At 33.5% G+C, this 57,671-nt stretch carries 49 protein-coding genes (2 of these 49 cut by a window edge); 41 read left to right on the plus strand and 8 right to left on the minus strand.

All coding sequences use genetic code 11. The features are described from left to right. The 3 genes in view from K7G79_RS05840 to K7G79_RS05850 are tightly spaced (at most 55 nt apart) and all read left to right on the plus strand, a layout consistent with a single transcriptional unit that may run on beyond the window. Nucleotides 1–7, plus strand: the 3' end of a protein-coding gene (locus K7G79_RS05840) for an RNA polymerase sigma factor (protein ID WP_223550068.1). The gene continues 509 nt to the left of window position 1, outside the view; the window shows 7 of its 516 coding nt (coding positions 510–516); the start codon falls outside the window, past its left edge; its stop codon occupies nucleotides 5–7. 54 nt (nucleotides 8–61) lie between these two features. Then, nucleotides 62–985 carry a FecR family protein gene (locus tag K7G79_RS05845; RefSeq protein ID WP_223550070.1) on the plus strand — a complete coding sequence of 308 codons (924 nt, stop codon included), beginning with the start codon at nucleotides 62–64 and terminating at the stop codon, nucleotides 983–985. A 55-nt stretch (nucleotides 986–1,040) separates the two neighbouring features. After that, nucleotides 1,041–3,389, plus strand: a complete 2,349-nt coding sequence (locus K7G79_RS05850) for a TonB-dependent receptor domain-containing protein (RefSeq protein ID WP_223550072.1) — start codon at nucleotides 1,041–1,043, stop codon at nucleotides 3,387–3,389. Between the two features lie 5 nt (nucleotides 3,390–3,394). On the opposite strand, the gene K7G79_RS05855 is transcribed toward K7G79_RS05850, so the two are convergent. After that, a complete protein-coding gene (locus tag K7G79_RS05855; RefSeq protein ID WP_223550073.1) occupies nucleotides 3,395–4,549 on the minus strand; it encodes a DNA polymerase III subunit delta' in 1,155 nt (384 codons plus the stop codon). A 148-nt stretch (nucleotides 4,550–4,697) separates the two neighbouring features. Here K7G79_RS05855 and K7G79_RS05860 point away from each other — a divergent pair, with 148 nt between their 5' ends. The 4 genes from K7G79_RS05860 (at nucleotide 4,698) to K7G79_RS05875 (ending at nucleotide 9,693) form a co-directional block, all read left to right on the plus strand. Then, entirely contained in the window at nucleotides 4,698–5,549 is an 852-nt protein-coding gene (locus K7G79_RS05860) for a T9SS type A sorting domain-containing protein (protein ID WP_223550075.1), read from the plus strand. Nucleotides 5,550–5,768: 219 nt separating this feature from the next. Continuing rightward, complete coding sequence (pgk, locus tag K7G79_RS05865; RefSeq protein ID WP_223550077.1) at nucleotides 5,769–6,956, plus strand: phosphoglycerate kinase; 1,188 nt, start codon at nucleotides 5,769–5,771, stop codon at nucleotides 6,954–6,956. A 182-nt stretch (nucleotides 6,957–7,138) separates the two neighbouring features. Next, complete coding sequence (locus K7G79_RS05870) at nucleotides 7,139–8,695, plus strand: lytic transglycosylase domain-containing protein (RefSeq protein ID WP_223550079.1); 1,557 nt, start codon at nucleotides 7,139–7,141, stop codon at nucleotides 8,693–8,695. A 23-nt stretch (nucleotides 8,696–8,718) separates the two neighbouring features. After that, on the plus strand, nucleotides 8,719–9,693 hold the full coding sequence (locus K7G79_RS05875; protein ID WP_223550081.1) for a DUF4837 family protein: 975 nt from the start codon (nucleotides 8,719–8,721) through the stop codon (nucleotides 9,691–9,693). Between the two features lie 69 nt (nucleotides 9,694–9,762). On the opposite strand, the gene K7G79_RS05880 is transcribed toward K7G79_RS05875, so the two are convergent. Further along, nucleotides 9,763–9,948, minus strand: coding sequence for a twin-arginine translocase TatA/TatE family subunit (locus K7G79_RS05880; RefSeq protein ID WP_223550082.1), 186 nt, complete (start codon nucleotides 9,946–9,948; stop codon nucleotides 9,763–9,765). A gap of 119 nt (nucleotides 9,949–10,067) precedes the next feature. Between K7G79_RS05880 and K7G79_RS05885 the strand changes: the two genes are divergently transcribed. From K7G79_RS05885 to K7G79_RS06025, 29 genes are all read left to right on the plus strand, one after another. Then, nucleotides 10,068–10,937: a M23 family metallopeptidase gene (locus K7G79_RS05885; RefSeq protein WP_223550084.1), complete on the plus strand. Its 870-nt coding sequence runs from the start codon at nucleotides 10,068–10,070 to the stop codon at nucleotides 10,935–10,937. Next, nucleotides 10,938–12,440: a GH3 auxin-responsive promoter family protein gene (locus tag K7G79_RS05890; protein ID WP_223550086.1), complete on the plus strand. Its 1,503-nt coding sequence runs from the start codon at nucleotides 10,938–10,940 to the stop codon at nucleotides 12,438–12,440. A gap of 28 nt (nucleotides 12,441–12,468) precedes the next feature. Continuing rightward, the gene (locus K7G79_RS05895) at nucleotides 12,469–14,166 is read left to right on the plus strand and encodes a hypothetical protein (RefSeq protein ID WP_223550087.1); all 1,698 of its coding nucleotides are present in this window, start codon (nucleotides 12,469–12,471) and stop codon (nucleotides 14,164–14,166) included. Nucleotides 14,167–14,168: 2 nt separating this feature from the next. Beyond that, entirely contained in the window at nucleotides 14,169–15,263 is a 1,095-nt protein-coding gene (locus tag K7G79_RS05900; protein WP_223550089.1) for a hypothetical protein, read from the plus strand. 31 nt (nucleotides 15,264–15,294) lie between these two features. Continuing rightward, nucleotides 15,295–16,341, plus strand: coding sequence for a dTDP-glucose 4,6-dehydratase (rfbB, locus tag K7G79_RS05905; RefSeq protein WP_223550091.1), 1,047 nt, complete (start codon nucleotides 15,295–15,297; stop codon nucleotides 16,339–16,341). A 120-nt stretch (nucleotides 16,342–16,461) separates the two neighbouring features. After that, nucleotides 16,462–16,815 (plus strand): four helix bundle protein, encoded by a 354-nt coding sequence (locus K7G79_RS05910; RefSeq protein WP_223550092.1) that lies wholly within the window; start codon nucleotides 16,462–16,464, stop codon nucleotides 16,813–16,815. Nucleotides 16,816–16,935: 120 nt separating this feature from the next. Then, complete coding sequence (rfbA, locus tag K7G79_RS05915; RefSeq protein ID WP_223550094.1) at nucleotides 16,936–17,805, plus strand: glucose-1-phosphate thymidylyltransferase RfbA; 870 nt, start codon at nucleotides 16,936–16,938, stop codon at nucleotides 17,803–17,805. Continuing rightward, nucleotides 17,795–18,352, plus strand: a complete 558-nt coding sequence (gene rfbC / locus K7G79_RS05920; RefSeq protein ID WP_223550096.1) for a dTDP-4-dehydrorhamnose 3,5-epimerase — start codon at nucleotides 17,795–17,797, stop codon at nucleotides 18,350–18,352. The genes rfbA and rfbC overlap by 11 nt, the downstream gene beginning before the upstream one ends. A gap of 158 nt (nucleotides 18,353–18,510) precedes the next feature. Next, the gene (rfbD, locus tag K7G79_RS05925; protein ID WP_223550098.1) at nucleotides 18,511–19,302 is read left to right on the plus strand and encodes a dTDP-4-dehydrorhamnose reductase; all 792 of its coding nucleotides are present in this window, start codon (nucleotides 18,511–18,513) and stop codon (nucleotides 19,300–19,302) included. Between the two features lie 41 nt (nucleotides 19,303–19,343). Next, a complete protein-coding gene (locus tag K7G79_RS05930; RefSeq protein ID WP_223550100.1) occupies nucleotides 19,344–20,612 on the plus strand; it encodes a nucleotide sugar dehydrogenase in 1,269 nt (422 codons plus the stop codon). A gap of 221 nt (nucleotides 20,613–20,833) precedes the next feature. Next, a complete protein-coding gene (gene wecB, locus K7G79_RS05935; RefSeq protein WP_223550102.1) occupies nucleotides 20,834–21,970 on the plus strand; it encodes a non-hydrolyzing UDP-N-acetylglucosamine 2-epimerase in 1,137 nt (378 codons plus the stop codon). Then, entirely contained in the window at nucleotides 21,963–23,174 is a 1,212-nt protein-coding gene (wecC, locus tag K7G79_RS05940; RefSeq protein ID WP_223550104.1) for a UDP-N-acetyl-D-mannosamine dehydrogenase, read from the plus strand. Before wecB (K7G79_RS05935) ends, wecC begins: the two co-directional genes overlap by 8 nt. A 532-nt stretch (nucleotides 23,175–23,706) precedes the next feature. After that, nucleotides 23,707–24,462, plus strand: coding sequence for an O-antigen ligase family protein (locus K7G79_RS14770; protein WP_223550248.1), 756 nt, complete (start codon nucleotides 23,707–23,709; stop codon nucleotides 24,460–24,462). Nucleotides 24,463–24,653: 191 nt separating this feature from the next. Beyond that, nucleotides 24,654–25,694: a hypothetical protein gene (locus K7G79_RS05950; RefSeq protein WP_223550106.1), complete on the plus strand. Its 1,041-nt coding sequence runs from the start codon at nucleotides 24,654–24,656 to the stop codon at nucleotides 25,692–25,694. A 62-nt stretch (nucleotides 25,695–25,756) separates the two neighbouring features. After that, the gene (locus K7G79_RS05955) at nucleotides 25,757–27,067 is read left to right on the plus strand and encodes an O-antigen ligase family protein (RefSeq protein ID WP_223550108.1); all 1,311 of its coding nucleotides are present in this window, start codon (nucleotides 25,757–25,759) and stop codon (nucleotides 27,065–27,067) included. Then, complete coding sequence (locus tag K7G79_RS05960) at nucleotides 27,057–28,271, plus strand: lipopolysaccharide biosynthesis protein (RefSeq protein WP_223550110.1); 1,215 nt, start codon at nucleotides 27,057–27,059, stop codon at nucleotides 28,269–28,271. Before K7G79_RS05955 ends, K7G79_RS05960 begins: the two co-directional genes overlap by 11 nt. A 59-nt stretch (nucleotides 28,272–28,330) precedes the next feature. Beyond that, nucleotides 28,331–29,374, plus strand: a complete 1,044-nt coding sequence (locus tag K7G79_RS05965) for a hypothetical protein (RefSeq protein ID WP_223550112.1) — start codon at nucleotides 28,331–28,333, stop codon at nucleotides 29,372–29,374. Between the two features lie 47 nt (nucleotides 29,375–29,421). Then, nucleotides 29,422–30,630, plus strand: a complete 1,209-nt coding sequence (locus K7G79_RS05970) for a hypothetical protein (protein WP_223550114.1) — start codon at nucleotides 29,422–29,424, stop codon at nucleotides 30,628–30,630. Between the two features lie 246 nt (nucleotides 30,631–30,876). Continuing rightward, complete coding sequence (locus K7G79_RS05975; RefSeq protein ID WP_223550116.1) at nucleotides 30,877–32,940, plus strand: bi-domain-containing oxidoreductase; 2,064 nt, start codon at nucleotides 30,877–30,879, stop codon at nucleotides 32,938–32,940. 151 nt (nucleotides 32,941–33,091) lie between these two features. Further along, entirely contained in the window at nucleotides 33,092–34,852 is a 1,761-nt protein-coding gene (locus K7G79_RS05980; RefSeq protein WP_223550118.1) for an alginate lyase family protein, read from the plus strand. After that, nucleotides 34,853–36,097, plus strand: a complete 1,245-nt coding sequence (locus K7G79_RS05985; protein ID WP_223550120.1) for a glycosyltransferase family 4 protein — start codon at nucleotides 34,853–34,855, stop codon at nucleotides 36,095–36,097. Continuing rightward, nucleotides 36,097–36,702: a sugar transferase gene (locus tag K7G79_RS05990; protein WP_223550122.1), complete on the plus strand. Its 606-nt coding sequence runs from the start codon at nucleotides 36,097–36,099 to the stop codon at nucleotides 36,700–36,702. The genes K7G79_RS05985 and K7G79_RS05990 overlap by 1 nt, the downstream gene beginning before the upstream one ends. Then, entirely contained in the window at nucleotides 36,702–37,313 is a 612-nt protein-coding gene (locus K7G79_RS05995) for an acetyltransferase (protein WP_223550124.1), read from the plus strand. The genes K7G79_RS05990 and K7G79_RS05995 overlap by 1 nt, the downstream gene beginning before the upstream one ends. Then, nucleotides 37,303–38,433 carry a DegT/DnrJ/EryC1/StrS aminotransferase family protein gene (locus tag K7G79_RS06000; protein WP_223550126.1) on the plus strand — a complete coding sequence of 377 codons (1,131 nt, stop codon included), beginning with the start codon at nucleotides 37,303–37,305 and terminating at the stop codon, nucleotides 38,431–38,433. The genes K7G79_RS05995 and K7G79_RS06000 overlap by 11 nt, the downstream gene beginning before the upstream one ends. A gap of 51 nt (nucleotides 38,434–38,484) precedes the next feature. Beyond that, complete coding sequence (locus K7G79_RS06005) at nucleotides 38,485–40,431, plus strand: nucleoside-diphosphate sugar epimerase/dehydratase (protein ID WP_223550128.1); 1,947 nt, start codon at nucleotides 38,485–38,487, stop codon at nucleotides 40,429–40,431. A 114-nt stretch (nucleotides 40,432–40,545) separates the two neighbouring features. Beyond that, nucleotides 40,546–41,943, plus strand: a complete 1,398-nt coding sequence (locus K7G79_RS06010; protein ID WP_223550130.1) for a UDP-glucose 6-dehydrogenase — start codon at nucleotides 40,546–40,548, stop codon at nucleotides 41,941–41,943. 212 nt (nucleotides 41,944–42,155) lie between these two features. After that, entirely contained in the window at nucleotides 42,156–43,313 is a 1,158-nt protein-coding gene (locus tag K7G79_RS06015; protein ID WP_223550132.1) for an ATP-binding protein, read from the plus strand. Nucleotides 43,314–43,325: 12 nt separating this feature from the next. Continuing rightward, nucleotides 43,326–44,312: a UDP-glucuronic acid decarboxylase family protein gene (locus K7G79_RS06020; RefSeq protein ID WP_223550134.1), complete on the plus strand. Its 987-nt coding sequence runs from the start codon at nucleotides 43,326–43,328 to the stop codon at nucleotides 44,310–44,312. 3 nt (nucleotides 44,313–44,315) lie between these two features. Continuing rightward, a complete protein-coding gene (locus tag K7G79_RS06025; RefSeq protein WP_223550136.1) occupies nucleotides 44,316–45,722 on the plus strand; it encodes an exopolysaccharide biosynthesis polyprenyl glycosylphosphotransferase in 1,407 nt (468 codons plus the stop codon). On the opposite strand, the gene K7G79_RS06030 is transcribed toward K7G79_RS06025, so the two are convergent. Genes K7G79_RS06030 through K7G79_RS06040 form a run of 3 tightly spaced genes read right to left on the minus strand, consistent with a single transcriptional unit; the run spans nucleotide 45,719 to nucleotide 49,293 of the window. After that, entirely contained in the window at nucleotides 45,719–46,882 is a 1,164-nt protein-coding gene (locus K7G79_RS06030) for a glycosyltransferase family 4 protein (protein ID WP_223550138.1), read from the minus strand. The genes K7G79_RS06025 and K7G79_RS06030 overlap by 4 nt on opposite strands. Before the next feature lie 6 nt (nucleotides 46,883–46,888). After that, nucleotides 46,889–47,977, minus strand: a complete 1,089-nt coding sequence (gene wecB, locus K7G79_RS06035; RefSeq protein WP_223550141.1) for a non-hydrolyzing UDP-N-acetylglucosamine 2-epimerase — start codon at nucleotides 47,975–47,977, stop codon at nucleotides 46,889–46,891. Next, complete coding sequence (locus K7G79_RS06040) at nucleotides 47,974–49,293, minus strand: phenylacetate--CoA ligase family protein (protein WP_223550143.1); 1,320 nt, start codon at nucleotides 49,291–49,293, stop codon at nucleotides 47,974–47,976. Before K7G79_RS06040 ends, wecB (K7G79_RS06035) begins: the two co-directional genes overlap by 4 nt. Nucleotides 49,294–49,557: 264 nt before the next feature. Between K7G79_RS06040 and purD the strand changes: the two genes are divergently transcribed. Next, entirely contained in the window at nucleotides 49,558–50,829 is a 1,272-nt protein-coding gene (purD, locus tag K7G79_RS06045) for a phosphoribosylamine--glycine ligase (RefSeq protein ID WP_223550145.1), read from the plus strand. Here the strand turns inward: purD and K7G79_RS06050 are convergent. Then, the gene (locus K7G79_RS06050) at nucleotides 50,824–51,051 is read right to left on the minus strand and encodes a uracil phosphoribosyltransferase (RefSeq protein WP_223550147.1); all 228 of its coding nucleotides are present in this window, start codon (nucleotides 51,049–51,051) and stop codon (nucleotides 50,824–50,826) included. The genes purD and K7G79_RS06050 overlap by 6 nt on opposite strands. Nucleotides 51,052–51,121: 70 nt before the next feature. Here K7G79_RS06050 and K7G79_RS06055 point away from each other — a divergent pair, with 70 nt between their 5' ends. Next, nucleotides 51,122–52,045: a DUF6427 family protein gene (locus K7G79_RS06055; protein ID WP_223550148.1), complete on the plus strand. Its 924-nt coding sequence runs from the start codon at nucleotides 51,122–51,124 to the stop codon at nucleotides 52,043–52,045. Here the strand turns inward: K7G79_RS06055 and upp are convergent. Beyond that, on the minus strand, nucleotides 52,034–52,693 hold the full coding sequence (gene upp / locus K7G79_RS06060) for a uracil phosphoribosyltransferase (protein WP_223550150.1): 660 nt from the start codon (nucleotides 52,691–52,693) through the stop codon (nucleotides 52,034–52,036). The genes K7G79_RS06055 and upp overlap by 12 nt on opposite strands. 138 nt (nucleotides 52,694–52,831) lie before the next feature. Here upp and K7G79_RS06065 point away from each other — a divergent pair, with 138 nt between their 5' ends. Both K7G79_RS06065 and K7G79_RS06070 read left to right on the plus strand, forming a co-directional pair. After that, entirely contained in the window at nucleotides 52,832–53,437 is a 606-nt protein-coding gene (locus K7G79_RS06065) for a DUF4254 domain-containing protein (RefSeq protein ID WP_223550250.1), read from the plus strand. A gap of 101 nt (nucleotides 53,438–53,538) precedes the next feature. Next, on the plus strand, nucleotides 53,539–54,561 hold the full coding sequence (locus K7G79_RS06070; RefSeq protein WP_223550152.1) for a glycosyltransferase family 9 protein: 1,023 nt from the start codon (nucleotides 53,539–53,541) through the stop codon (nucleotides 54,559–54,561). A 70-nt stretch (nucleotides 54,562–54,631) separates the two neighbouring features. Here K7G79_RS06070 and K7G79_RS06075 read toward each other — a convergent pair whose 3' ends face one another. After that, on the minus strand, nucleotides 54,632–55,690 hold the full coding sequence (locus K7G79_RS06075) for a ferredoxin--NADP reductase (protein ID WP_223550154.1): 1,059 nt from the start codon (nucleotides 55,688–55,690) through the stop codon (nucleotides 54,632–54,634). A gap of 181 nt (nucleotides 55,691–55,871) precedes the next feature. On the opposite strand from K7G79_RS06075, the gene K7G79_RS06080 reads away from it, so the two are divergent. Continuing rightward, a protein-coding gene (locus tag K7G79_RS06080) for a hypothetical protein (RefSeq protein WP_223550156.1) crosses the window boundary here: on the plus strand, nucleotides 55,872–57,671 show its 5' portion. Its footprint extends 789 nt past the window's final position; the window shows 1,800 of its 2,589 coding nt (coding positions 1–1,800); it begins with the start codon at nucleotides 55,872–55,874; the stop codon falls past the right edge of the window.

Genomic DNA, 57,671 nt, shown 5'->3' on the forward strand with positions numbered 1-57,671 from the left:
CATATAAAGTAGGGTAAAACTAAAACCAACTGTTTTATAATTATAAGAACTTTTACATAGTATGGAAAATTTTAGTAAAGATGAAACTTTTTTAGCCCGATGGATTGCTGGAGAGCTTAGTCCGAAAGAGCTCGAAAAGTTTCAAAATTCCCAAGGTTATCCAGTTCTTAAAAAAATTAATGATGCGTCCCAAAACCTAAAAGCACCTACTTTTAACGATCAAGCACTATTAATAAAATTAAAGGAACTAAATAAACCTCAGCCCAAGGTTAAAAAGCTTATACCCAATTGGGCTTATTCTGCCGCAGCAGTTCTTGTAGTAGCGCTTGGTTTACTATATGTTATGACACTTAGTTCGCATTACCAAACGAGTTTTGGCGAACAATTGGCCGTTTTGCTTCCTGATAACTCTTCGGTTAAACTTAATGCAAATTCAAAACTGGAATACAAAACCTTAAATTGGAAATCCAACAGAAGATTAGAATTGGAAGGCGAAGCTTTTTTCGATGTCGAAAAAGGACAATCCTTTAAAGTGTTTACCAATTTAGGATTAGTAGAAGTTTTGGGAACCGAGTTTAACGTTATTTCTAGGGATGCTTACTTTGAAGTACAGTGTATGGAGGGCAAAGTGAGGGTTAGTAGCAATACCTTAAATGAAGAGGTTGTTTTATTGCCAGGAGACGCTGTAAGAGTTGCTAATAACAGACTTGAAGAATGGAATTTCAGCCTAGATGAGCCTAATTGGACACTTGGAGAATCAACATTCTTTAATACACCTATTTCACAGGTATTGTTAGCTTTGGAAAACCAATTTCAAATTAAGTTTGATAAAACCAATATCGATTTAAATAAACGGTTTACAGGAGCATTTACCCATAAGAACCTTAATTTGGCATTAAAAACGGTGTCTGGTCCAATGGGTATTTCTTATACGGTTGACAAAGAAAACAACACAATTCTTCTTAATTCATACAACAACAACTAAAAATTTGGTTATTTTACCCTAAATTTGGGTATCCCTGAATTAATAAGAATTGCAAATGAAGTATTGCTTATCGGTTTTATTTTTCTTTTTAACTATAAGTATAATTGCTCAACAAACTACAAATGTTGATTATCTTGATACCCCTTTAATTGAAGCGTTTTCAGACTTAGAAAAAACATTTAGTGTAAAGTTTTCCTTTAATTCAGAGTTGGTTAACAATAGGGTAATTACGCTAAGTTTAGATAAAGCGACTTTAGAAGAAATACTGTTTAATATTGAAGAAAAACTTTTTCTAAAATTTAAAAAAGAATCCGAACGCTATTATACCGTTAAAGTTACCAAAAGACAGCTTACCGATACTCAGGAGCTCGATGAAGTATTAATAGAGGAATACATCACTACGGGTATTCGAAACGATAATGAAGACACATCAATAGCGATTTCTCCAAAGGAATTGGGTATCTTGCCTGGGTTGACCGAACCCGATGTTTTGCAAAGTATACAATTGATTCCGGGAGTACAAAGTCCAACAGAAACGGCTTCAGACTTATTTATTAGAGGCGGCACACCAGATCAAAACCTCATTCTTTGGGACGGCATAAAAATGTACCACTCTGGACATTTTTTTGGTACTATTTCGGCGTTCAACCCATATATCACAGATCAGGTTAAGTTATATAAAAGCGGAACAAAGGCTAAGTATGGCGATCGCATTTCAGGTGTTATAGACATTGAATCTGATAATGCCATCTCAAAATCAGCAGAAGGCGGTTTTGGTTTTAATATGACCCATGCCGATGCTTTTTTAAAAACACCTTTAGGGAATAAAGCTGCGGTTTTGTTCTCTGCCAGACGATCCATTACAGATGCTTTTAATACCGAAACCTTTAGGAATTTATCCAAGCGCGTATTTCAGGAAACAAAGATTTCCAATGGTAACAAAGTCTTTGAAGACGATGAAGTAATAACTACGGATGATCTATTTTATTTTACGGATTTTACGGCAAAAGTAATTGTAAATCCCAATGATAATAATGCCTTTCAAATAAGTAGTCTATATACCAAGAATAAATTGAATTATGGGTTTTTAATAGAGGATTTTGAAGAAGCCTCACAAGACCAATTGGATGTTGTAAACCAAGGGTTGAGCTTGCATTGGGAGCATCATTACAACAAGTCATTTTCACATAATTTCAACACCTATTTTTCTAATTTCGATTTAGAATATATCGGAACGAATTCTATTTCTGGCGAACTTAACGACCAATTGGATAAACATAATACAATAAAAGACTTCGGATTGAATTTTAATTTGAATTTTAATTTTAGTCAAACATCATCATTTGGAATCGGATATCAGTTTTCTTCAAACAAGGTAAATTACAGATTAAGTTATATTGAACCCGAAAGTGAGGAAGACGAGTTTGTTAAATCCAGTATTAAAACCAATAATACTACTCATGCCATTTATGCTGATTATCAATATAACTTAGATGGAAAATGGTTTGCTAGTACCGGCGTGAGAATCCATCATTTTTCCGTGCTGAACAAGCTTTTTGTTGAACCAAGGTTACAGCTTAGTGCTAATTTAAACCCTTTTTTTAAGTTTAAAATTTCCGCAGAGAACATGCACCAATCTGTAAGTGAAGTTTTGGAGTTTAACACGAGAGAGTTTGGTCTTGAAAATCAATTTTGGGCATTATCAGACGGTAAAGAAATCCCAATATTAAAGAGTAATCAATTAACAACCGGATTGGAGTATAACAAAAAAGGATGGGGCTTGGATCTTGAGTTCTATTATAAGCAAATAGACGGATTGGTAACTTTAGGATTTGATAGGATTGAAGATTTTTTCTTTAAAGGGAATAGTGACGTTTTTGGAATGGACCTATTAATTAAAAAGCGAATTCAAAATTACAGGACATGGTTCAGCTATTCATTAGTTAACAACGATTTTACATTTAACACCATCAACAATGGAGAAAAATTTCCTGGCAATACCGATATTACCCATAATTTTATTTGGTCCCACACCTATCAATGGCATAACTTTAATGTGTCTTTGGGGTGGAGCATTAGAACGGGAATACCATATACAAAGGTTTCTGGGATTGTAGACACTAATAACGGAAGGGAGATAGTATTTGAAGCAACAAATGGAGCACGTTTACCAGCTTATCATAAGTTAGACCTTTCTACCACTTACGAATTTAACTTCTCTAAAAAAGATAATTGGAAAGGGAAATTTGGGTTTTCATTATTGAATATCTATAACAGGGAAAATATTTTGAGCCGAACTTATGAAATAAGCCAAAGCACCCAAAATAGTGAAGACGAGCTTAGGGAAATAAATAAAATATCTTTAGGGCTAACACCAAACCTCGTATTTCGGATAGAGTTCTAATAAAATTAAGCCGATTTTTTATGGAGTAAACGTGTAAGTTTAATGGATAAATCGGTTAGGATAATTTTAGAATTACCATTGCGTTCAATATGGTAAATAGCATCTTGAATTTCATCGCTAATTTCAAGAATGTTGTTGTTGTGTATAAATGGCGCAAAATTCTCCAGTTTAAAGTTTTCAGACTTTGGTTCGAGATACACTAATTCTTTAGCATTATAGTTTAGTAATAGTGCTTGTCTAATAAAGTTTAAACAAAACTGTAAAAATTGTTTTTGTGTTTCACGACCAGTTTTAGCAATATCTTCACTCCAAGAAATAAGGTCGTGAATAGCCGATTTATTGCCTTTTGCCTTGAAGGCACTTCGAATCCAAAAGATGAACCATTTTTCAAACTGTAAATCTTCAGAATCGTGATATACCAAATCACAAGCTTTATTAAAGTTGCCATTGGCTTGATGGGCTATTTTGGTTGCAACAGAGATATCCAAATCGTAATTAGCAACTAAAGCCTTAGTAATAACATCTTCTGCTAAAGGTGGAAAATGCAATATTTGGCAACGCGATCTAATCGTATTTATAATTTGCTCTTCATCTTCTGCAATAAGAATGAAAATGGTTTTGCTAGGAGGTTCTTCAATAAGTTTTAAAAGTTTATTGGCACAGGCTAGGTTCATTTTCTCCGCCATCCATATAATCATTACCTTGTAACCGCCTTCATAAGCCTTTAAAGAGAGAGATTTTACAATATTTTGGGCTTCGTCTACACCAATCTGCCCTTGTTTGTTATCAACACCAAGCAGCTTATACCAATCAAATAGGTTACCGTAAGGCTGATTGGTCAATAATTGTCGCCATTCTTCTAAGTAGTTAGCCGAAATAGGGTGACTTTTTGCTTTGTCGCTGGTAACCACAGGAAAGGCAAAATGTAAGTCCGGATGTGAGACGTTTTTAAACTTAAGATTACAGGCTTGGTTTCCGGTATTGTTTTCGCCTCCATTGTTATTACAAAGTAGGTAACGGGCATAAGCTAAAGCCATAGGAAGTGTGCCACTTCCTTCTTTGCCAACAAACAGTTGGGCATGGGGAATTCTATGGTTATCAACACTTTGCGTTAAGTGTTTTTTAATATGTTCCTGCCCTAATACATCACTAAATAGCATACCACAAATATAGCAGAAAAGGTAAATGTAAGTGCAATAAGGCTAATTAAAAGGTGAATCATCGAGTTTTATAGGGAAGAAATACTTTTTGTTTTAGATTTGAAATGCTCGTTAATCTATTCGTTTTTAATTGCCTAAAGTTAAAACCATGAATAAAACTACTAATATAACACTACTGTTTTTGCTTATAAGTGTATTTTTTATAAGTGCACAGCAAGCAAAACAAGGCTTCGAAAATAAATCGGAGGATAATTGGACCTATACCTCAAACATTCCTTTCTATTCCAATAATAATAATACTGATTTTTGGATGAACCAACCTGGTTCTAATGGTCGCATCCCTGGTCCCTTTGCGGGGTCTAGTTATCTGGCCGGAAGAGATTTAGATAATCCTTATGCCGAGCAGGTAACTGGTTTATCGTCTCCAGAACACATTCTTACTTTTACACCTATAAATGTTAACGGCTTACCAGCGGAAGTTTCATTTAGAGTCCACTATGTTGGTTTGAATAAAACTGATTATATTTATTATGAGTTAAGATACGATAACGCTAATGATTGGAATCATTCCGATTACAAAGAAGATGTTTTTAGAACAACGAAAACGGGTAATTTTAATTCAACAGGATGGGAAGAAATTAACTATGAAGTTCCTTCTGGTTATAGCTATGTAAGAATGCGATTGGTAGTATATCAAAACGGAAACGAATACTTAGGTTTTGACAATTTCGAACTAAAAACAGCAACTTTATCCAATAAATATAATTTAATAGACGGGTTCTCCTTTGGACCTAATCCTACATCAGATATAGTGAACTTTAAGGCCAATGCAACTTTAGATGAAGTAATCGTTTTTAATGTTCTTGGCAAGGAAATAATTAGAAAAAAAAGTAATAGCAATACTATAACTGTTGATTTGAGTACTGTTCCAAGTGGTATTTATCTGGCTCAAGTAAAATCTGGAGACATTGCACAAACCTTAAAGCTCATAAAAAAGTAACAAAGATTTTACACCTACTTTCCATAATTAAATCCGAAAAGTGCTTTATTTACTTTTTGGATTTTTTGTCTTAAAGAATAAAATTATTGGTTGAACATGTACTGGTTAACATATTTTTTATAAAACTTTTTGGCTTCAAACGTTTTCGTTAAAAAACTCATTTTCTAGCGTGTTTTAATTGGTTACATTTGTGAACCAATTACTTAAAAACTAAGATTAATGAAAACGATTAACGATTTTGATTTTAATAATAAAAAAGCTTTAATACGTGTAGATTTTAATGTGCCATTAAACGAAAACTTTCAAGTTACCGACGCTACTAGAATTGTTTCGGCCAAACCAACCATTATAAAAATTTTGGAAGGAGGTGGTAGTTGTATTTTAATGTCGCATTTAGGACGACCCAAAGGTGTACAGGATGAATTTTCGTTACGTCATATTGTATCCAAGGTAGAAGATATTTTAGGTGTTGAGGTTAAATTTGTGGATCAATGTGTTGGTGAAAAAGCCGAAGATGCAGTATCAAATTTAAAGCCAGGGGAGGTTTTATTATTGGAAAACCTAAGATTTCATAAAGAAGAAACAGCTGGTGACGTTGAGTTTGCCAAACAACTGTCCAATCTTGGAGATATTTATGTAAATGACGCCTTTGGTACGGCACATAGGGCACATGCGTCTACAACTATAGTGGCACAATTTTTTCATGACCTCAAATGCTTTGGTAGTTTATTGGCTCAAGAAATTGAAAGCATAGAAAAGGTTATGAAAACTGGCGAAAAACCAGTTTTGGCTATATTAGGTGGTGCGAAAGTGTCTTCAAAAATAACCATTATCGAAAACATTTTGGACAAGGTAGACCATCTCATTATTGGGGGCGGCATGTCTTTTACGTTTGTTAAGGCCCAAGGTGGAAGCATAGGGAATTCAATTTGTGAAGACGATAAAATGGATTTGGCTTTAAATATTTTAAAGCAGGCTGAAGCTAAAAATGTAAAGGTTCATATTCCTGTTGATGTGGTTGCAGCTGATGCTTTTAGTAACGACGCCAATACCCAGGTTGTAGATATTGATAAAATACCACAAGGATGGGAAGGTATTGATGCCGGCCCAAAATCCTTGGAGATATTTCACGATGTGGTGAATGAGTCCAAAACTATTCTTTGGAATGGACCACTCGGTGTTTTTGAAATGGAAAACTTTGCAAAAGGTACTATTGCTTTAGGGAATTCTATCGCTGAAGCTACAAAAAATGGAGCTTTTTCGTTAGTTGGTGGAGGCGATTCGGTTGCCGCTGTTAAACAATTTGGGTTTCAGGATAAGGTAAGTTATGTAAGTACCGGCGGAGGTGCTATGCTAGAAAGCTTGGAAGGCAAAACGTTGCCGGGGATAGCTGCTATTTTGGAATAAGTTATCTATCTGGTGCCTGAGGCTCTCGAAGGCATTACAATGGAGTATGTCTTCATTTTTAACATTAGTTGGGCATTGAGGCTCTCAAAATGCCAAATAAAACTAATTAAGTTTTTACATTCCCATAAAAAATACGAATTTAGCCGTGTAATCGTTCAAATTGAATTAAGAGAATAGGTTATATGGCTTTTCGTTGTTTTATTGGGGCACTCTTTTTTAATTTGGGTCTTTGTTTTCCGCAATCCCAAGATTCTGTATATGTACAAAAATTTTTGGTTAAAGACTCATTGGTAAATAGCAATGAAATTACTTTAAAGCCACTTTTGAAAAAGGAGGATAGTATACTTTCAATAAAGCATATTGAAGACCACGACTTAGCTGCCCAATTTGATGAGAAATGGTTTGAAGAACTTTATAATAACCACCTGTTCGATACTATTTATAAATCGGTTACTGATATAACTTTTGAAGATGTTGAATATCCTGAACTTCCAACCGACACACTTAAAGCGCGTTTAAAGAAGCTTGATGCTAAAACGCCTTTTAATGTAGAGTATAATCCGTCATTAGAGAGCGTTATCAAGAGCTATTTAAAGAATAGAAGAGAACTGCTTCAAAAATTGATAACTCTTAGTGCGTTTTATTTTCCCATGTTCGAATACGAGTTGGATAAGTACGATTTGCCTTTAGAGATCAAGTATTTGGCTGTAGTGGAATCGGCCTTAAAACCTCGAGCAAAATCTAGGGTAGGCGCTACAGGTTTGTGGCAATTTATGTTTGGCACGGGTAAAATGTACGGTTTGGATGTAAGCAGTTATGTTGATGAACGTTGTGACCCCATAAAATCAACCGAAGCAGCCGCAAAATACCTGTCAAAGCTGTATGAAATATTTGGTGATTGGGATTTGGCTTTAGCGTCCTATAATTCAGGACCGGGCAATGTTACTAAGGCCATAAGGCGATCTGGCGGTTATAAAAACTATTGGAACATTAGGCATAACTTGCCACGGGAAACAGCAGGCTACTTACCAGCGTTTTTGGCTAACATGTATATTTTTGAATATGCCGAAGCTCATGGTTTTAAAAAAATTAAACCAGAATTTGCCTTGGTAGAGACCGATACCATACGTGTAAAGCACATGATTACTTTAGATCAAGTTGCAGAAGTTACTGGTACGCCGATTGAAGCCCTTCAGTTTTTAAACCCATCCTATAGGTTAGATATTATTCCGTTCATAAAAGATGAAAATTATGTACTTCGCTTACCTAAAGATGTAATAGGTGCGTTCGTAAACAATGAAGATCAAATCTATGCTTTTGTAAAGGAAGAGTTTGCCAAAAGAGAAAAGCCATTACCTCAATTTTTTAATACCAGTGATAGAATTCGCTACACGGTAAGGTCTGGTGATTATTTAGGAAAAATTGCTAGAAAGTATGGTGTAAGGGTAAGTCAGATAAAACAATGGAACGGGCTACGTAGTAATGATTTGAGAATAGGACAACGTTTAACGATATATCCCAGAATAGCATATGTAGCACCAACGGACACAACCACTAAAACAGGGACTTCCAAGCCACTTTCAGGAAGCATTACAACCTATATTGTCAAAAGCGGGGACTCTTTGTGGAGCATTTCACAAAAATTTCCGGGAGTTTCTGTTCAAAATATTAAAGATTGGAACGATATTAGTGGTACAAAGTTAAAACCAGGAATGAAGCTTAAAATTGCTAAAGGCTAAATTCTTAAAAACTAACTTTAATTATGCAAAAAACGCTTTTATTAGTCGTATCTGTTTTAATCATATATTCTTGTAAAGATGGAAAATCAGATAAAAGACTTCTTGTAGACTCAACGGGCATTGTAAACGAAGTTTCAGTAGTACTGGACAATGAATCGTGGAAAGGGCGTGTTGGAGAAGCTATACGCGATGTGTTGGCTGCTCCAGTTTATGGGCTTCCACAAGACGAACCACTATTTAATATTAATCAGATTCCCACTAATGTTTTTAGTGGCTTTCTTACCAATAACAGAACTATTTTAAAAATTGAAATGGGCAGGGAACCAGCTACTCAATTTTTAAACAATGTATATGCCCAACCTCAAAAAGTGATTGTAGTTTCTGGAAAGACTAAAGATGAAGTTATAACACAGCTTAAAGAAAACGGCGATAGAATTATTGAGGTCTTTAAAAAAATGGAGGTGAATGAGAAGCAGCGATTAATTAGAAAATCGTTATACAATTCTACATTCATAAAAGAAAAAATAAGAGTGGATATTAAATTTCCAACAGCCTATCGAGTTGCAAAAGACACTAGTAATTTCTTTTGGATTCGTAAAGATGTGACTACGGGCACATTAAATCTTATGGTTTATGAGTTGCCCTATGAAAACATTCAACGTAACGATAGTATTATTAACCAAATTATTTCCATAAGGGATTCAATAGGTAAAGCATATATTGAAGGGCCTACGGAAGGGACATACATGAGTACGGAAAACGCCTATACACCATTTCAAACAGAAACCATTTTGGATAATAAGCCAGCAATAGAAACCAAAGGGATGTGGGAAGTAAAAAAAGCATTTATGGCAGGGCCTTATATTAATTACGCTATTGAAGATAAAATAAATAACAGATGGGTAATTGCTGAAGGCTTTGCATTTGCACCTTCAGTTGAAAAACGTGATTACATGTTTGAACTTGAAGCTATCATTAAATCCATAAAAATCAAATAACTATTATTCATATAAATACAAAAAAAAGCCAACATATCATGTTGGCTTTTTGCTATAACTAGAATATGTTTATTCGGTTTTGTCTTCTTTATTTTTATCGGCATCTTTACTAGCATCCTTAAACTCTTTGATACCACTTCCTAGACCACGCATTAATTCAGGTATTTTTTTCCCCCCGAATAATAATAAAACAACTACCACAATTAAGATAATTTGCGGAGCTCCAATAGCTAATGGTAATATATATAAACCCATAATTTTTTTATTTGATTATGCAAAGTTAATAATTAAAGTTTAATAATGGCGTTTATAGCATAACTTTAGCATTGCTTAAAACAAGTTGTGGAATAATTTTATTTAATTTTGTTTTCAATATGGCTAAGAAAAAAAGAGAGGGCAAAAGACTCAGAAAAAAACTGCTCGACAAATACCGTTTGGTTATCCTAAATGAAGACACTTTCGAAGAACGGTTAACTTTTAAGTTAACTCGGTTAAATGTATTTGTTTTTGTGTCTGTAGGCGCTTTGGTTTTGGTGCTTTTAACCTATTTTTTAATAGCCTATACTTCCTTAAGGGAATATATTCCGGGATATTCATCTACCGCATTAAAAAGACAAGCTACAGAATTGAGTTTTAAGACAGATTCACTACAACGGGTTATCACATTAAATGAGCGTTATTACAATTCCATTAAAAATGTTTTAAAAGGTGATATAAGTGCCGAAGATTTAAGAAAGGACTCTATAATTCAGGCAGTAAAACTGGAAGCCAGTGAGGTAGATTTAAAGCCCATTCCAGAAGATTCACTGTTAAGGGAAAAAGTCGATAAAGAAGACAAATACAATTTGTTTGAATCGGCAACTACAACAACTAGTTTTGTTCTATTTCCTCCTGTAAATGGTACGGTGAGCGAGCCATATAATTTAAAAGAAAAACATTATGCCATTGATATTGTAGTGGCTAAGGACACCCCTGTAAAGGCTGTAGCAGATGGCACGGTAATATTTGCTGAATGGACTGTAGCTACTGGCTATGTTGTTATTATTGAACACAATCACGGATTGATATCGGTTTATAAACATAACACAGCGATTATAAAATCGCAGGGAGACTTGGTAAAGGTTGGAGAAGTTATTGCAACAGCAGGAGATGCTGGAGAATTATCTACAGGCCCACACTTGCATTTCGAACTTTGGAATAATGGATATCCCATTAATCCTTCAAATTTTATAGATTTCGAATAAATGATGTCATTGAGATCCTTATTGGCCAAACAATTTGCCAAGAAAATATATAAAAAAACACAGAAATGGGTAAAAAACCCAGTAAAAACACAAGATAGTGTGTTTCAGAATCTAATAAGTAAAGCCGTTGCTACCCAGTTTGGGAAAGACCACGATTTTATAAGTATTAATTCGCATGAGGATTTTATAAAGCGTGTTCCAGTTCGTGACTATGAAGCGCTTAAACCTTATGTAGACTTGGTTGTTCAAGGTAAAGAAGACGTGCTTTGGCCAGAAAAACCCATTTATTTTGCTAAGACATCAGGAACCACTTCAGGGGCAAAATACATTCCTATTACCAAAGAAAGTATGCCCAGCCATGTTGAAGCGGCTAGAAATGCCATTTTACTTTACATACACGAAACAGGCAAGAACCAGTTTGTTAATGGTAAAATGATTTTTTTGCAGGGTAGCCCTATTCTAAATGAACAAAACGGCATTCAATTAGGAAGGCTTTCAGGTATTGTCGCACATTATGTGCCAAAATATCTTCAAAAAAACAGGTTACCATCATGGGAAACCAATTGTATTGAGGATTGGGAAACCAAGGTAGAAGCCATTGTAGAAGAAACATTACCAGAAAACATGACGGTAATTTCAGGAATACCCTCTTGGGTACAGATGTATTTTGAAAAATTGCAACAAAAGACAGGACAGAAGGTTGGTAACATTTTTAAAAACTTCAATCTTTTCATTTTTGGAGGTGTGAATTACGAACCCTATCGCGCTAAATTTGAAAACCTTATTGGCAGAAAAGTAGATAGTATTGAACTGTATCCTGCCAGCGAAGGGTTTTTTGCCTTTCAGGATAGACAGGATGAAAAAGGGATGTTGCTTCAGCTCAACTCAGGGATTTTTTATGAGTTCATCAAGGCAGATGAATTTTTCACCAAAAACCCCAAACGCATCACCATAAAAGATGTTGAAATAGGGGTTAATTATGTGATGATTATATCAACTAATGCTGGGCTTTGGGCCTATAATATTGGAGATACGGTAGAGTTTACATCAGTCAACCCCTATCGTGTTATCGTTTCTGGACGAATCAAGCATTTTATCTCTGCTTTTGGCGAACATGTTATAGGAAAGGAAGTAGAACAGGCCATGAAAGAAGCTATTAAAAACACAGATATCCGTATTTCGGAGTTTACGGTAGCCCCAGAAATAAATCCAAAATCTGGATTACCTTATCATGAATGGTTTATCGAGTTTGAAAATGAACCAAAAGATATTTCAGCTTTAGCAAAAAGCATTGATAAATCACTTCAAACCCAAAACTCCTATTATTTCGATTTAATTCAAGGAAAGGTATTACAGCCATTAAAAATAACCAAAGTGGTGAAAAACGGATTTCAAAATTACATGAAATCCATTGGCAAATTGGGGGGACAGAATAAAATTCCAAGACTATCTAACGACAGAAAAATTGTAGATACTGTTAAAGAACTGAATTTAGTTAAATAAAGTATCTTTGTCCTACTTAAGTAGCCTAATGAGCAGTAAAAAGTCACACGAAAGAACCAGGGCACAAGAGAGTTCCAATGCCATTGAGCGTATGTATGTTACTATGCGCCATTTGTTCAATAGGGGGTTTTATAAACCTATGGGCATTTCGGGTGAAACCTTGCGGGAATCGTTGTTGGTACTAAAGCCAGAGATTTATGGTTCGATAGGTGAGGAAAAGGCAGAACTCAATGGATTGCTGTACGTCATGGACAGGTTACCCATAGGTATAGAAGAGTGTACTTTTATTAACCTTACCAGCGACGAGGGTTATACCAATTCGCATTTTAAGCCTATAATTCCAGAAAAAAGGCGACGCAATTGCTATAGGATTGATGCCGAGCAGATGAATATTGAGATTACTCGCGGAAGATCGGATATCTATGATATTTTAACACATCTCACTTTTCTTTTTATTGAGTCGCATAAAATAAGTAAGCGAGTAGTGATAAATGATGATGGTACTACCACCCGAGACTGGAAAAAACTGGAAAAAGCAGTCTTATCTAAACAGAAACTCACTCAAGAAGAACGGGAAATTGCCATTACCCATACAGCTTATATTTTAGGTAGAACCTTTAAGGAGTTAACCGAAATTTATAAAGCGTTTGCCACACCTGAACAACCAGAGCGTTTGCTTCATATTGTATATTGGTTAGGAAAACTGGCTATAGAAGAGCAAGTAAACCTTAATAAAAGAACCATAACCTTTAGTCCTGTACTGAGAGAGCGGATAGGACACCATATTCACGGCGAAATTTGGGCCAATAACATTAAGGAGGTTTTGTATAAAAATAACTTGTTGGATAGGGAAATCCATATTATTAGTGCCAATATGCATAGTGTTATGAATACACTATATGCGCCCCAAGCTTTAAAAACACTGGTCGCTAAAAAAGATATTTTTGAAGTGTATGAGTTACTAAGTAATAAAGACAGTAATGATCTGCGTTTAAAAGTGACTAAAGAAGCGCTTCAAAAGGGAATGTTCTACATTAAAGATTCATCAGGCACAAGTATAGATGTTCAAATTTTTGATACTACTGCATTAGAGGCTTCCAGTATTAATCTAAATATTGATAAATCTGTTATTAATAACAAAAAACCACTTATATTGGTAATGGATTATGCTTTTGGTGAACAAGCTTATGAAACCATAGAAGAGTTATTAAAACCTTATAAAATTAAGAGCGATAAATTACATTTGAATGTCGCATCTATTTCCATTATGGGAAAGGCGGGTATTTTAGAAGGCGCAAAGGGAGACATTATGATACCTTCAGCGCATATATTTGAAGGCACGGCAGATAATTATCCGTTTAAAAATGAGTTAAGTAAAGAAGATATAGAAAGTCAAGGTATTAATGTTTGTGAAGGTACGATGATAACGGTTTTAGGAACGTCTTTACAAAATAAAGACATCTTAAAGTTTTTTTACAATTCAACATGGAATGTCATTGGATTGGAAATGGAGGGAGCCCATTATCAAAAAGCTATACAAGCAGCCTCGAAAATTAGAGGTAATATTAATGAAAATGTAAAAGTAAGGTATGCCTATTACGCCAGTGATAATCCGCTGGAAACCGGAAGCACTTTGGCTTCTGGTGGACTGGGAACCTCTGGTGTTAAGCCTACCTATTTAATAACTAGGAAGATATTAGAACAAATATTTAATAATAAAGAATAATTATGAGTAAAGATTTGCCGCAACCTCAGCAATCTGAGGAAGTTGATTTAGGACAGCTGTTTAAGCTAATAGGCAATGCCTTTGAGCGTTTTTTTAAGTTTATAGGAAACATTTTAAATAAACTGTTTTTGGCTTTTGTTTGGTTTGTATTTTTTGTAAAAAAGCATTTTATAAAGCTGGTAATTGCAGGTGTAATAGGTGTTGCTATAGGATTTGTTTTAGAAAAAACAGGAGAACCAGTTTATAAATCACATGTTGTGGTAAAACAAAATTACCCTAATGTAGGGGAAAATTTGTATAATACACTTCAATACTATAATGATTTAGTTCGTCAAAATGATACAACAACATTATCCAGGGTTTTGGGAATAAATAAGGGATATTTCAAGATAGATGCATCTTCTATATTGGGATTTGAAATGGAATCTATTATCACAGAGAACCAAAAAATTAAAAATTTTGACAGGTATCGAAAGGATTTAGATTCTACATTGGCTACAACCATTCAATATAAAGATTATCTTAAAAATGAAAAGGATTACAACCACCAAATGCAACAAATAACTATTTGGGCAAGAGATAGAAGTAATTTAAAAGGTGTATTTGAAAGGATTGTTGAAGGGGTTAAAGAGAATGCATATTTTAAAGATGAAAGGGATAAGGACACCTTAGAATTAGCAAGCGAAATAAAAGATTTAAAAGAAGCACTAACAAAATCTGAAAATTTACAAGAAACTTATAAAGAGATTTTAGAAAAAGGGGTTGAGCAAAATACTGAAAAAAGCGGCCAGGTAAATTTAACGTTTGAAGGAAATTCTGAAAAGGATAAAACCAGAGAGTATGATTTGTTCATGAATGATATTATCCTTAGAAATAAACTAGTACAAAAACAAAGAGAAAAAGCAGATAAAGAAGAGATTATTGAAATAATTTCTAGTAAACAGGATAGTGGTTCTATAGACAATTCGAAAGAATTGCTAGGTTTGGATTTGGGATTAAAGAAATACTATGCCATTCTTATAATGGCTTTTATGTTTTTAGGGCTTCTAGGGCTTGAATTTGTTAGATTTCTAGAACGATTTAAAGACAAGATTTAAATTTCTAAAAACGTTGTTAAACTAAAAAAAGATGAAAAATATTTTAATAACAGGAGGTGCAGGGTTTATAGGCTCCCATGTTGTTAGATTATTTGTAAACAACTACCCAAATTACCATATTTTTAATTTGGACGCTTTAACTTATGCTGGTAATCTTGAGAATTTAGAAGACATAAAGCACAAAGAAAATTATACTTTTATTAAGGGTAATATAGTTGACAGTACATTTATAAACAGCCTTTTTACGGAATACCAATTTGATGCTGTAATCCATTTGGCCGCCGAATCACATGTTGATCGTTCAATTAATGAGCCCTTGGCATTTGTTAAAACCAATGTTTTGGGGACTATCAATCTATTGGAAGCTTTCAAAGGCACATGGGAACTCGATTTTTCAGATAAGCGTTTTTACCATATCAGTACAGATGAAGTTTATGGGACATTAGGAGCCACAGGTTTGTTTAATGAAACAACGGCCTACGACCCTAATTCCCCCTATTCGGCTTCAAAGGCAAGTTCCGATCATTTTGTAAGGGCTTATGGTGAAACCTATGGTATGCCTTATGTGATATCAAATTGCTCCAATAATTATGGTCCGAACCAGTTTCCAGAAAAATTGATTCCTTTGTTCATAAATAATATCATCCACAGTAAACCACTCCCAGTATATGGTGATGGAAACTATACTAGGGATTGGTTGTACGTTATAGACCATGCAAATGCCATAGACTTGGTTTTTCATAAGGGGAAGAATAAAGAAACCTACAACATTGGCGGATTTAACGAATGGAAAAACATCGATTTGGTTTGGCTATTGTGCAAGAAAATGGATTTAAAGTTGGAACGGTATAATGGGACATCCAAACAACTCATAACTTTTGTAAAGGATCGATTAGGCCATGATTTACGTTATGCTATTGATGCATCAAAAATTAAGAATGAATTAGGGTGGCAGCCGTCGGTAACTTTTGAAGAAGGTTTGGAGTTAACGATTGATTGGTATTTACAAAACAAAGAATGGCTAAACCATGTTACTAGCGGAGAATATCAAGACTATTATGAAAAACAGTATACTTAGTGTTGAAGTGTAAAAGGTATAAGGTTATAAAGTGAAGAAGTGAAGAGGTATGCATATAATGTTTTAACTTCATAACCATATAACCATATAACCATATAAACGTATAAAAACATCAATGGTTTGAAAAAGACACAATCACATAGAGACTTAAAGGTTTGGCAGGAGGCTATGAATTTGGTTGTTATAATTTATGAGCTGACAGAAAAGTTTCCTTCAAATGAAGCTTTTGGACTAACATCACAATTACGTAGAGCGGCTGTGTCTATTCCGTCTAATATTGCAGAAGGAGCAGGAAGAAGAGGAGGAAAAGAATTTGCGAGATTTTTATATATTGCTTTAGGTTCTCTTTCAGAAGTGGAAACTCAAATTGAAATTGCAGTAAGATTACAATATTTAAAGGATATAGAAGAAATAAATAAAACGGTATATTTTATTAGAAGCATGCTGTCTAACTTAATAAAAAGCCTAAAGTGATTATGATGTACAATTTAATAATTTGTCAACTTATCGAAGAATCTATAACCCAATACCATGTCACAGCATAACAATATAACCATATAACAATATAACCGTATCACTTTATAACTTAAATCCATGAAAGGTATCATATTAGCAGGAGGTTCAGGAACGCGATTGCACCCACTTACCAAAGTGATGAGTAAGCAATTGATGCCTGTTTATGATAAGCCAATGATATATTATCCCTTAACTACATTAATGTCTGCAGGGATTCGTGAGGTTTTAATTATTTCAACCTCTAAGGACACACCTCGATTTAAGGAACTTTTAGGGGATGGAAGGGATTATGGATGTCGATTCGAATATGCTGTTCAGGAAGAACCTAACGGTTTGGCAGAAGCCTTTATTATTGGAGAATCATTCATTGGTGAGGATAGTGTTGCTTTAATTTTAGGAGATAACATATTTTATGGCTCAGGGCTTCAAAAAACTTTGCAAGAAAACGTAAACCCTAAAGGAGGGGTTATTTTTGCATATCATGTGCAAGACCCAAAACGCTATGGAGTTGTAGAATTCGATAAAGGAGGTAAAGCGATATCCATTGAAGAAAAACCAAATCGACCTAAATCCAATTTTGCCGTACCGGGCATTTATTTTTATGATAATCAAGTGGTAGATATCGCTAAACAGATTCAGCCAAGCAAAAGAGGTGAGCTGGAAATTACTGATGTGAATAAAGCGTATTTAACCAAAGGGCAGCTTAATGTGCAAATCTTAGATAAAGGAACGGCTTGGTTGGATACCGGAACCTTTGCCTCATTGATGCAAGCAAGTCAGTTTGTCGAAGTCATAGAGGAACGCCAAGGCTTAAAAATTGGCTGTATAGAAGAAATGGCTTTTAAAATGGGGTATATCTCTAAAAAACAATTATTGGAGTTAGCAAAACCATTATTAAAAAGTGGTTACGGGGAATACCTGCAACAAGTAGCGACTTATGGTGATTGAGGAAACACATTTAAAAGGGTGTTTTGTGATAACGCCCCAAATATTTAAGGATGATCGGGGGTATTTTTTTGAGAGCTTTAATAAAGAGGCTTTTGAAAAGGCGACTGGTCTATCGGTTAACTTTGTTCAGGATAACGAATCCAAATCTTCCAAAGGCGTTTTAAGGGGATTACATTTACAAACAGGAGGTTTTTCACAGGCTAAGTTAATACGCGTTACAAAAGGGAAGGTGTTAGATGTGTGTGTGGATTTAAGACAAGATTCCCAAACGTTCGGTAAATACTTTTCCATTGTCTTAGATGATGTTAAAAAACAGCAATTATTCATTCCAAAGGGCTTTGCCCATGGATTTTTGGTGTTAGAAGATGATACGGTTTTTACTTATAAATGTGACAATTTCTATAAAAAAGAATTTGAAGCAGGAATTATTTATAATGATACTACGTTAAACATAGATTGGGATTTTCCTGAAAACGAATTGATTATTTCTGAAAAGGATTTGCAGCTCCCAACGTTTGAAGCTTTTTGTCATTCAGAACAAACATAGCAAAACGGGGAATTTATTATAAAGTGATAAGGTTTGGAGGTTAAGAAGTTAAGAGGTGATAAGGTTGTAAAGTGATAAGATTAAGAGGTTACAAAGTAGAAACAGTATAACTATTTAACCATATAACCTTGTAAACATATAACAAAAGTATCTGTCAATTGAAAAAAGAGAAGACAACTATTTTAGTTACAGGTTCAGAGGGGCAGTTGGGAAAAACGATTCAAGAACTTTATGCCTCAAACGATAGCGATATTGATTTTACCTTTGTTTCAAAAGAAGATTTAGATATTACAAAACCAGAATCGATCAAAGCATATTTCAATAAACATAACTTTGACAATTGTATCAATTGTGCGGCCTATACTAATGTAGAACAAGCGGAAAAAACACCAGACATAGCTTTTAAGGTTAATGCTGAAGGGGTTAAAAACTTGGCTTTGGTGTGCGAAAACCATGAGGTAACACTCATTCATATTTCAACCGACTATGTGTTTGACGGAGAGAAAAGTGAGCCTTATACCATTGAAGATAAGCCAAACCCGATTAACGAATATGGCAAATCCAAGTTATTGGGAGAACAATATATTCAACAGTATGTCACTAAATATTATATTATAAGAGCGTCTTGGCTGTATAGTAAAACTTATGGTAAAAACTTCTATAAGTTTGTAATTGAAAGTGCGAATGAAGGAAAAGACCTTTCCATTACAACAGAACAAATTGGCTGCCCTACTAATACTGAAAATTTGGCTAATTATGTCGTTGACGAAATCATAAAATCCCAACCAGAATATGGTATAAAACATTTTAGTCATTGTAATTCGATGACGTGGTACGATTTTGCTAAAACTATTTTGGAAGAAAATGGCTTAATCAAAAAAGTTGATTTAAAACCTGTAGACAGGTTCAAAACTTTAGCAAGACGACCAAAATATAGTGTGTTGGGTTAAATACATGCCACTAAACCTTTAATTTTATTATTTTAGACCCCATGAACATCAAAGCACAAAAAATTGCAGTTATTGGTCTTGGATATGTGGGGTTACCATTGGCCGTTGAGTTTTCCAAAAAAGGATTTCAGGTGGTTGGTTTTGATATTGATGAAGATCGCGTTTCAGACCTAAAGCAAGGTATTGATAATACCAAAGAAGTTACTTTAGAAGATTTTTTTGAAGCAAAGAGCATAGAATTTACATCAAATGAAACCTTAATTTCAGGTGCTGATATTTATTTAATAACGGTTCCCACGCCCATCGATGCATTTAAAAGGCCGGATTTAACTTATCTTGTTCAGGCCAGTCAATTGGTAGGGAAACAGCTGTCTAAAGGCAATATTGTTATTTATGAATCTACCGTGTATCCAGGTTGTACAGAGGAAGTTTGTGTGCCTGAACTAGAAAAAAGCAGCGGATTAAAATTTAATACCGATTTCTTTTGTGGCTATTCGCCAGAGCGCATTAATCCCGGAGACCCTATTAGAAAGGTACATAACATAGTAAAGATTACTTCAGGGAGTACGCCAGAAACGGAGGCAATTGTAGATGCTTTATATAATGCCATAGTAACCGTTGGAACGCATAAAGCATCTTCTATTAAAGTAGCTGAAGCAGGTAAGATTATTGAAAACATTCAAAGAGATTTAAATATTTCCTTAATGAATGAGTTGGCTTTAATATTTGATAAATTGGGAATAGATACTTTGGAGGTTTTGGAAGCGGCAGGGACCAAATGGAATTTTTTACCGTTTCGACCAGGGTTGGTAGGAGGCCATTGTATAGGTGTCGATCCTTATTACTTGACCCATAAAGCTGAAAGTTTGGGTTACTACCCCGATGTTATTCTCTCAGGAAGACGTGTTAACGATAATATGGGGATTCATGTAGCCAATAAGGTCATTAAGTTGTTGGTAGAAAAAGGCCATATTATAAAAGGCGCTAAGATCTTGGTGCTGGGCATTACCTTTAAAGAAAACTGTCCCGATATAAGAAACTCTAGGGTTATTGACGTGATACGGGAATTGGAAGGCTTTGGTGCTTCGATAGATGTTTACGATCCACATGCTTTACCAGACGAGGTGAATAAAGCTTACGATATTACTTTAACCCATGAGCTGAACTATAATTATGAAGCTGTAGTCTTTGCTGTAGGACATAATGAGTTTAAATCTATTGACTGCACAAAGTTCAAAACTAATAAAGACTGTGTGATTTATGATGTGAAAAGTGTGTTGCCAAAGGACGTCATTACGGCTAGGCTTTAAACGGAAATTCATTTCTAAATTCATTCTTTTGAAAACAAAAGATTCCAAAAATGGAGTTGAGATTAGTTATAACTGAAGACGATGGTTCTTGCGAAACGGCTACTGCATCGGAAGCTCTGGTAAAAGATTTTAAAAACATGTAAAAGTACATGATTTAGGGATTCAAATATCTTACTTTTGCGGAGCAAATAAACTAGGCGATAGTTAGTAAATTTTGAATAGTGAAAAAAAAGAACCTCATTGTTTTTGGTACGCGCCCTGAAGCTATCAAAATGGCTCCTTTAGTAAAAGAATTTGAAAAGTATTCAAATGAATTTGAAACCAAGGTATGTATCACGGCACAACATAGAGAGATGTTGGATCAAGTGTTGTCTTTTTTCGAAATCACCCCAGATTACGATTTGGATTTAATGAAACCAAATCAAAATCTGTATGGACTAACAGCAGATATAATTACTGATTTAAAATCGGTTTTAGAGGAATTTAAGCCTGATTATGTGTATGTTCATGGGGATACCACTACGACGATGGCGACCAGCCTAGCTGCTTTTTACTCAGGAGCTAAAATTTGTCATGTCGAGGCAGGCTTGCGTACCTTTAACATGCAATCACCATTTCCAGAAGAAATGAACCGATCAGTTACTGGAGTGATGACTAATTATCATTTTTCACCTACCGAAACGTCTAAACAAAATTTACTTAGAGAGAATAAAAAGGAAGATTCAATTGCTATTACAGGAAATACAGTTATTGATGCCTTGTTATTTAGTGTAAACAAGATGAAAACAGGCTATATAGATACCGAAATAGAAACCTTAAAAACGACAGTAAATTCTAATAAAAAAATAATACTAGTTACTGGACATCGCCGAGAAAACCATGGGCAAGGTTTTATTAATATTTGTGAAGCCTTAAGGAATATTGCATTGCAACACCCTAATTGTGATATTATATATCCAGTACATTTAAATCCAAATGTCCAAAAACCAGTATACGAGTTATTGTCCGATGTTTCAAATATAAAATTGATTGCGCCATTATCCTACCCGGCTTTTGTGTGGTTGATGGAGAAATCTTATTTAATAATTACCGATAGTGGAGGAGTTCAGGAAGAGGCGCCTAGTTTAGGAAAACCGGTCTTGGTGATGCGTGATACCACCGAGCGTCCTGAAGCTGTTGAAGCAGGTACTGTGTTGTTGGTGGGTACAGAAACCGATAAAATAATTGAAGAAACGAATCGTTTATTAGAAGATATTGTGGCATACCAATCGATGAGTCAATTGCATAATCCTTATGGGGATGGTAAAGCTTGTGAACGAATTGTAAATTATATAAAACAATTAAACCCTAATGAATAAACCAGAAGTTGTAATGATGGGATTAGGCTATATCGGCTTACCAACAGCCGCTTTAATAGCTCAAAACAAAACCTATGTACATGGTGTAGATATCAATCAGAAAGTAGTTGATACGATTAATGATGGAAACATTCATGTTGTAGAACCCGAATTAGATACAGCAGTTGCCAGTGCTGTAAAAGAGGGGTACCTGACAGCATCAACTAACCCTGTTGAGGCTAATACGTATTTAATCGTTGTGCCTACTCCGTTTAAAGCTAAGAACGAACCAGATATTTCTTTTGTGGAAGCGGCTACCAAAGCGGTATTACCGTTGCTTAAGGAAGATGATTTGTACATCATAGAGTCCACATCACCCGTTGGAACCACAGAAAAAATGATGCAGTTGATTTATAGTGAACGGCCTGAATTGGAGAGTAAGCTAAATATTGCTTATTGTCCAGAACGAGTGCTGCCAGGTAATGTTATGTACGAGTTGGTACATAACGACCGTGTGATAGGAGGGATAAACGAACAATCTACTGATAAAGCTGAGGCATTTTACAACAAGTTTATAAGTGGGAATTTACACAAAACCAATGCGCGAACCGCTGAGATGTGTAAGTTGGTTGAGAATTCATCAAGAGATGTGCAGATTGCTTTTGCCAATGAATTATCTTTAATCTGTGATAAAGCCGATATTAACGTTTGGGAACTTATCGAGCTAGCAAACAAGCATCCTAGAGTCAATATTTTACAACCCGGATGCGGTGTTGGGGGGCATTGTATAGCTGTAGACCCTTATTTTATAGTGTCTGACTACCCAATGGAATCTAAAATAATTGGAACTGCTCGGGAGATTAATAATTATAAATCCTTTTGGTGTGCTGAGAAAGTGCAAATTGCTAAGTTGGAGTTTGAACTTAGGCATGGAAGGAAACCAAGTATAGCTCTGATGGGATTGGCATTTAAACCCAATATTGATGACCTTAGGGAGTCGCCAGCTAAATATATTGCTCAAAAGGTTTTGCAAAATGCCAATAATGAAGAGTATTATGTTGTGGAGCCTAATATTAAGGAACACAAAGTGTTTAAGTTAACTAGTTACAAAGAAGCCTTAGAAAAAGCTGATATTATTGTGTTTCTAGTCGCACATGATGAGTTTAAAAATTTACCATTGAATTTAAACAATAAAATAGTACTTGATTTTTGTGGAGTGGTTTAGACTTTTTTCAAATGACAGAGTAAATTATACAATACTTGTAATATTCTCTCTTTTCTCCATCTTACCAAATGCCGTTGGAAGTATAGTCCTAATTATATTTGTTTTAAATGCTATTAGGAATATAGGACGCCTAAAGTTAAATGATATAAATTTAATTTTATTTCTGACTGGATACTATTTATGGGTTTTAATGTCTTTTTTTTGGTCAGAAAACACTGATTATTTTCTTTTACAAATTCAACCTAACATCATATTGCTAATTTTTCCAATTTGTTTATTATGTGTTATAACAAAGGATAGCAATATTAACATAAAGAACTTTATGCACAGTTATATTTGCGGTGTAATTATCTATGTGTTTATTTGGATTTATAAAATCTTCAAGGCTATAGTTGTTTATGAAGGTTACACTAATTCCTTGTTATTTACTAACTTAAATATTTTTCAAAAATTTTGGTTTCTTAGAAGTTATGAAACGAATTGGTATGCAAAATCATATTTTGGGTTAAAATTGCTAAAGGAAGATAGTATTATGTTCCATGGTGTCTATAGTTCCATAATTTTATTAATAGCAATCCTATTTTTGATTTATCTGGTTGAAAAAAGCACTAAGAATATTTACAGGTTTTTGTACGTAATCATTCTTCTTGTATTTAGCTTTATAGTGTTTTTTTTACTTAATAGTAAGATTGGAAAAATTATTTTTGTAGTAAACCTATTCGTCCTTTTAATTTATTATATAAAAAAAAAATCCAAATATGGTGGTAAACTATTTTTTCCAATAATTATACTATTTTGTTTTTCTACGTATTTTTTTGGACGAAATATGGTACATTCCATAATTAAATATAGTGACAATAAATATAGAACTGATCAATTGATTAATGATGTTATAGAGAGCGGTGAGTTTATTGATAAAGTTAGATTATATGACGAAACAAGATTTTCGATTTATAGTTACTTTTTAAATAATTACTTAAAAACTCCCTATTTTGGTTTGGGTCTTGGTGACACAAAATTCCAAATTAATGGAATCACATATAACACTCATAATCAATTTCTCCATTATTTAGTTGTGGGCGGTCCCTTAGGTCTTTTATTTTTTATTGTTTACATAATTTTTATTTTTAGGAATTTAAAAAACGAGCATATAATTTGGTCATTAACGTTGATTACCTTACTCCTTGTTTCATTGTCTGAAAATTACATCAATAGATATCAAGGAGCTCAAATGATGGCTTTTTTACAAATATTTTTCCTTTACAAGATTAGAAAGAACTATGGTTAGATAATTAGAAGTTTTATGAAATATAACATAAAGTTTTGCTAACCTTGTTTGTAGCTAAAAAGAATGACTTTTTGCGAATGCAAAACATAAATTTTTCTTAAAATGACTATGATACCTGATTCAAATAATATAGGCATTTTAAAAAATGTGTTTGACAAATTTTAATTGGCCTTCTGAAGAATTAATCGTATATGAGTAAAAGAATACTTTATATAGACCCTATCTCACCATATGGTCATGATAACTTAAATAAGCGTTACATTAGTAAGTTCATAGAAAAAGGGTATATAGTTGATGTTATACTCAGTAAAAGGTTGAAAGAAAAGCTTGAAAAAGAAATCGACGTTAATTTTTTATGGATCATACCTGATATCTTTGTTAATGCAAAATCCAAATACTTATTTCATTTTTACCAATTGCTGATATGTTTTAGAATAATATACTTAAATAAATTAAAATATTACGATCATGTTTTTTTTAGCAGTTTCGATGAATTGGTTCTTGGGTTATTCAAAGTTAAAAGTTCTTTTTTTCTGCTAAACCACTCTAACTTTTCTAAGACCACTAATTTTTTAAAAATGTTCTTTTTAAAAAAATTAGAGAAGAAACATACATTTATCGTTTTAAGTGAAAATATAAGACAGGCATTTTACTTGTCAGGTTTTAAAAATGTTAAAGTAGATTCGATAGGTTTATATAAAAAGCATTCTTTAGAGATTAGCACAAATAATTTGCTTTTAGCAGGTAGGCTAATAAACTTTAAAAACTATAAAAGGGTAATTTTTATTCCAACAGGGGCAAAGCTTGGCGATAATTTTATTACCAGCCTAATAAAGTCAAAAAAATTTCAAGATATATTAATCGAGAATAATGTTTTAATTATTGTAAAAGGTTCTAGTTTTACATCCTGCGCTAATATTGTAAATTTGAATTATCAGTTAAACGATACAGAGTATAGAACCATTTTTATGTTAAGTGATTTAATTGTCCTTCATTATCCCAAGGAATTCAAATATAGAGTTAGCGGTCTTTTATTTGAATGTTTTTCTAATAATAAAGCTTGTCTGCTCACCCGTATTGATTCATTTTTAGATTTTGGGACCTTCTTTAATTATAACCCATATTATTCTAATGAAAATGAACTAGTTAAAAAATTAACAAGCAATTATAAGGAGTATAAATATCCATATAATAATATAAATAAATTAGATGTAAAATTGGACTGGATTTAAAGTGTTTTATTCTTTAAACCATCAACACCGCTAGACAAAAAATTTGAAATAATATCATATAAATGATTAAAACTGAAAACAAATATCTACATAAGTTATTGCTTATTTTTTTGGCTTTTTTGGGCTGCCAAAGATTTGTGCTACCAAGTTTTTATAGTTTCGTGTGTATAATTCCGTTTGTTTTTTTCTTATTAAAGAATCATAATTTAAACTATTTAATAATATCACTTTTTTTATGCGTAGATAATGGCGCAGGCGTTTATAGTTCTTCTTTGGGTATTTTAAGATATGGTATAATTTTTATTTCTTTATTTTTTTTAATTAAAAATGCTAACTTTTCTAAGGAAAGAATAAATATCTATTTGCTAATTGTAACCTTCTTCTTGTTTATTACGTTATTATCGTTTTTAAGAAGCATTCCTTTCAATGTTAACCAGTTAATAAGAGATTTAGAAATATTGTTATTCTTTGGTTTGGCGTTTTGTACCAGCATTAGCACCAATAAAACATATATTAAAATTCATGAATTATCTTTTTTCTTTATATGGTTTGCATTTTTCGAGATTATTAATATTATCAGATATAGCAATTGGCCGTATCTGCATTATTTATCATATGACTCCTCTAAATCCTTAATTGCAATTCCCATAATTTACTTGTTTTTTAAACAGAGGTATTTGAAATTAATACCCATTTTTGTTCCAATATTTGTTGTTCTGATTTTTTATGGCTCAAGAATCATTATTTTGTCGTTAATTATACTATTGCTTTTGTACGGTTTGATTAGATTTGTTTTAAAACATAAAAGGAATTTCTTTAAAGCATTTTTTGTTTTTTCTCTTTTTGTTTTTTTAATTAACTATACACGTACTAATTTTAAACACATATTTGATTCAAATAGAATATTACATTCAATCGACAACTTGTTTACTCATACTAGTTTAAGCAAACTTCTTATATCCTTAGATAAAGTAAGATTTTATGAGTATAAACTCTTTTTTGAAAGAGATATCTTTACAATACTTTTTGGCAGCGGTTTGGGAACAGGTATTGAAGATAAGAAAAATTATTTCTCTTTTGTAAAAACAAATCAATATGCTTTTCATGACTTTGAATTACAGTCAAAGCTTTTTTTTAATTTTCATGATTTTTTTACTGATATTGGTTTGCGATTTGGCTTAGTAGCGGTACTTATGCTATTTATTATAGTCATTCGTTATTTTTACTCATCAAACCCTGAAAAGGAATTATTTTCATTCTTAGCATTATTCCTGCTTATAAATTGTTTTTATTCATTAAAAGGGATTTACATTATCGTTATTTTTTTATTAATCTGGAAAAGCACACAAAAAAGTAGAACAGTTGATATTTAAAAATAAAAATTTCACCCAATTAGTCCTTTTGGTTAACAATAGCGCATTAGCATCTTTAGCTTCTTATGCACTAACAATTTTTTTAGCAAATCACCTTGGTTCAGAAAGATTTGGCAAATATTCATATGTACTGGTTTTGGTTGGTTTACAAGGAATTTTAATTAATTATGCCACCGATAGTATTGCTGGAGCTATATTAGCAAAAGGCGAGAGGAAACAAACCGTTTTTAATCTAATTTACACGGTACGAATATTTTTTTTTATTTTAACCACCTCTTTAATAATAATTTCTACATTTGATTGGTTAACAAAGGTAGGTGTTGTCCTTTTAAGTATACTCAATTTTAATTTGGCTTTTCTCTTTGAACTAAGAAAAAAAAATAAGACATATTCTTTTATTTATTTAATGGAGAGGCTGACGTATGTTTTGATTATTTTCTCGCTTCTAATTTGGTCTGAAACAAAGCTTTTAACAATATTTATAATATTCTTTTTAGTAACAGCTTTGAGCATTTTATATCAATTTAAGTTAAATAAGTACTATCTCTTTAATTATGAACTTCCAAAAAGAAATGATTTTATTGGGCTTTTAAAAAGTAATTCCTTTTTGATTGGGATTTCTTTATCAGCATTTGCATATGGCGGTTTTAGTAAGTTTTTTATTGAGAATAATATTGGTATGGATGCATTAGGTATTTTTTCTGCAGGAATGCAATTTGTGGTTATTATTACTTTAATTACAGCCCAAATCCATAGAGTTTACAGATTGCCCATTTATAAGGCAATACTAAATAGAAATACTACAGCTTTTATGCACTTTGCTAAACAAGCTTTCTTTTTTTCAGTATCACCCGCATTAATACTATTAATAACATTCATTTTTTTCAGTGAATTTATAATTGGAGTGTTGTTTTCAGAACAGTTTAAGGCTTTAAATGACTTAATGCCTGTCTTAGGGGTTTATTTTATTTTGGCTAGTGTTGATTCAATTTTTGAATTATTTTGGATTGGATTTAAAAAGCTCAAAGAGTACTTTTTAATTAACTTTTGTAATAGTTGCATATTACTAATTACATTTTTTTATATGTCCTCGTTAAAAATTGAGGATTTTGTTATAGTTATAATAATATTTAAATCCTTTACCATTATTTATTCCTTGATTAGAATTAATTTTTTAAAGAAAATGTGGTTTATTAACAAATAAATCATAATTCATAAGTTGAAATTTTTACAGGATTTTTATTTAATTTATTAATTTGTGAAATGAAAAAAAACATCCTCTATATATCGGTAAATGATGGCTCAGATACACGAATAACAAAAGAAGTTAAAACACTTTCTAAAACTTTTAATATCTATTTTATAGGGGTAGGAGCAAAACAAGAAAGCTCCTTTTCTTTAAATCACTGTCAGCATTATAAATTAATTAAAGGAAAAAGACAATCACCTATTACAATTTTAAAATTGATTATTGCAACCTTATCATTTAGGTTTAAATACAAATTTCATTCTATTCATGTCATTAATGAACAGTTATATATATTTTTAATTCCTTTTTTATTTGGAAAGCAGGTAGTTCTAGATATTTTTGATTCCTTTTTTTTAAAAATCAACAAACCCAAAGAAACTCTTTATTTGATAAAAAGGCTTCTTTATCGCTTTCCAAAACATATTATAGTTACTGATATGAATAGATATAACTTAATGCCAAAATTCTCAAAGCAAAAAACGGTTATTATTCCAAATGTGCCTTACAGTGTAAAAAATCCTAATAAGATTAGAAAATCTAACCATAGTCTAACTATTTGTTATTTTGGCTCTTTAAGCAAGAATAGAGGTACAGAGTTTTTAAAAAACATTATTGAAACCAATAATTTCATTGATGTTATTGCCGCAGGGTGGATTACAGATGATTATACTAAAGACTTTTTAAAATATAAAAAAGTTAATTATCTAGGTGTGAGGACCCAAAGAGAAATTAATTCAATCCTTGCTGAAAAGGGAGATTATTTGTTGTCTATTTACCCTATCTCAAACTTGAATAATATTTATGCCTCACCTAATAAAGTATATGATGCTATACATGCTAAAACACCAATAATTATGAATAGAGAGGTTAAAATTTCCGCATTTATTGAGGAAAATAATATAGGATATATAATTAATGACCTCAATGAAATTGATTATAATTTATTGGGAAATGAATTACTATATTTCAAAAATAAATATGTATTTGATAATATGCTTTTAAAAACCTATAAATGGGAAAACTTTGAGAACAAGCTGATTAATTTACATTTAACTTAAAGAGTTTCTGTATAATAACAGAAACAAAAAATATAGTACCGAATAACTTGGCAAAGAAATTTTTGAAAATCAATTTGGGAATTAAAAGCGAAAGTATAAAGAGCAATCTCATTTTTTGGGGAATAATATTAATTTTTTTATCAGAAATTATTACAAATTTTTATGTTTTACATTATGGTATAAGTTTTAGGTTAACAGGATTATTAAAACTCTTGTTTCAAGGATTACTATTTATATATGTGAAATGGTCTAAAATTCCCAAATCTATTTACATATCATTTCTTCTTTTAATTATCATATTTACTATAAATCAACTTATTATTAATGATTTTATATATAAAAATCTATTACCATCATTTACTAAGGGAAGTATATATTATTTAAATAGATTTTTATTTATCTTTTTATTTATTGCTAGTACCCTTTCTTTAAAAAACAAGGATTATCTTATCAATAAAATAAGTAGGATAATTGATTGTATTTTAATAATTAACGGTATTTTAATCATAACAGGATTCCTATTTGACATAGACTTATTTAAATCATACCCCAATAGTTCCCGCTTTGGCTATAATGGAGCTTTTAATAAGCTAAGCATTTATATGTGGTATATTATTTTTTTGAGCAAGCTTTATTACAATATCATAACTGAAAAAAGATCATATTTTCTCTTCTTTTTTATACTATTTGCCTCAGTATTAACAGGTTCAAAAATAATACTGTTTTTTTTACTATTATTAATTGCATTTCATTTTTTCCAAATTTATCGCAATAACAAAAAAATTATAATCCTTATTGTCATAATTTGCTCAACCATAGGACTTTATTCAAAGAGAATTCTTAGTTTTTATTTCAATTATTTCATTTTCTGGAAAAACATGAAAGATAAATATAGTATTATCACAATGGCTTTTTCTACAAGGGATTTGGCTATTGTAGAAAAGATTAATTACATAAAAACACATTGGAGTGGCCTAAATTATATATTTGGCGGCCCATTTTACAATAATCATTATAAAATAGTTGAAATGAGTTTTTTTGATGTTTTTTTGTTCTTTGGATTAATGGGTACAATAATCTATATAAATTTTCTAAAAAAATGGTTTTTTGGCAGAAATTTATCAATCAATATTTTACTAGGCTTAATAATTTTATGTGCCTCTTTGGCAGGAGGTCTTTTTTTTAATGTATTATCAATAATGTATTTATTTGTTAGCTTTTATTTATTGAATAAGAAATTAGTTCATGCTCATTAAAAAAGGTAAAGAATCATTATTTAGCTTTTGCTCATTATTTAAAAGTTAAATTCAAGATATCTAATTTTGGGATACTAGTGGTAGGAAATAAGAAATTAGTTACTAAGCAATTTAATTAACTTGATGAATGTAAACTAAACATTATGTTTGGTTATTGAGAAAAAGCTATAAAAGAGTAAATAAAGAAATAAATCCATGAAACAAATATTACAGTCCTTTAAAACGGGAATTACTGAATTAGCAGAGTTGCCTGCACCAAAAGTAAAGGCAGGTCAAGTTCTAATAAAAACGACAAGAACCTTAGTTTCACTTGGGACAGAGAGAATGTTAGTTGAATTTGGTAAAGCGTCTTTAATTCAAAAGGCCAGGCAGCAACCAGACAAAGTAAAAATGGTGTTGGATAAGATTAAGACTGAAGGCTTAGTGCCTACTCTAGAAGCTGTTTTTAACAAACTTGAACAACCACTTCCTCTTGGATACTGTAATGTCGGAAAAGTAATTGCAGTTGGAAAAGGGGTTACAGATTTTAAAGTGGGAGATCGTGTTGCTTCCAATGGACAACATGCCGAATTTGTTTCTGTTCCTAAAAATTTGGTAGCGCATATTCCAGATAATATTTCTGATGAAGAAGCTGCTTTTACTGTAATTGGCTCTATTGGATTACAAGGAATCCGTTTGATCAATCCTACTATGGGAGAAACAATTGTTGTCATAGGTTTAGGGCTTATAGGACTGCTTACGGCTGATATGCTAGTTGCCAATGGTTGTACTGTAATTGGGTATGACTTAGACGATAGCAAAGTAACAATTGCTCAAGAAAAAGGAATCATCGCATTTAACCCATTAAACGGGAATGACCCCGTAAAATTTGTATTAGATCAAACAAAAAATATAGGAGCTGATGGTGTTTTGATCACAGCTTCAGCAAAAACAAATGACCTCATTTCACAAGCAGCTCAAATGAGCAGAAAACGTGGAAGAATTACTTTAGTGGGTGTTATTGGATTAAATATATCAAGAGCCGAATTCTACGAAAAAGAATTAAGTTTTCAAGTATCCTGTTCTTACGGACCAGGAAGGTATGATGACGAGTACGAATTCAAAGGAATCGATTATCCATTACCATTTGTTCGCTGGACAGAAAAGAGAAACTTTGAGACAGTCTTACAATTGATTGCCACAGGAAAACTAGAAGTCAAAAATCTGATCTCAGAAGTTGTTCCGCTAGAAGAATATGATAAAATATATGGAGATATTGCAAACTCAAGATCCATTGCTTCCATTATTAAATACAATGAAGATGCAGTGCCAGAAAGTACTATTGTGGTCAACAAAAAAGATCTACAAACAACTAGGGGAGTCATTGGACTTGTTGGTGCTGGAAACTTTACAAAAATGACATTACTTCCTGCGCTTAAAGGAACTGATGCACAAATAAAACATATTGTGTCTTCTGGTGGCGTTAATGGAACGGCGTTGGCTCAAAAACACAACATTGCGCAAAGCACTACAGACTACAATCTAGTGTTAGATGACAAAGATGTAGACCTAATTATGATTACTACGCGTCACAATTTGCATGCAAATATGGTGATTAAGGCATTAGATAAAGGAAAACATGTCTTCGTGGAAAAACCACTAGCGTTAAATAATGAGGAGCTAGAAGCAATAGAAGAAAGCTATCAAAAAAGTAATGGAACATTAATGATCGGTTTTAACAGACGTTTTTCTCCACATACAGAAAAAATAAAATCATTGGTCGGTGATGCACCAATGAATATAATCGTTACAATGAATGCAGGAGCGATCCTGCCCGAAGTTTGGGTACACAACATGGAAGTTGGAGGTGGGAGAATTATAGGAGAAGCATGTCATTATTTAGACTTATTAGTATACCTTACAGGAAGCAAAATCAAAGCGGTTTGTATGAATGCATTAGGACAAAATCCATCAGAAAACACAGATAATGCTTCAATTTTGGTACAAATGGAAAATGGTTCTACAGGAGTTGTCAACTACTTTGCGAATGGTTCAAAATCCTACGCTAAAGAGCGTTTAGAGGTCTTTTCGCAAGAAAAAGTATTGATCATGGACAACTTTATCAAAACCACAGGTTATGGAACCAAAGGGTTTTCTAAACTTAAAACAAAACTAGACAAAGGACACAAATCACAATTTGGACGTTTAGTAGAAAAAATAAAAGAAGGAGATGTAGGATTGATTCCTTATGACGAATTGATCAATGTAACCAAAGCAAGTTTTGCAGCTATTCAAAGTTTAAAAGAAGGAAAGTGGATTGAAATTGAGTAACATTAACATTTAAAAAAAGTAGTACAAGATCATGACCCAAAAAATAAAAAAGATAGCCAACCTTATCTCAAACATGGGTTTACGCTATCTTTTTTTTAGAGTCTTTTACACGATCAAAACGAAACTTGGTTGGCAAAAAAAAGCATTTCCTGTGCAACCCAAAGTTTCAAAACATACTACATTAGAAAACTGGCGCAACAATTTACCTCCATTTTTCTTTTATGGGAAAAACATTCCAAATCTTCCAAAAGAAACCCCAAAGCATTTAGCAGATACCTATGAAGAAATTCAAAAGGGGATCTATACGTTCTTCAATAAAACAAAAATAAAATTAGGGACTGAATACAATTGGTTGGTTAATCCATCTACAGAATTCCGCTATAAAATAAACAAGCATTGGTCAGAAATAGAAGACTTGTCCAAAGAAGCGGGCGATATTAAATACGTATGGGAAAAGGCTCGTTTTTCATTTTTATTTGATGTAATTCGATACGACTATCATTTTGATGATGATCAATCAGAATTTGTTTTTAAAGAAATTGAAGATTTTATCGAAAAAAATCCAATCAATCAAGGACCAAACTACAAATGCAGTCAGGAAATCAGCTTGCGGGTTATGAACTGGACGTTTGCATTGTACTATTACAAAGATTCAACCAACTTAACGGAAGCGGTATTTCAAAGAATAATGCACTATATCTATTGGCAAATTCATCATGTTTACCAAAACATACATTTTTCGCTTATAACTGTTCGTAACAATCATGCGATCACAGAAACACTAATGTTGTACCTTTCTGCTAAATTATTTCCGTTTTTCCCCAATGTAGACAAATGGAGTAAACAAGGGAAAAAATGGTTTGAAAAAGAAATTGCCTACCAGATATATGAAGATGGAACATTTCTGCAATTTTCCATGAATTATCATAGAGTTGCTGTACAACTATTGACATGGGCAATTCAACTCGCAAAAATCAACAATGACAAATTTGATAAATTGGTTTACGAACGAGCTCAAAGATCACTCGATTTTCTAGATGCCTCTATGGATCCTCTAACAGGAAAACTTCCAAACTACGGCTCTAATGATGGTGCGTTATTCTTTAAACTTACTAGTGATGATTACAGAATATACCGTTCACAATTAGACGATCTACGAGCCGTTTTAAATGGTTACACGTACTACAACAGTAAAAGTCCTCTTTGGTATGGGATTCAGCCCAAACAGAAGACACAACCTAAATTGGCAGAAATACAAACTTTTGAAAAAAGCGGTTACTACATTATTCAAGATGGTGATTCCAAAACCTTTATACGTTGTGGAGCATACAAAAACAGGCCTTTTCAGTCAGACAACCTTCACATAGATATTTGGGCAAACGGAATCAACTATTTACGTGACACAGGTTCTTACAAATACAATGCAGAGCTAGACAGTGTCAACTATTTCAATGGTGTAGAAGGCCATAACACCGTTAGTGTTAGTAAAGCGGATCAAATGCAAAAAGGCGGTCGATTTATTTGGTATTATTGGGTCGACAAAGCGAATGCTGAATTGAAAAAAGAAGATAATAATTATGTGTTTGAAGGAACTATTAATGCCTTCAAACACTTAGGAGATAACATACGGCACACTCGAAAAGTAACAAAATCACAAGGGAAAAATACGTGGAAAGTTACAGATACAATTCAAAACAAAGGAAATAAAAAAATCTACCAATACTGGCACATACATCCAGGTCATTTAGAAGACATAGAGATCACTACTCTAGATGAAGAAGGTGAAAAGATTCAACCTTTATTAGAAGAAAAATGGTTTTCTGGGTATTATGGCGTAAAAGAAAAGGCAATAAGGCTTACATTTGCAAGCGAAAAGAACGTGTTTAACACTACAATACGTATCAGACAATAGATGAAAATATTACTAATTCATCAGTATTTCCTAGAAAAAGGAGATGGCGGCGGATCACGTTTTAACGAAATGACACAAGTATGGGCAGATCAAGGTCATGAGATTACTGTACTTGCTGGAATGGTACACTATACAACGGGAAAAAAAGCAGAAAAATACAAAGGAAAATTTACTTACAAAGACGAACAATTCTATGAAAAAGTAGATGTAATACGCTGTCTTGTATCAGAAAGCTACAACGTAAGCTTCATAGGAAGATTGTGGGCATACTTCTCATTTGTATTCTCAAGCATCTACGCTGGGTTATTCAAGAGCAAGGGAAAATTCGATGTTATTATAGTAACGTCTCCACCGTTATTCGTAGGAATAACGGCATATGTGATATCTAGATTAAAACGAGTGCCATTTGTCTTTGAAGTTCGTGACTTATGGCCAGAATCGGCTATAGACACTGGCGTTTTAAAAAATAAAATGATTATAAAATTTGCCTATTGGTTCGAAAAATTTATCTACAAAAAGGCAAAACTCATTAATGTATTAACACCTGCATTTCGTGATAAACTTATTCAAGATAAAAAAGTGCCTGCTGAAAAACTCATTTTCATTCCAAATGCAGCCGATTTTACCTTGGCAGAAAAAGTTCAGAATTATTTCGATGCTAAAGCATTCAAAAAAGAACTTGGCCTAGATGAAAAATTTGTCATAACCTACGTGGGGGCGCATGGTGTTGCCAATCATTTAATTCAATTGGTAGAGGCAGCCGAAAAATTGATAGATACTAATATTGTATTTCAGTTAATTGGAGCAGGAATGTGTAAAGAAGCACTTATAGAAGAAGCTAAAAAGCGAAATTTATCTAATATCATTTTCAGAGATCCTGTATCCAAAAAAGAGATTTTCAAATATATTCTAGCTTCTGATGCTGGAGCGTCAGTATTAAAAAAAGTAGAAACCTTTAAAACAATATACTCGAATAAAACGTTTGATTATATGTCTTGTAAACGACCAATATTATTAGCAATTGATGGGGTTTCACATGAATTGATAAATGATGCAAAATGTGGAGTTTATGTTGAACCTGAAAATATTGATGAAATTGTTAAAGGAGTGAATGAATTGGGGAATAAAAGCACATTTGAAATTCAGCAAATGGGAGAGAATGGCTATGCATATGCTAAAGCATATTTTGATCGAGACCTATTAGCTAAAGAATATATATTTAGAATTAAAGGAATTCTTAAATAATGTACCGTCATTTTTTAAAAAGAGCTATCGATTTTATCTTATCACTAATAGGTGTTGTTTTATTAAGCCCAATCTTTATTGTTGTATTTATTTTATTAGCCATTAATAATCAAGGAAAGCCATTTTTCTTTCAAAAGCGACCTGGAAAAGACGAAGAAACCTTTCATGTTATCAAATTCAAGACCATGAACGACAAAAAAGACGCTAATGGGGAATTGCTCCCAGATGCTGATCGTTTGACAAAAATTGGTAAATTTATTAGAAAAACATCCTTAGATGAATTGCCACAATTGATTAATGTGTTAAAAGGGGATATGAGCTTAATTGGGCCTAGGCCTCTATTACCAGAATATTTGTCTTTGTATAATATCGAACAAAAGAAACGACACTATGTAAAACCAGGGATAACGGGTTGGGCTCAGGTAAATGGAAGAAATGCCATTAGTTGGACTAAAAAGTTTGAATACGATGTCTGGTATGTAGATAATTTGAGTTTTTTATTAGATTTAAAAATTATAATCAAAACAATCATTAACGTATTGAGTTCGAAAGATATCAATACGGATAATCATGCAACAACTGTAAAATTCACAGGCACTAATTGATGAAATATTTATACGGAGCAAGCGGCCATGCAAAAGTTATAGTGGATGTTATTAAATCTATAGGAGAAGACATATCTGGAATTTTTGATGATGACCCTATGAAAGGCACTTTTTTTAACATTCCCTTTCTCGGGAAATATAATGGGGATGCTAAATTTTTAATAGGGTCTGAGTTTTTAATCAGTATTGGTGATAATAGAACAAGAAAATTTATTTCTAAACAAATTAAGCAAGATTTTTTTTCTGTTTGCCATAACTCAAGTATAATAGCAAGTTCAGTCAAAATTGGTAAAGGGAGTGTAGTAATGCCATCGGCCGTTATAAATGCCAATTCATTAATAGGAAATCATTGTATAATAAATACTGGAGCTATTATAGAACACGATTGCATAATAGAAAAATTTGTTCACATAGCCCCAAATGCAACGGTAACAGGGAATGTGTTAGTGGGTGAAGGTACTTTTATAGGGGCAAGAACTGTTATAATACCAGGAGTTAAAGTTGGTAAATGGGTTACAATTGGTGCAGGTTCTGTAATAATTTCTGATGTTCCAAATTACGCTGTAGTTGTAGGTAATCCTGGTAAAATAATTAGATATAATGAAAAATAAAATATGGCTGTCCTCTCCCCACATGGGAGGAGAAGAACTTAAATATATTCAAGAAGCTTTTGATACAAATTGGGTAGCACCTTTGGGTCCAAATGTCACAAATTTTGAAGACGATTTAAAAAAATACCTTAATAGAGATAGTAATATTGCTGCGCTGAGTTCAGGCACTGCGGCTCTCCATATAGCATTAATTTTATCGGGAGTTAAAAAAGAGGACGAAGTTATTTGTCAAAGTATGACCTTTTCAGCTTCAGCTAACCCCATAGTGTATCAAGGAGCTCTGCCCGTTTTTTTAGATAGTGAACAGGACACTTGGAACATGTGTCCGATGCATTTGGAAGCTGCGATAGAAGACAGGATATCAAAAGGGAAAAAGCCAAAAGCTATCATTGTAGTCGATTTGTATGGCATGCCAGCCAAAATGGATGAAATCTCATCCATTGCTAAAAGATATAAAATTACTTTAATAGAGGATGCTGCCGAAGCTTTAGGCTCAAGTTATAAGGGGCGGAAATGTGGAACCTTTGGCGATTTTGGAATTTTGTCATTTAATGGAAATAAAATAATTACCACTTCAGGAGGCGGGGCTTTAGTTTGTAAAACTAAGGAAATGAAAGAGAAAGCCATTTTTTTGGCTACTCAAGCAAGGGATGAAGCACCGCATTACCAGCATTCTCAAATTGGCTATAACTATAGAATGAGTAATGTGCTTGCAGGTATAGGCCGAGGGCAGATGGAAGTTTTGGATGAATATGTTAAACTTCGTAGGGCCAATAATAGTTTTTACAAAGAAATTTTTAAAAATGTAGAAGGAGTAACTGTTTTTGAAGAACCAAATAAAGATTATTTTTCTAACCATTGGTTAAGTTGTGCCCGTGTAGATAAAGAAGTTGCTGGTTTTAGTAGTGAAGATCTTAGGTTGGTTTTATTGAATAATAATATCGAATCCAGGCCATTATGGAAGCCTATGCATTTACAACCGGTATTTAAGAATGCGCCATACTATGGTAATAAAGTAGCAGAGGAACTATTTAATTGTGGATTATGCCTACCTTCAGGCTCAAACTTAAGTACAGAAGATAAAAAAAGAATTGAAAGTGTAATAAAAAACTTTATTTGATCCAAAACTAATTAAATCATTAAATTTGTTTGGTGAGCTTACATAGAGAGTATGAATAAAATCAAAGAGCTTTTCAAATTGGTTTTAAGGACCACCATCTTTAAATTAGGTATCAATAATATAAATTATTTGCCTAGATGGATGATTTTGTGGTGGGACATGCAAGCTGTTTTTTTCGTTCTTTTTGCTACAGAGTTTGTAATCAATAATTTCGCCTTATCATTTTTAAATAGGCAGTTTCTATATCAGTTTATAGTAGTAGAATTAATAACTGTTGTTTTCTTTTTAATTTTAAAAACCTATGTAGGCGTTATAAGGCACTCAACCTATATAGATGCAGCAAAGCTTTTTTTGGCGTCATTTTTTTCAGCAACAGGGTTATATTTAGCAGATGTACTCTTGAATGCTTTTTATGGAAAGAACCTCTTTCCTTCCCTCTTCTACATTATTTTTCCTTTAGGCCTTTTTTGTGGACTTTTTTGCTATAGGCTCATCATTAAACAAGTCTATGCACAGTTTATAGCAGATACAAATCCAGAAGTCGAAAAAGTGTTTATACTAGGGGTTTCCCAACCCTCTATTTCTATTGCCGTGGCCATTGAAAATGAATTGCCTAAGCGATTTAAGGTTTTAGGGTTTTTAGAATATGATGGGCAGAAAAGTAAAAAGCGCGTTTTAGGCATACCAATATTACATATCAAAAAGAAGATACATGTATTGGTAAGAGCGCATAATGCCACTGGTATTTTGGTGATGGAGGATGATTTAAAAAACGAGGACTTTATTGCAGGAATTGAAAACTGTATAGAACATAACATTAAGGTGTATCGAGCCCCTTCCATTTCAGAATTGGACTTTACTACAGGGGTCAATAGTACCATTCAAAACATTCAAATTGAAGATTTATTGGGAAGGGACCCCATAAAAATCAACAATATTAATATTCTAAACCTCATACAAGGAAAAACAGTATTTGTTACTGGTGGCGCAGGCTCCATTGGCTCTGAAATTGTTAATCAATTGGGAAAATATAAGCCTTCACGACTAGTCGTTATTGAACAAGCTGAGACACCTTTACATACCTTGTCACTAAAAGTAGAAAAGGAATATCCACAACTCGAGTTTGTTCCCATTATTTGCGACGTAAGGAATAAAGAAAGATTAGAGTTTCTATTCCAAGAATATTACCCCCAAATTATTTACCATTGTGCCGCTTATAAGCATGTTCCATTAATGGAAGGTAATCCGTCCGAGGCGGTTTCGGTAAATATTCAAGGTTCTAAAACGGTGGCTGATTTGGCTGTGAAGTATAAGGCAGAACGATTTGTTATGATTTCTACTGATAAGGCAGTAAACCCAAGTAACGTTATGGGAGCCAGTAAAAGAGCGGCCGAAATGTATGTGCAATCATTACACAACCATATTCATAAAACAGAGCAAGGAGCCACTAAGTTTATTACAACCCGTTTTGGTAATGTACTCGGATCTAATGGATCTGTGGTGCCTTTATTTAAAAAACAAATTTCGTCTGGCGGACCTGTAACCATAACACATCCTGATATCATAAGATATTTTATGACCATTCCAGAGGCCTGTCAATTGGTTATGGAAGCCAGTAGTATGGGAAAAGGGGGCGAGATATTTATTTTTGACATGGGTAAGGCAGTCAAAATAATTGACTTAGCAGAAAAAATGATTCGTCTGGCAGGGTATATCCCTGATAGGACGATGAAAATAAAGACCATTGGTTTACGACCAGGTGAAAAACTATATGAAGAGTTATTAAATGACAAATCGGAAACTCTGCCTACCTATCATGAAAAAATTATGATTGTAAGAGAGAACAACAATAAATATGAAGAAGTATCCGAAGGTATTAAAAAAATTATAAAAGCTACACATAAACATGATATAGGAATTATAGTTAAGAAAATGAAAGAATTGGTGGTTGAGTTTAAAAGTTTGAATTCTGAATACGAAAAGTTAGATGTAATGTAATCTTGGTTTTAGTTAAAAATTTATTCCGAATATTACTTATTAAGCCTTTTTATCTTCATGATTATTTCATTATCTTATGTTTTATGTTTATAAGATTATAAAGTAAAAGTTTTAATGGTTGTAAAAAAAATATGCTGCATCGGTGCCGGTTATGTTGGAGGCCCAACCATGGCCGTTATCGCCCAACAATGCCAACATATAAAAGTAACAGTTGTTGATGTTAATGCAAAGCGTGTTGCTGCTTGGAATGATACTGATTTAAGTAAATTACCTGTTTTTGAACCAGGTCTTGATGAAGTAGTTAAAGAAGCACGAAATAAAAACTTGTATTTTTCAACGAATATAGATCAGGCCATAGACGAAGCCGATATGATTTTTATTTCGGTCAACACCCCAACCAAAACCTATGGAAAAGGTAAAGGGATGGCGGCCGATTTAAAGTATATCGAGCTTTGTGCGCGACAAATCGCTAAAGTGGCTAAAAATGATAAAATTGTAGTTGAAAAATCAACACTTCCGGTACGAACAGCAGAAGCCATAAAAAATATTTTAAATAATACGGGTAATGGGGTGCAGTTTCAAATCTTGTCCAATCCCGAGTTTTTAGCCGAAGGGACAGCCGTTCAGGATTTACTAAATCCAGATCGAGTACTTATTGGTGGTGATACAACCAAAAAAGGCCAAGAAGCCATACAAGCCTTAGTTAGTATCTATGCCCATTGGGTACCGAAAGAACGTATTTTAACCACCAATGTATGGTCTTCAGAATTGTCTAAATTAACCGCTAATGCTTTTTTAGCACAGCGCGTATCGTCTATTAATGCCATGTCGGCCATCTGTGAACAATCGGGGGCCGATGTGAATGAAGTGGCTAAAGCCATTGGGATGGATTCTAGGATAGGGTCTAAGTTCTTAAAAGCATCTGTTGGTTTTGGAGGCTCCTGTTTTCAAAAGGATATTTTAAATCTGGTGTATATCGCTAAAACCTATGGTTTAAATGAAGTTGCCGACTATTGGGAGCAGGTCATTCTAATGAACGACTATCAAAAGAATAGATTCTCAGACAATATCGTAAGCACCCTCTACAATACCGTTTCGGGAAAGAAAATAGCCTTTTTAGGCTGGGCCTTTAAAAAAGATACGAACGATACACGAGAATCGGCTGCCATACAAGTAGCTGATAATTTACTTAATGAGCAAGCACGCATTTCGGTATACGATCCTAAAGTAAGCGAAGAACGCATGTATGCCGATTTAGACTATTTAAATTCGCGTACTGAAAAAGAAAATAGACAGTTGCTAACAGTAAGCAATAATCCTTATGAAGCCTGCAAGGATTCGCATGCCATAGCTGTTCTCACAGAATGGGATGAATTTAAAACATATGATTGGCAACGCATTTACGATAGTATGCAAAAACCCGCTTTTGTGTTTGATGGTCGAGGTATTTTAGATACTGAAGTCTTAAAAGATATTGGTTTTGTGTATTATGCAATTGGTAAAGGCTCTTAATTGTCATGTAGAGCTTTTCGGCATAAGTCTTTATCGGACTTGTTGAAATTTTCCAAATGATGAAATTCAATTCACTCCTTCTTGGAAAGAAGGAGAATTCCGCTTCCATTTGACAGATTTAAAGTTGCATTTTAAATTCCTCGAAAAACAAATAAGCGTACAATTTCGGAATTAAATTCCGAAATTGTACGCTTATTTTAGTATCTTTGTCTATGGTTTTAAGGGAAGCACAACAAGAACTTTTAAGTTTGTCTAAGCAGTATAAGGCCATTGCGGTTATTGGCCCTAGGCAATCGGGCAAAACAACACTAGTAAAAGCGGTCTTTTCAGGGAAACCTTATGTGAGTTTGGAAAACCCAGATACGAGAAACTTTGCTTTAGAAGACCCAAGAGGTTTTCTAGATCAATTTCCAAATGGTGCTATATTAGATGAAGTACAGCGAACACCAGAGTTGTTTTCTTATTTACAACAGGTGTTAGATGATAATGTAGGTGTATCTCAATTTATTTTAACGGGCTCAAATAACTTTTTGTTACAACAAAATATATCTCAAAGTTTAGCAGGAAGAGTTGGTTATTTAAACTTATTGCCATTTACCTTATCAGAAATCAAAGATATAGCCCCAAAATCTATCCATGAAAAGTTGTTTAAAGGCTTTTATCCTCCGTTATACGATAAACCATTTGAAATTCAAAAATGGTTTTCAAACTATATAAGAACTTACATTGAGAGAGATGTTAGACAATTAAAGAATATCGAGAATTTAGTAGTTTTTGAGCGATTTATGAAATTATGTGCGGGAAGGGTTGGCCAGTTGTTAAACAAAAGTGCTTTAGCAATAGAGGTTGGTGTCGATAGTAAGACCATAGAATCTTGGATAGGTATATTGGAAGCCAGTTTTATTTTGTTTAGGTTACCCCCCCATCATCATAACTTTAATAAACGGATCGTTAAAATGCCCAAACTATATTTTTATGACGTTGGTTTAGCTTGTGCATTGCTAGGTGTTCAAAATGCCAATCAATTGGAGCTACACCCATTTAAAGGCAGTCTATTTGAAAACATGGTAGTGGTAGAATTGTTGAAACAAAGGTTAAATAAAGGAAAATTAAACAACCTATACTTTTGGAGGGATAACAAAGGAAATGAAATAGACATTATAATAGATAACTTTGATGAGTTAATGCCTATAGAGATAAAATCGGGAAAGACGATTACCCAAGATTATTTTAAAGGATTAAAATATTGGAATGAAATGACGGGTTTTAAAGGAGGCAAGGTCATTTATGGAGGTGAAGATTATCAAAAAAGAAGCAATGGCTTTGAAGTTATTCCTTTAAATTTGTTAACTGAAAAAATTGACAATTAAAAGAGATAAGGATTGAAACGCGTATTAATAACAGGAGCCGCAGGATTTTTAGGATCAAATTTATGTGACCGTTTTATTGCTGAAGGCTATCACGTTATTGGAATGGATAATTTCATTACTGGAGATCCTAAAAATTTAGTCCATTTAAAAGAGCATTCCCATTTTGAGTTTATAGAACACGATGTCACCGAGTTTGTTTCTGTTGAAGGTGATTTAGATTACATTTTACATTTTGCGTCTCCAGCAAGTCCTATCGATTATTTAAAAATTCCCATTCAAACCTTAAAAGTGGGCTCGTTAGGAACCCATAATTTGTTAGGCTTGGCTAAAGCCAAAAAAGCGCGGATACTTATTGCTTCAACATCTGAAGTGTATGGCGACCCCTTAGTGCACCCCCAGTCGGAGGATTACTATGGTAACGTCAATGCTATTGGCCCTCGAGGGGTTTACGATGAAGCGAAACGGTTTCAAGAATCCATTACTATGGCCTATCATAGAGTTCATGGTTTAGATACTCGAATTGTGCGTATTTTTAACACCTATGGGCCCCGTATGCGCCTTAATGATGGTCGCGTTATTCCAGCGTTTATTGGACAGGCTTTAAGAGGAGAGGATTTAACCGTTTTTGGTGATGGTTCCCAAACACGTTCATTTTGTTATATAGACGATCAGGTTGAAGGAATATATAGGTTGTTATTAAGTGATTATGCGTTACCAGTGAATATAGGTAATCCCAACGAAATCACCATAATGGATTTTGCACAGGAGATTATTAAACTAACTGGAACGCAACAAAAAATAGTTTATAAAGATTTACCAGTAGATGATCCTATGCAACGACAGCCCGATATTTCATTAGCTAAAAAAATATTAGGGTGGGAACCTAAAGTAGAACGTGCTGAAGGCATGCAAAAAACATATGATTATTTTAAAAGCCTATCAAAAGAAGAGCTCTATAGAGCCAATCATAGAGATTTTTCAAAGTTTAACATCAGATAATTTATGGAATATAAAAGAGGGAGATATTCAAAAATTTTAAGACCTTTTTTAATTGTATTCGACCTTTTTATAATAAACTTCTTGGCTTTTAAACTATTAAATTTAAATGAGCAAGAGTCATATTTTTTCCCTTCTGATTTTTTAAATAACAAATACTTCCTGTTTTTTATTTACTCTACATCGTTATGGTTCCTTTCAACATTTTTGTTGAAATTTTATAATGTATATCGCTATACCTCTGTTTTAAACATTGCCACCCTTTTGTTTAAACAGATATTTGTCTTTATGATAATTGTTTTTGCTTTTGAAGGTGCATTTAGGAGTATTAATACACCAGCGATAGTTACTTTAAAATATTTATTTTATGTATTTATAATAATAGGGTCTTTAAAACTTCTAAGTTTTTATATCTTAAAAACATACCGATTATATTTAAAAGGAAACATTAGGGATATTATTCTGGTAGGATCTAATGATAATGCAAAAGAACTTCTACGAATATTCAATAAAAATAAAGAATTAGGATATCATGTTAAGGGTGTTTTTGGCCAATTTAAGGAGAAAGGTATTATGGGGACAATTGAGGATAGTTTGATGTTTTTGGAAACCAATACTATCGATGAAATTTATTGTTCCATTGATGAATTAACCGAAAAGCAAGTCAATGATTATGTAAAATATGCAGATACACACCATTGTAATATTAAATTTATTCCTAATACAAACAGGTTATTGGATAAAAGATTGAAAATGGAGTATTATGGTTACTTACCGGTTTTGTCCATTCAAGAAGTAGCTATTAATAACAGTTTAAACAAGGCTTTAAAAAGAAGTTTTGATGTAGTTTTTTCATTATTGGTTATAGTATTTATCTTATCGTGGCTGACGCCACTTTTAGCAATTTTAATAAAATTGGAATCAAAGGGTCCTGTATTTTACAAGCATAGAAGAAATGGAATTAACTATAAGGAATTTATTTGCTACAAATATCGTTCTCTTACTATTACGAAAGAGTTAAAAGGCACTTATGTAAAACCAAACGATGATAGATTAACTCAAGTTGGAAAGTTTTTAAGAAGAACAAATATGGACGAATTACCTCAATTTTTTAATGTGTTGTTTGGTGATATGTCTGTTGTTGGGCCAAGGCCCCATATGCCTACATATACAGAAGATTATTCGAAAAAAATAAACAGGTATGATTTTATTTTTAGACACCATGTGAAACCAGGTATCACGGGGTTGGCCCAAGTAAAAGGGTATAGGGGAGAAATTGAAAAGGACAAGGATATCATTAACCGTGTGAAATATGATATTTTTTATATAGAAAACTGGTCCCTGTTATTGGATATTAAAATCATTTTCCAAACATTTATAAATGCCATAAAAGGAGAAGAAAAAGCGTATTAAATGGTCTGAATTAATTGGTCTAATTGTAAGTTGTAATCAAAAGTTTTTAATGCTTTTATTTGAATTTGTTTTTTTAAACCGTAATTAATCTCAACAGGGTTTAATTTAGAAATTACAATATTTAAATTATTATAATCTCCAGCTTTTGCCGACCATCCTAAATTGTTTTTTCTCACAATAGTTTCGCCCTCTCCGCCACCAAAATAGACTACAGGTAGCCCCAGCCGAGCATATTCAAAGATTTTTGAAGGAACAGACCCATAAATTCTATTTAGCAAAGGAATAATAGTAACATCATATCTTAAAAGTTCTTGATGCAGTTCATTTCTAGAAAGTTCCCCATGATACTTAATATCCAATCTAGGATGTTTTGCAATGAAGTTCTCTATTTTAGTTCTTTCGGCACCTGAGCCATAAATATGAAATTCAATAGTTGTGTAATCTAATTCTTGACATAGTTTATAAACGCCTTGGGCAACGCCTAATAAACCGGCGTAAACCAATTTTAGTTTTTTAGAGGGAGAAGGAACATCAATAATATGGGGCAGTTTAAAATTTGGGAAATTACGGTATAGTAAAGTCTCTTTTATAGGGAAGGTAGAAATTACATGATTTAATATTTCTTGGCTTTGGCCTAAAATTAAATGGGCATATTTATAATTAAATTGTTCAATGCGTTCTAGAATTTGATAAACTAGTCCTTTTTTTAAAGCACCAAGCTCTAAACCAGCCAAAGGCCATAAATCGCTTACGTTTAAAATAAGTTTTCGTTTTTTAGAACGCAAAAAGAATATTGAGGTAAAAGCGACCAATAGTGGCGGGGATTGAATAATGACGGTTTTAGGGATGTTATGCCTAAGAAAAAACCAAATCAGACTCAAACTATAGGATAGCATCGCAAAAAGCCGTAACAGTTTATTTTTTGAGTTGCTGGCATAAAGCCATAATCTATGGACGGTGATGTTGTTTTCTATTGAAGTATGTTTGAATTTACCTCGATAACCCTCAAAAATTTTTCCGTTAGGGTAATTGGGAAAAGGCGTTACCACACACACCTTAAAATAATGCTGTTGTAACCCTTCCGCTAATTGAAAGATGCGATTGGAAGCCGCACCTATTTCAGGAGGAAAATAATTAGTTATGATGAGGATATCTTTCATAATAACTTAAACGATGGATATTAAGTGATTAACAATCCTTTCAGCTGTATGGCCATCCCATAATTGAGGAATAGACCCTTTTTTCCAAGTGCCTGAAAACAATGCTTTAAAGGCCTTATTAATTTTTTTAGAATCATTACCCACCAAAACATTGGTGCCTATGGAGCAAGTTTCAGGACGCTCGGTAGTATTTCTTAAGGTAATGCAGGGAATATCCATAACAGTAGCCTCTTCAGTAATGCCTCCTGAATCGGTAATAATGGCTAAGGCGTGTTTCACTAAATAGTTAAATTCTAAGTAACCCAGCGGATTTACATAATAAATATTTTCAGAATTCAAGTGCAAGCCATTCAATAATTTTTGTGTTCTGGGATGTACTGGAAAGATTATGGGATACCCTTTGCTTAAGTTAACAATTTGCTCGATTAGCTTTTTTAATAGCTGTTCACTATCAACATTACTAGGCCTATGAAGTGTCATGACCAGATAGTTTTTATTCTTTAGTTTTAAATCATCCCAGAGAGGTGGTTTTTTAAATCTGCATTCATGTTTACGTAATGTATCAATCATCACATTACCTACAAAGAAGATTTTATGGGTATCAACCCCTAATTGTATTAAATTTTCATTGGCATACTCTGAAGTAGTAAAAAAATAATCGGTTAAACTGTCAGTTACTATACGGTTGATTTCTTCGGGCATGGTTAAGTCTCCTGAACGAATACCTGCTTCAACATGGGCGACTTTTACATGTGCTTTTTTAGCTACAATAGCACAGGCCATGGTTGAGGTAACATCGCCTACCACCAAAACCACGTCACAAGGGTTTTCTTGTAACTCCTTTTCAAAACCAATCATAATGGCTGCGGTCTGTTCTGCTTGGGAGCCACTTCCCACACCCAAATTTACATGAGGAGCAGGGATGCTGAGCTCTTTAAAGAAAGCTCCACTTAAACTTTCATCATAATGTTGTCCGGTATGAACCAACCTATAATTTAAAAGAACCCCTTCTGTTTGCTTATTATGAATGGCTTCAATAATAGGTGCAATTTTTATAAAATTTGGTCTTGCTCCTGCAACTAAGGTGATGTTCATGTGTTTTGGTTTAAGTAGGATGTAAACTGTTTTAATTTACCACTTTTTGATCGAATTAATTTATCGACTTTTTCAAATTCAATTTGAAGCCCTTGTTCCAAGTAGTTTTCCATTTCGACAATAATAGCTTTTATTGTTTTTTCTGAAAGGGCTTTGCAACTTAGATAAATCACCTTAAAAGTATCTAATTTAAGTTGCTCAATAACAAACTCCTTAACACTACTATCTTTTTCAATAATCCTTTTAGTTATGTAGTAAAAGGTTAGTCCGGCAGCTTTTTTTCCACTTGGTAAAACAATAACATCGTTAGTTCTTCCAATAAGTTTCTCAAGAATAGGAGATTTTAAACTGCTGTCTTTTGAGAGCGTACCTATATCACCAATATCATACCTTATAAACGGCTGGGCCTTATTATACAGAGAGGTAATCACTAAGCGGCCGTCCTCACCATAAGGCAGCGGATTATTGTCATCATCCAACACTTCTACAAAAAGACTCTCGCTGTTAACCTGCCAGTTACCTTTAGGATTTTCAAAAGCAATTAAATCAAGTTCTGAGGCGCCATATTCGTTAATGACAGGCACTCCAAATTGTGTTTCCATAAGGATTTTATCACCTTTAAAGAGCATTTCAGAGGTTACGATACAAACCCGAAGCGTCGGACAAACCGTTTTGAGCACCATATTTTTTCGTTGCAAATATCTAGCAAATTGTACTATAGGGCTGGTGTAACCATTCAAGTATTCCAATGGTTTGTTTTTGAAAATAGCTATCCATTGTTCAAAAGCACGATCGGACAGATCGAAAACGTTAAAACGAATTCTATTGCTCATAAAATCTTTTAGTCTTTCCTTGTAATAGCCTTTCTTATCTAAAGGAATGCCATAAAACCGAGCTTGTTTTGTACTGTTAAAATCAATATCAAACCACCCAAATCGATCTTGTATAACTGCCCAAGTAAGTGCATGGCAAAACTTGTCCTTCGAGAAAATAAAGGGATGTCCCGAAGCCCCAGAGGTTTTATCGATATAAACATTGTTTTTAGTAAAACCTTGGGAAAGAAGTGTTTCTAAAGGTTGCTGTAAATCCGATTTGGTCATAATGGGAACGCTGTCCCAGTCTAACGGATTTGAGGTTTTAGCAAAGGATTTATAAAAGGAGTTGTATTTTAAATGAAAAGCAACAATGTCCTGTTTTTGGGTTTCAATGTAGGTTTTAAAGGCTTCACCATTTTTATCCTGAATCGTTTTCAACAAGTGCTTAGCTCTTCCAATTGGAAAGCCATTAAGTTTTAAAGCAAGGTTGAACAGATTCAAAATGAAGAATTTTTTGTAAAGTAAACAAAAAATAGTCGTGAAATGGGCGTATTAATTTTATTTTTGCACTCGAAAAACAACTATTAATGCAACGCATTAAATAACATTAACTTGTCGAGGCTACCTGAAAAGTGATTTGTCTTGTCATTCAGAGCGAAGCGATGAATCTTTATTTACTGTGAATTAAAAATTTATTTTACAATAGATTCCTCATTTCATTCGGAATGACACTTTTCAGACAGTCCCTTAAGAAAACACAAAACAATGAATATCTTAATTTTAGGATCTGGAGGAAGAGAACATACTTTTGCTTGGAAAATAGCTCAAAGCCCAAAATGTAAAAATTTATTTGTTGCTCCAGGGAATTCTGGAACAGCTAAAATAGCGACCAATGTAAATATTGGTGTAAACGATTTTGAAGCTATTAAAGATTTGGTTTTGGACAAGGCTATCGATATGGTTGTGGTGGGGCCTGAAGATCCTTTGGTTAATGGTGTTCACGATTTCTTTTTAAATGACAGGGCGATTAAACACGTTAAAGTGATTGGCCCACAAAAAGAAGCCGCCATTTTAGAAGGGAGCAAGGAATTCGCGAAAGAATTTTTATACCGCCATAATATCCCAACAGCTGCTTACGAGAGTTTCACCAAAGATACTGTGGAACAAGGCTATACATTTTTGGAAACCTTAAAACCACCATATGTGTTAAAGGCCGATGGCTTGGCTGCAGGAAAGGGTGTGGTGATTTTAAATGATTTAAATGAAGCTAAAGCCGAGCTTAAATCCATGTTGGTCGATGCTAAGTTTGGTGAAGCCAGTACCAAAGTGGTGATTGAAGAATTTCTTGATGGTATTGAGTTGAGTTGTTTTGTGTTAACCGATGGCAAAAACTACAAAATCTTACCAACGGCTAAAGATTATAAACGTATTGGCGAAGGCGATACCGGATTAAATACAGGCGGCATGGGAGCGGTTTCCCCAGTACCATTTGCAACCCCAGAGTTTTTAAATAAAATTGAACAACGTATTGTTAAACCTACGGTTGAAGGGTTTAAAAAGGACAACTTACCTTATGTGGGCTTTGTATTTATTGGGCTGATTAAAGTTGGCGATGATCCTAAAGTGATTGAATACAATGTGCGTATGGGCGATCCAGAAACCGAAGTGGTGTTTCCACGTTTAAAGAACGATTTGGTAGACGTACTTTTGGCGATGGCTAATAGTACCTTAAATGAGATTGACATTGAAATAGATGAGCGTGCAGCCACAACAATTATGTTGGTGTCTGGAGGTTATCCTGAAGCTTATGAAAAAGGATATGTAATCACAGGGGTTGAAACCATAAAGGATTCCATTCCGTTTCATGCCGGGGCAGTGCTAAAAGACGAAAAAATAGTGACTTCGGGTGGGCGTGTTATGGCCATTACCTCTTATGGTGACACATACCAAGAGGCCATAAAAAAATCTTACCAAAACATAGAAAAACTACATTTCGATAAGATGTATTATCGGAAGGATATTGGATTCGATTTATAAGAACGAATGGGAAGACACGCTTTTATCTTCTTCGTTATTGTCGTTAAATAGTTTAAGTTGCTTTAACCAATATAACATAGCAACAAATCCTATTATTAAAAACAGCCAAGACACTGTGTTTGCGACAAACCAGTTCTCAAGCTCTAATGCTCTAAGGGCATCATAAGGAGCGAAAAGAACATTTACAAACAAATCTTCAATAGCGTAAAAGAAATCTTTCATCTTAAAATTTTATTATTTTCTAACCGTATTTAGTTAGTATATTTACAAGGCAAAAATACAAAAACAGTTAATGATAACAAGCATTTTTAGTAAATCAAAGCCAATAAATTTCATTCTGGTATTTTTTATTACGGCCTTAGCTTTTTTAATAGCAAACATTAAATTTTCCATACAACCACTTACAATAACATTGGTTATGGAAAAAGTCGTTTTATTTTTTGTCTGTTACAGTTCTATATTACTACTAAACTTTATTGTTAGCAAAAATGGATTAACAAAAAATAATAATTATGAAATATTGTTATACAGCTTGTTTCTTTTGGCAGTATTAGAAACCACACAAAACACCAACGTGCTTTTTGCTAATTTTTTTATTCTATTGGCATTAAGGCGCATTTTGAGCATTCGTTCTCAAACGAAATTGAATAAAAAACTATTTGATGCAGCTTTTTGGATTGCAATAGCAGCCTTATTTTACTTTTGGACAATTTTATTTTTTATACTCATTATTGTAGCATTAATGCTTTATACTGATAATAAATTGAATCATTGGATTATTCCTTTTACAGGGATTATAACTGTATTTGTTTTTACGGTCGCTGCTTCAATAATGTATTATGATAGTTATTTTGGAGCCTTTAAGAGTTTGCCGTACATAAGTTATGATTTTAGCTATTACAATACAGGAGGTTTTATTGTTGTAATAGCGGTTCTGTTAATTTTTGGATTGTGGTCTTTGATTTTTTATACAAGGAGAATCAAGAAAAAAAAGAAAGCGCTTCGTCCATCTTTTAACCTTATATTGTTTGCCTTTATAATGGCAGTTGCAGTCATTGTTTTGGCGCCTAAAAAGGATAGTAGTGAATTTTTGTTTATGTTCACTCCATTAGCCATAATCATCACAAATTATATTGAAACCATAAAGAAAAAATGGTTTAGAGAAGTGTTTTTAGTTGCATTAATCTTATTGCCTTTTGTTAATTTAATGCTGTAATTTTTCACCAAAAGCCAAATCACCAGCATCACCCAAACCTGGTACAATATAACTTTTACTATTAAGTGTTTCATCTATTGCAGCAATCCATAAGTGTGTATTATTAGGAAAATTTTTGCTAACATAATCTACCCCAGTTTGTGAACCTATAGCGCAAACCAAATGGATATCTATGGGAGAGCCAAATGGTTTTAATGCTTCATATGCGGCTTTTAATGATTGTCCCGTAGCCAACATAGTATCTGTTAGCACGAGTGTTTTGCCCTCAATGGAGGGGCAGGCCAAATATTCAACAATTATTTCAAAACTCTCAGGATTGCTTTTATGGTGTCTGTAAGCAGAAATAAACGCATTATCGGCCATATCGAAATAATTTAGCAAGCCATAGTGTAAGGGTACCCCAGCTCGTAATATGGAACAAAGCACAATTTCATTTTTTGGTAAATGAATTTTAGAAGTTCCCAAAGGCGTTTTTACATTCGTTTTACTGTAGTTTAATGTTTTACTCATTTCATAGCCCAAAACCTCACCAATGCGCTCTATATTTTTTCTAAAGCGCATACGATCTGTCTGGACTTCTGTATTCCTAATTTCGGAAACAAACCTATTTAATATGGAATTTTGTTCAGCAAGATTGTGCAGTTGCATGGGATACAAAGATTTAATCTAGATAAAGTTAAGTAAATATAAGTTATATGGTTAAAAAATACCTTCATTTCGTTTGGTTTATGTAAAGGGTTAAATGAAAAAATTCATGTACTTTTGTACAATAAAATAATATACACCATGTTTACCAGTAAAGCGAATAAGATATTTCAGGATGTTATTGAAAAATACCATATTGTCAACACCGTAGACCAACCTTTTGAAAATGCCTATCTAAAAAGCGATTTAATAGAGCATTTATTATACAGAAAATGTTGGATTGATACTGTACAATGGCATTATGAAGATATTATTCGTGACCCGCAAATAGATCCTGTGGCTGCCTTAAAATTAAAACGTCAAATTGATGCTTCCAATCAAGATAGAACGGATATGGTAGAGTATATTGATAGTTATTTTTTAGAAAAATATAAGGATGTAAGCCCTAAAGCAGATGCTACAATTAATACTGAAAGTCCAGCTTGGGGAATTGACCGATTGTCTATTTTGGCATTGAAAATTTATCATATGAATGAAGAGGCTACACGTAAGGATGCTTCAGCTGATCACAGAACTGCTTGCCAGAAAAAATTGGATGTATTATTAGAGCAACGTGTGGACTTATCTACCGCAATAGATACGCTATTGAATGATATAGAAAAAGGTGATAAGTATATGAAGGTATACAAGCAGATGAAGATGTACAATGATGATGAGCTTAACCCTGTTTTACGCTCTCAAAAATAATATTTGTCATTCTGAGCTGTCACACTGAGCGCAGTCGAAGTGAAAGTGAAGAATCTCACTAAAAGATGTTTCGATTACACTCAATATGACATAATAGTCTTATGTCTAATAAATCCAAACATATCCTAGTCATTCGCCTATCGGCCATGGGTGATGTGGCCATGACTGTCCCAGTTTTACGAGTATTGACCCGACAGTATCCCGAACTTAAACTAACAGTTTTAACACGTGCCTTTTTTGCACCATTTTTTAGGGGCATAAAAAATGTTACCGTTTTTCCAGCAGATTTAAAAGGAAAGCACAAGAGTGTTTTCGGGCTCTACAAATTGGCACGTGAGCTTAATAAGCAAAACCAATTTTATGCTATAGCCGATTTACACTGTGTGTTGCGTAGTAAAATACTCAAGCAGTTTATTAGGTGCAAACGCTTTGTATCTATTGACAAAGGAAGAAAAGAAAAAAAGGCATTAACTTCTGGTCGAATTTTCAAACAGCTAACTACTACGCATCAACGCTATGTAGATGTGTTTCAAACTTTTGGATTTCAGTTAGATTTATCAAATCCATCATTTCCTCATAAATCAGCTTTAAGTACTAATATATTAGCACTACTAGGGAATGATTCTAAAAAGAAGATTGGCATTGCCCCTTTTGCAGCCCACAAAAGCAAAGAATACCCTTTAGATTTGATGAAGGAAGTTGTAGAACAACTATCAAAAGACTATAAAGTCATTTTATTTGGAGGCGGAAATGAAGAGATAGCTATTTTAAACAAGATTGAAGCAACTTTTGAAAATACTATCAACATTGCTGGGAAATTATCCTTAGAGGAAGAATTGGATTTGATTTCAAATTTAAGTGTGATGTTATCTATGGATTCGGGGAATGCTCATATCGCTGCTATGTTGGGTATAAAAGTGGTTACTATTTGGGGAGTAACGCATCCGTTTGCTGGTTTTGCACCTTTTAACCAACCAGCAGATTACGCCTTGCTTCCTGATAGGGAGAAATATCCCAGAGTCCCCACTTCGGTCTATGGTAATAAATACCCAAAAGGCTATGAAGACGCTTCGGGAAGTATTTTACCCGAAATAATCATAGAAAAAATTAAGTATATCGCCTAATAGATGGATGTTGAAGCTCACTAAATGTAGAGACATTTAAAAATCCAAATCTATCATCTAAAGGCGATTTTTACACATCATCGTAATCCACAACAACAGTTGGGCTGGTTGGATTTGCTTGACAGGTTAAAATTAAACCTTCAGCAACTTCACTGTCGGTTAAAATGTTGTTTTGTCTCATTGTGGCATTTCCTTCTTTAAGGCGCGCCAAACAGCTGCTACAAATACCACCTTGACACGAATATGGCGCATCTAGATCCTCATCGAGTGCCGCTTCTAAAATGGTTTGTTTAGCCGACATTTCAAAAGTGGTTACTTCATCATCAACAATTACCGTAATTTTGGTTTTTCCTGTAGAAACAGAAATAGCATCCTCGACTTCATCAACTTTAGCCGCTTTAAATAGTTCGAAATGAATACGATCTTCATCAATACCATGTTCGGTTAACACATCCTTAACCGTATGAATCATGGCTTCGGGGCCACAAAGGTAAAACGCATCTACCTCAATGTGCTTGTGTTTATTTTTCATCACATAGTTAACCGTGCTTTGTTCAATACGGCCAAAAATAGAGTCATCGCTGTCTTGTTGACTAAACACAAACTGAATGGAAAATCGGTCTTTATATTGATGCTGAAGCTCCAAGAGTTCATTCAAGAACATGGTGTCGCCTGTTGTTTTGTTGCCATACACCAAAATAACCTTACTATAAACTTCTTCCTCTAAAGCACATTTAATAATGCTTAATACCGGAGTAATACCGCTACCCGCTGCAAAAGCAGCAATGTTTTTGGTTTTTGAATCGTTAGGTTCGAAAGTAAACCGACCTTTGGGTGGGGCAACTTCCAAGGTGTCACCAACTTTTAATTGCTTATTGGCATATGCAGAAAAGGTGCCGTCTGTAACTTCTTTTACCGCTACTTTCAATTCGCCACTTTTTGGGGAAACACATAACGAGTAATCACGCCTAACCTCTTTACCATTAATCTGAGTTTTAAGGGTAATATACTGTCCCGCTTTAAAGGCGAAGGCTTTTTTTAGGTTCTCTGGAACATTAAAAGCGATGCTTACAGATTTATCGGTTTCTCGTTTTATGGTTTTAACAGAAAGTGTTTGAAATGACGACATGTGAAATTTTTTGACAAAAGTACGTGAATTTTTTCATTGTAAAACCCATAGATGAAGCTAGTTCCTTTTATCCAAAAGTCTATCGATTTTATAGCATAATCAAAAAAGATGCTTATTTTTACCTACTTGCATAATATATGCAAGGGTTTACAGTTATTTATAATACTAAATAATCAAGGTATTGAAAGCATTCTCCAAAGGGTTACTGGTCATTGTTGTTTCCATTGTCATACTCGCAAGCTGTTCTAGGAAGAAGGATAATTTTGTAAGTAGAAATTACCATGCCATTACTACAGAATTCAATCCACTTTATAATGGTTACTTAGCTTTAGAAGAAGGGCGCAACAGCTTAAACGAAAGCTATCAGGATAACTATTGGGAGGTTCTTCCTATTGAGCGTATGGAAGTATTGGATGAAGTGATGCTTCCTGGGCAATCCAAAAGTGAAAACTTTTCTAGAGCTGAAGAAAAAGCGGTAAAGGCCATTCAAAAACATAGTATGAATATTGATGGCAGGGAAAAAAATCCGCAAATGGATGAAGCCTATTTGCTTTTAGGTAAAGCCCGTTATTTCGATCAGCGTTTCGTACCGGCCCTAGAGGCCTTCAATTACATTCTTTATAAATATCCTGCAAGCGATAAGATTAATCAGGCTAAAATATGGCGTGAGAAAACCAATATGCGTTTGGAAAATAGCGAGTTGGCCATAAAAAATTTGAAACGATTGTTAAGACAGGAACATATAGAGGGACAAGATTTGGCCGATGCCACTTCAACACTCGCCCAAGCCTATGTAAACGAAAAAATAATAGATACCGCTATAGTGCAACTGGAAATTGCCGCAACTGCAACCAAAAATAATGATGAGCGGGGGCGTTATCGTTTTATTCAAGGACAGCTTTATAATCAATTAGGTTATAAGGACAGTGCCAATATAGCTTTCGATCGTGTCATTGAACTCAACAGAAAGACTCCCAGAATCTATATGATTAGTGCCCATATTGAAAAAATCAAAAATTTCAATTTAAACAATGGAGATAAGGTTATGTTAAGGGAACTGCTTGCTGAATTGGAGGAAAATCGTGAAAATAGACCTTTTTTGGATAAAATTTATCATCAAATTGCAGTTTACCATGCTAGTAATGGTTCCGATTCGCTAGCTAAGGCCTATTATAATAAATCATTACGCACCAATTCTCCAGACAAATTTTTAAAAGCTAAGAATTATCAAATTCTTGGGGACATGAATTTCGATGCTTCTTTATATAGAGAAGCAGGGCAATATTATGACAGTACCATGGGTAACTTGGTACAGGATTCTAAACCGTTTCGTATTATTAAAAAGAAACGGGATAATTTAGAGGATGTTATTTATTACGAAAATGTAGCACAAGTGAATGACAGTTTATTACACTTAATAAATTTGCCAGAGGATGAAAGATTGGTATTTTTTGAAGCGTTTACCGATAGTTTGCAGGAAAAGGCAAAAAAGGACAAAGAACTAGAGGAAGCACTTAGTAGAAATAAAGGAATAATCACTTCAAGGGGAATAAAAGGTAAATCTTTAAATAACCCATCGGGTAAAAACCTTAACCCAAGTTTTGGTGGTTTACCAGGGCAGGTGAGCACATTTTATTTTTACAATCCAACAACAGTGGCTTATGGTAAAAATGAATTTGTTAAAATTTGGGGTAACAGAACGTTGGAGGATAATTGGCGATGGTCTAGTAAAGCTGGAACTAGTGGGCTCGGAGTTATATCTGGAGGCGATTTATTGGCTATAGCAACCGAAGAAGAGCGTTACGACCCTCAATTTTACATTTCCAAGATTCCTTCCGAAGAAAAAGAAATTGATAGTATCTGGAAAGAACGTAATTACGCTTATTATCAATTAGGATTGATTTATAAGGAGAAGTTTAAGGAGTATCAACTGGCAAAGGACAAATTTCAAAATTTATTAAACAGCAATCCAGAGGAGCGT

It is taken from the genome of Aestuariivivens sp. NBU2969, assembly GCF_019931125.1.
GTDB classification, from domain to species: Bacteria; Bacteroidota; Bacteroidia; order Flavobacteriales; family Flavobacteriaceae; genus Aestuariivivens; species Aestuariivivens marinum.

Coding starts and splice junctions, on each gene's coding strand:
- K7G79_RS05845 (WP_223550070.1), top strand. CDS start 62: ATGGAAAATTTTAGTAAAGATGAAACTTTTTTAGCCCGATGGATTGCT.
- K7G79_RS05850 (WP_223550072.1), top strand. CDS start 1,041: ATGAAGTATTGCTTATCGGTTTTATTTTTCTTTTTAACTATAAGTATA.
- K7G79_RS05855 (WP_223550073.1), bottom strand. CDS start 4,549: ATGCTATTTAGTGATGTATTAGGGCAGGAACATATTAAAAAACACTTA.
- K7G79_RS05860 (WP_223550075.1), top strand. CDS start 4,698: ATGAATAAAACTACTAATATAACACTACTGTTTTTGCTTATAAGTGTA.
- pgk (WP_223550077.1), top strand. CDS start 5,769: ATGAAAACGATTAACGATTTTGATTTTAATAATAAAAAAGCTTTAATA.
- K7G79_RS05870 (WP_223550079.1), top strand. CDS start 7,139: ATGGCTTTTCGTTGTTTTATTGGGGCACTCTTTTTTAATTTGGGTCTT.
- K7G79_RS05875 (WP_223550081.1), top strand. CDS start 8,719: ATGCAAAAAACGCTTTTATTAGTCGTATCTGTTTTAATCATATATTCT.
- K7G79_RS05880 (WP_223550082.1), bottom strand. CDS start 9,948: ATGGGTTTATATATATTACCATTAGCTATTGGAGCTCCGCAAATTATC.
- K7G79_RS05885 (WP_223550084.1), top strand. CDS start 10,068: ATGGCTAAGAAAAAAAGAGAGGGCAAAAGACTCAGAAAAAAACTGCTC.
- K7G79_RS05890 (WP_223550086.1), top strand. CDS start 10,938: ATGATGTCATTGAGATCCTTATTGGCCAAACAATTTGCCAAGAAAATA.
- K7G79_RS05895 (WP_223550087.1), top strand. CDS start 12,469: ATGAGCAGTAAAAAGTCACACGAAAGAACCAGGGCACAAGAGAGTTCC.
- K7G79_RS05900 (WP_223550089.1), top strand. CDS start 14,169: ATGAGTAAAGATTTGCCGCAACCTCAGCAATCTGAGGAAGTTGATTTA.
- rfbB (WP_223550091.1), top strand. CDS start 15,295: ATGAAAAATATTTTAATAACAGGAGGTGCAGGGTTTATAGGCTCCCAT.
- rfbA (WP_223550094.1), top strand. CDS start 16,936: ATGAAAGGTATCATATTAGCAGGAGGTTCAGGAACGCGATTGCACCCA.
- rfbC (WP_223550096.1), top strand. CDS start 17,795: ATGGTGATTGAGGAAACACATTTAAAAGGGTGTTTTGTGATAACGCCC.
- K7G79_RS05930 (WP_223550100.1), top strand. CDS start 19,344: ATGAACATCAAAGCACAAAAAATTGCAGTTATTGGTCTTGGATATGTG.
- wecC (WP_223550104.1), top strand. CDS start 21,963: ATGAATAAACCAGAAGTTGTAATGATGGGATTAGGCTATATCGGCTTA.
- K7G79_RS14770 (WP_223550248.1), top strand. CDS start 23,707: ATGTTCCATGGTGTCTATAGTTCCATAATTTTATTAATAGCAATCCTA.
- K7G79_RS05950 (WP_223550106.1), top strand. CDS start 24,654: ATGAGTAAAAGAATACTTTATATAGACCCTATCTCACCATATGGTCAT.
- K7G79_RS05955 (WP_223550108.1), top strand. CDS start 25,757: ATGATTAAAACTGAAAACAAATATCTACATAAGTTATTGCTTATTTTT.
- K7G79_RS05965 (WP_223550112.1), top strand. CDS start 28,331: ATGAAAAAAAACATCCTCTATATATCGGTAAATGATGGCTCAGATACA.
- K7G79_RS05985 (WP_223550120.1), top strand. CDS start 34,853: ATGAAAATATTACTAATTCATCAGTATTTCCTAGAAAAAGGAGATGGC.
- K7G79_RS05990 (WP_223550122.1), top strand. CDS start 36,097: ATGTACCGTCATTTTTTAAAAAGAGCTATCGATTTTATCTTATCACTA.
- K7G79_RS05995 (WP_223550124.1), top strand. CDS start 36,702: ATGAAATATTTATACGGAGCAAGCGGCCATGCAAAAGTTATAGTGGAT.
- K7G79_RS06000 (WP_223550126.1), top strand. CDS start 37,303: ATGAAAAATAAAATATGGCTGTCCTCTCCCCACATGGGAGGAGAAGAA.
- K7G79_RS06005 (WP_223550128.1), top strand. CDS start 38,485: ATGAATAAAATCAAAGAGCTTTTCAAATTGGTTTTAAGGACCACCATC.
- K7G79_RS06010 (WP_223550130.1), top strand. CDS start 40,546: ATGGTTGTAAAAAAAATATGCTGCATCGGTGCCGGTTATGTTGGAGGC.
- K7G79_RS06015 (WP_223550132.1), top strand. CDS start 42,156: ATGGTTTTAAGGGAAGCACAACAAGAACTTTTAAGTTTGTCTAAGCAG.
- K7G79_RS06025 (WP_223550136.1), top strand. CDS start 44,316: ATGGAATATAAAAGAGGGAGATATTCAAAAATTTTAAGACCTTTTTTA.
- K7G79_RS06030 (WP_223550138.1), bottom strand. CDS start 46,882: ATGAAAGATATCCTCATCATAACTAATTATTTTCCTCCTGAAATAGGT.
- wecB (WP_223550141.1), bottom strand. CDS start 47,977: ATGAACATCACCTTAGTTGCAGGAGCAAGACCAAATTTTATAAAAATT.
- purD (WP_223550145.1), top strand. CDS start 49,558: ATGAATATCTTAATTTTAGGATCTGGAGGAAGAGAACATACTTTTGCT.
- K7G79_RS06050 (WP_223550147.1), bottom strand. CDS start 51,051: ATGAAAGATTTCTTTTACGCTATTGAAGATTTGTTTGTAAATGTTCTT.
- K7G79_RS06055 (WP_223550148.1), top strand. CDS start 51,122: ATGATAACAAGCATTTTTAGTAAATCAAAGCCAATAAATTTCATTCTG.
- upp (WP_223550150.1), bottom strand. CDS start 52,693: ATGCAACTGCACAATCTTGCTGAACAAAATTCCATATTAAATAGGTTT.
- K7G79_RS06065 (WP_223550250.1), top strand. CDS start 52,832: ATGTTTACCAGTAAAGCGAATAAGATATTTCAGGATGTTATTGAAAAA.
- K7G79_RS06070 (WP_223550152.1), top strand. CDS start 53,539: ATGTCTAATAAATCCAAACATATCCTAGTCATTCGCCTATCGGCCATG.
- K7G79_RS06075 (WP_223550154.1), bottom strand. CDS start 55,690: ATGTCGTCATTTCAAACACTTTCTGTTAAAACCATAAAACGAGAAACC.